This window comes from Mammaliicoccus sp. H-M34 (genome assembly GCF_022386495.1).
Lineage (GTDB): Bacteria > Bacillota > Bacilli > Staphylococcales > Staphylococcaceae > Mammaliicoccus > Mammaliicoccus fleurettii.
This window is the reverse complement of the sequence record NZ_JAJNIK010000001.1, coordinates 172,244-229,914: the sequence shown is the minus strand read 5'-3', so window position 1 is coordinate 229,914 and position 57,671 is coordinate 172,244. Positions and strand designations below refer to the sequence as shown.

Here is a 57,671-nt window from a genome sequence, read left to right as displayed (position 1 = left end):
ATATTTAAGAGTAAGAAAATCAATCAATACTAAAACGTTAGTGATAGCGAATATTATGATATTTTTAGTGTGTATGATAAATTATTTGGTGGTCTCAAAGTTTTCGGGATTTCATCAGTGGTTTAATTAAACAATAATGGAGGAAGTTATGCGTAAAATTATTGTAGGTTCTAGAAAAAGTAAATTAGCAATGACACAAAGTCAGCAATTTATAGATAAATTGAAAGAAAAGCATCCAGATTTAGATATCGAAATTAAAGAAATTGTAACTAAAGGCGATAGAATTGTCGATGTTCAATTGTCTAAAGTTGGTGGTAAAGGTTTATTCGTAAAAGAAATACAACAAGCATTATTTGATCATGAAATAGACTTTGCTATTCATTCACTTAAAGATGTGCCTAGCGAATTGCCGGAAGCATTAACACTTGGATGTATACCTGAGAGAGAAATTCCTTTTGATGCATATATTGCTAATAATCATGTTAAACTTGCAGAATTAAAGCCAGGCAGTATTGTTGGTACTAGTTCTTTAAGACGTGGTGCACAAATTTTAGCTAAATATCCTCACTTAGAAATCAAATGGATTAGAGGGAACATCGATACACGATTGAAGAAATTAGAAACTGAGGATTTTGATGCTATAATACTTGCTGCTGCAGGATTAAAGCGCATGGGTTGGAGCGAAGATATCGTTACTGAATATTTACAAGAGGATACAATGGTTCCAGCAATAGGTCAAGGTGCATTAGGTATAGAATGTAGAAGTGACGACAAAGAATTATTAGATATTCTAAAATCTGTGCATGATGAAAAAGTGGAAACGTGTGTAACATGCGAAAGAACATTTTTAAATGAAATGGATGGAAGTTGTAAAGTTCCAATTGCAGGTTATGCAACAAAAGATGGCAATGAAATTTCATTTACAGGATTAATTATGTCTCCTGATGGTAAAGAAAGATATGAATCTACAAAAGTAGGTACCGATCCAGTAGAAATCGGTAAACAAGTATCTGAAGAATTAAAATCCCAAGGTGCATATGAAATTATTAAGAAATTAAATGAAGAAGCATAATAAGGAGTAGTTAAAATGAAGCCGATTATAGTGGTTACGAGTACAAGAACTGTTCAACGTGAAGACGTAGAGATTCGACATTATCCATTTATAGATATTGTCCCTATCCAATTTGAACAGTCTTGTTTAAAACCCCACTATGATTGGCTTATTTTTACGTCTGTAAATGCTATTAAAATTTTTGAACCATATTTACCAAAGATACAAGTTAATCATATTGCAGTAATTGGTTCTAAAACGAAAAAAATAGCTGAAAAACTTAATATACCTGTTGATACAATGCCGGAAACATTTACGCAAGAAGGCATGTTAAATGATTTTAAAGACAAACTTTATAATCAATCTGTATTGATACCATGCAGTAAACAAGCAAGAGATAAATTAACAACTCAGTTATCTGAATGGAGTAATCAAGTTCAAAGGCTGAATATATATGAGCCAGTAACAAATACTGATAATGTTCATAAGGTGCATGAACTAATTACAAACAATAAAGTTACGCATATAACATTTTCAAGTTCTTCAGCAGTTTCAAGTTATTTTGAAACCTACAAAGAAATTGGTCATGGCGTAGAAGTATATGCAATTGGAGAAATCACTCAACAAAAATTAAATACATATCATCAAACTTCTAAAATAGCTTTAGAATCTACTTTAGAAGATATGATAAATACAATCTTGAAAGAGGTAAAATTATGAAATTTGATAGACATAGAAGATTAAGATCATCACAATCAATGAGAAATATGGTAAAAGAAACGTATGTTCATAAATCTGATTTAATATATCCTATATTTGTGATTGAAGAAGATAATATTAAAAATGAAATCTCATCAATGCCTGGGATTTATCAATTGAGTTTAAACCTGTTAGAAGAAGAATTAAAAGAAGCATATGACCTAGGTATTAGAGGTGTAATGTTCTTTGGAATTCCTAATGAAAAAGATGCTTGTGGTACTGGTGCATTTATCGATGATGGAATTATTCAAAAAGCGACTCGATTATCTAAAAGTAAGTTCCCAGATTTATTAGTTGTGGCAGATACTTGTCTTTGTGAATACACAGATCATGGTCATTGTGGTGTGATAGATGAAGCTACAAGCGATGTAGATAACGATAAGTCATTAGAATTACTTGTTAAAACAGCTGTTTCACAAGCGAAAGCTGGAGCAGACATTATTGCACCAAGTAACATGATGGACGGATTTGTAGCCGAAATAAGAGCAGGACTTGATCAAGCAGGATTTATTAACATGCCGATTATGAGCTATGGTATTAAATATGCATCTAGTTTTTATGGTCCTTTCAGAGAGGCTGCAGAAGGTGCGCCTTCATTTGGTGATCGTAAAACATATCAAATGGACCCGAGCAATCGCTTAGAAGCATTTAGAGAATTAGAAAGTGACATTAAAGAAGGTTGCGACATGATGATTGTTAAACCTGCTTTAAGTTATTTAGATATTATAAGAGATGTGCGTAACCGTTCTGACTTACCTATAGTTGCGTATAACGTAAGTGGCGAATATAGTATGACAAAAGCAGCTTCACTAAATGGCTGGATAGATGAAGAAAAAATTGTTATGGAACAAATGACTTCAATGAAACGTGCTGGAGCAGACATGATTATTACTTATTTCGCAAAAGATATTTGTAAATATCTAGATGGAGGAGACTATTAATATGAGATACGAACAATCAATTGAAGCATACAAAGAAGCAGTAGATTTAATGCCTGGTGGCGTAAATAGTCCAGTTAGAGCATTTAAATCTGTAGATACACCGCCGATATTTATGGATCACGGTAAAGGATCAAAGATATATGATGTAGATGGTAATGAATATATTGATTACGTATTAAGTTGGGGGCCTTTAATTTTAGGTCATTCTCACGAAAAAGTTAAAACAGCTTTACACGCAGCGGTAGATAAAGGAACTTCATTTGGTGCTTCTACAAAGCTTGAAAATAAAATGGCACAACTCGTAATTGAACGTGTTCCATCTATTGAGATGGTAAGAATGGTATCTTCAGGTACAGAAGCAACATTAGCAGCATTACGACTTTCAAGAGGTTATACTGGCAGAAATAAAATATTGAAATTTGAAGGTTGTTATCATGGGCATAGTGATTCATTACTAATCAAAGCTGGCTCTGGGGTAGCAACTTTAGGATTACCAGACTCTCCAGGCGTACCTGAAGGCACTGCGAAAAATACAATTACAGTCCCTTATAATGATATTGAAGCTGTAAAAGTGGCTTTTGAACAATTTGGTGATGATATCGCAGGTGTTATTGTAGAACCTGTTGCCGGTAATATGGGTGTAGTACCACCTGTAGAAGGTTTCTTAGAAGGTTTACGTGATATTACAAAAGAATATGGTTCTGTGTTAATCTTTGATGAAGTTATGACAGGATTTAGAGTAGGATACAATTGTGCACAAGGGTATTTTGGTGTTACGCCTGACTTAACTTGTCTAGGAAAAGTTATTGGTGGAGGATTGCCGGTAGGTGCTTTCGGTGGTAAAAGAGAAATTATGGAAGAAATAGCTCCAGTTGGAAATGTTTATCAAGCAGGAACACTTTCAGGAAATCCATTGGCTATGACTAGTGGCTTTGCAACTTTAAGTGAACTAACTGAAGATAGTTATAGCTATTTTAATGAATTAGGAGATTTACTTGAAAAAGGTCTGAAAGATGTGTTTTCTAAACATGAAGTACCAATAACAGTTAATCGTGCTGGTTCAATGATAGGTTATTTCTTGAATAAAGGTCCAGTAACTAATTTTGATGAAGCTAATTCATCAGATTTAGAAATGTTTAGTAATATGTATAGAGAAATGGCTCAAGAAGGTGTGTTCTTGCCACCATCACAATTCGAAGGTACTTTTTTATCAACAGCTCATACTAAAGAAGATATAGAAAAAACAATTCAAGCATTTGATACAGCACTATCTAGAATTACAAAATAACAATTATAACCTCAATTTATATTTTTAATAATGGTATAATTTTACACGAGGTGTTAATTGATGCATAGAAATAAACAGAACATAATAATTGTAAGTTTGCTAGCTATAATACTTGGCTTTATACTCCAAAGCATTCATATGATTTTACCTTGGTTATTTGGTCCGATATTTGCTAGCATTATCGTTATAAAATTAATGAAACGCTCAATTAAATGGCCGAATTGGTTAGGTAATATAGGATTACTCATTTTAGGAGTTCAAATGGGTTCTACTTTTACACTTGATGTACTTCATGATATAAAAGATGAATGGTTACAGATTGTATTAATGTCAGTATTTATCATATTACTCGCTTTAATTATATCTATAGTCTTTAAAAAGATAGCCAATGTTTCATTTGAAACAGCATTATTAAGTGCAATCCCTGGAGCTCTAAGCCAAATGGTTGTTATGGCGGAAGAGAATAAAAAAGCAGACTTACTCATCGTTACACTTACTCAAACATCACGAATTATGTTTGTTGTAATCTTAGTTCCTATTATTTCTTCAATATATGGTAGTAATGGTTCAAGTTCTAGACAAATTGATGCAGCACCTTCTATATTTTCAGTTTTAGATTTAACGGGATATATTACGTTGATTGTAGGAATAATGATTTTATTTTTATTATTCTACAAGATTAAGTTTCCTGTTCCTCATTTACTTGCACCAATTTTTGTTCTTCTTACTTGGAATTTATATACTGAACAGGTTTTCTCTTTAGATTATCAGTTGATTATAATTGCTCAAGTGTTATTCGGAATAAGAATAGGGGTTCAAATATCTGATTTAATAAATAATCTGACTAAAAAGACTGTGTTTGCAATAGCATTCCAAAATGTCTCGTTAATACTTGGTGCTTTTATACTTGTGTTTATTTTTGATCTTTTTATTGATGACAATATTAATGACTTGTTTTTAAGTGCTGCTCCAGGGGGAATGGCACAAATTATAGTAGTTGCGCTTGAAACTGGTGGAGATGTCGCAATGATTTCAAGCTATCATATTTTTAGGATATTTTTTATACTTCTAATTATTTCACCATTAATAAAGGTTTTCTTAAGCATAAGGTCTAAGAAATACGGTAATTAGTACTTTCAATATTGACTTATATTGAAAGTGCTTATATTATTAAAGTAATTAAATATTTAACAAGGAAGAGTAAATCATTGATTATTTGAAGAGAGTGTATGGTTGGTGTGAATACATATTAATGATGATTGAAGGTAGCCTTAATTTGAACGTTAATTGAAACTAAGTAGATTAATGCGTGTGCGAGCGATAATCGTTAAAGTGCAATATAAGAAATTATATTGAATTTAGGTGGTACCACGGTTTAACCCGTCCTATTCATTTAGGACGGGTTTTTTATATTAAAAAGGAGTGATAAATAATGGAAATGGAACCTAAATATAACCCTAAAAAGGTTGAAGAAGGCCGTTATCAACATTGGTTAGAAAATGATTATTTTAAACCAAGTGAAAATAAAGACAAAGAAACGTATACGATTGTTATTCCGCCTCCAAATGTAACTGGTAAGCTACATTTAGGTCATGCATGGGATACAACTTTACAAGATATTTTAACTAGAATGAAAAGAATGCAAGGGTATGATACTTTGTATTTACCTGGTATGGACCATGCAGGTATCGCAACCCAAGCCAAAGTTGAAGGCAAATTAAAAGAACAAGGATTGACTAGACATGATTTAGGTAGAGAAAAATTCCTTGAACATGCTTGGTCATGGAAAGAAGAATATGCAGACTTTATTCGTGCACAATGGTCTAAGTTAGGCTTAGGTTTAGACTATAGTCGTGAACGTTTTACATTAGACGAGGGATTATCTCAAGCAGTTAAAAAAGTGTTTGTTGATATGTATAATAAAGGTTTGATATATCGTGGAGAAAGAATTATTAACTGGGATCCACAAACTAAAACAGCAATTTCTGATATAGAAGTTATACATGAAGATATATTAGGGCATTTCTATCATATTAAGTATCCGTTTAAAGAAGGAGAAGGTGCTATTGAAATAGCAACAACACGTCCTGAAACGATGCTTGGAGATACTGCAATTGTTGTTAATCCAAACGATGATCGATATAAACACTTAATAGGTAAATCTGTTATTTTACCAATTATTGGTCGTGAATTACCTATCATTGGTGACGATTATGTTGATATTGAATTTGGTAGTGGAGCAATGAAAGTAACACCTGCACATGATCCTAATGACTTCGAAATTGGTGAAAGACATCAACTAGAAAAAATTAACGTTATGAATGAAGACGGTACAATGAATGAGCTTGCTGGTAAATATAATGGTTTAGATCGTTTTGAATGCCGTAAACAATTAATTGAAGATTTAAAAGCAACTGGAGAGTTAATTAAAGTTGAAGAACATGAGCATTCAGTTGGCCATTCAGAAAGAAGTGGGGCAGTAGTTGAGCCTTACTTGTCTACTCAATGGTTTGTGAAGATGGAACCTCTAGCTAAACAAGCTTTAGATAACCAAGATACTGAAAATCGTATTAATTTTGTTCCAGACAGATTTGAAGGTACATTTAATAGATGGATGGAAAACATCCGCGACTGGACAATATCTCGACAATTATGGTGGGGTCATCAAATTCCAGCCTGGTATCATAACGAGACAGGTGAAACATATGTAGGAGAAGAAGCGCCAGAAGATATTGAAAATTGGACTCAAGATGAAGACGTTCTTGATACATGGTTTAGTTCTGCATTATGGCCGTTTTCTACATTAGGATGGCCAGACGAAAACAATGAAGACTTTAAACGTTATTATCCTACTAACACATTAGTTACAGGTTATGATATTATTTTCTTCTGGGTATCGAGAATGATTTTCCAAGGGCTTGAATTTACTGGACAAAAACCATTCAATGATGTCTTGTTACACGGTTTAGTAAGAGCTGAAGATGGCCGTAAGATGAGTAAGTCATTAGGTAATGGTGTTGACCCAATGGATGTTATAGACGAATATGGTGCGGATAGCTTAAGATACTTCTTAGCTACTGGTTCATCACCTGGACACGATTTACGTTATTCTACTGAAAAAGTTGAAGCTATTTGGAACTTTATCAACAAGATTTGGAATGCTTCTCGTTTTAGTATTATGAATATTGGTGAATCATTTAAGTTTGAAGATATAGATTTATCAGGTGAAAAATCTGTTGCAGATGAATGGATTCTTACACGATTAAACGAAACTATAGCAAATGTTACAGATTTAAGTGATAAATATGAATTTGGTGAAGTTGGTCGCGTACTTTATAACTTTATTTGGGATGAGTTCTGTGATTGGTATATTGAAATGAGTAAAATACCAATGAACGGTGAAGATGAGTCTAAAAAACAAATGACGCGTTCAGTATTAGCTTACACACTAGATCAAACAATGAGAATGTTACATCCATTAATGCCATTTGTAACAGAACATATATGGCAAGCTCTACCTCATGAAGGAGAAACAATCATAAACGCTTCATGGCCAGAAGTTAAACCAGAATTATCAAATGAAAACAGTAAAGTTTCAATGCAATTGTTAGTTGAAATTATTAAATCTGTAAGACAAGCTAGACGTGAAGTGAATACACCGATGTCTAAAGAAGTGCCAATTCATATCGAAGCAAAAGACGAAAAAGTTAAAGAGCAACTTTTAGATAATAAAGATTACTTAATGCGTTTTTGTAATCCAAGTGAGTTAATTATCGATACTTCTATAGAAATACCTGAAAAAGCGATGACTGAAGTTGTATTTGGTGCTACAGTGGTGTTACCATTAGAAGGATTAATTGACATGGACAAAGAAATAGAAAGACTTGAGCAAGAACTTAATAAATGGCAAAAAGAATTAGATCGTGTTAATAAAAAATTGAGCAATGAGAAGTTCGTTGCTAATGCACCTGAAAAGATTATTAACGAAGAGAAAGATAAAAAAGTTAATTATCAAGAAAAATATGATGGTGTACTAGCTAGAATTGAACAATTGAAAGGCTAGGAAAGCTAATGGATTATTTAGATAGTTTACACTGGATACACGAACGAACTAAATTTGGTATTAAACCAGGTGTTAAAAGAATGAAGTGGATGCTCAGTAAACTGGATCATCCTGAAGATAATATTCAAGCAGTTCATGTAGTAGGTACGAATGGTAAAGGATCAACAGTCAGTTATTTAAGAAATGCACTTGTAGCAAATAATTATGAAGTTGGTACTTTTACTTCACCATATATCGTTACATTTAATGAAAGAATAAGCATTAATGGTGTTCCGATAACTAACGATGAATTAGTTGACTTAGTTCAAATTGTTAAACCAATTTCAGAAAGACTTGAAACTGAAACTGATTTAGGACCAGCTACAGAATTTGAAATTATCACATTAATTATGTTTGTATATTTTGGATCAATACGGCCAGTTGATTTTGTTATAGTTGAAGCGGGATTAGGAGCTTTAAATGATTCAACTAATGTATTCCAACCAATTATGACAGTATTAACAAGTATCGGTTTAGACCATACAAATATATTAGGTGATACTTATATGGATATTGCTAGGGAAAAAGCTGGTGTAATTAAACCAAGTGTACCTCTTGTTTATTCAATTAAACCTAAAGATGCGCTACATTTTGTACGTGAAGTTGTAGAAACTAATTATAATAAAGGTTTAGAATTAGATAGAGATATTCATGTTATTTCTGATGATGCTGAATTTACTTACAGATATGAAAGTTATGAACTTGAAAATATTCAACTAAAAATGATTGGTCAACATCAACATGAAAATGCTGCACTTGCAATTACAACGCTCATTGAAATGTTTCAAAGAGGGATTATACAATTAGACTTTAATAAAATGATAGATGCCATTGAGAATACGACTTGGTCAGGCCGTATTGAAAAAGTTAAAGATCAGCCTCTCATATTAATTGATGGTGCTCATAATAAAGAAAGTATAGATGCGTTAGTTAATACTTTGAATCAGTATTATTCTGATAAAAAAATTGACGTATTGTTTGCAGCTATTGAAGGAAAACCTATTGGAAAAATGTTAAACAGTTTAGAAGACGTAGCGAACAGATTCTATGTAACGACATTTGATTTTCCAAAAGCATTACCAATAGATGCAGTTTATGATTACTTAGAACATGATCACATTGAAAAGATTCAAAATTATAATAGCTTTATCGATGAATATAATGGTGAATTACTTGTTATCACCGGTAGTTTGTATTTTATAAGTGAAGTAAGAAAGTTGTTTGTTCAATAATAAATGAATTAAAAGATAACGACAAAATGAAAAATGTCGTTATCTTTTTTTGTGTAAAAATTCATTATATTCTGAAAAATAGGGTATGAGAAATATATATTACTAAAGGGGAGATTATATGAAAGAAAATAATAAACAGAAAATAAAATTCAAAAATCCTCATACATATGCGATTTTACTATTTATTATTGCGATTAGTTGCTTGCTAACTTATGTAATACCTTCAGGTGAATTTGAACGTAAAACTGTAAATGATCGAGAAGAAGTTGTATCAGGTACTTATCATTTAGTAGACAGTCAACCATCTGGATTTTTAGAAATCTTTAGATCGATTCCTGAAGGTTTAATTAGTGGCGCGGATATTATTTTTTACATATTTCTAGTAGGTGGCGCTTTTGGTATTATACATAAGACTGGTGCAATTACAAATGGTGTAAATGCTGCAATGAACAAGTTAGGGGAAAACGGCAAATTTATGATTCCTCTAACGATGTTTATTTTCTCATTACTCGGTTTTTCTATTGGATTGGCTGAAGAAACTATTATATTTGTTCCGATAGGTATAGCAATCGCAAGAGCAGTTGGGTATGATGCGATGACTGGTGCAGCAATGATTATAATGGGTGCAGCAGCAGGATTTCTAGGAGGCATGCTCAATCCTTTTACGGTTGGAGTCGCACAAAAAATCGCTGAAATTCCCCTGTTTTCAGGCTGGCAATTTAGAACAATCATTTATATATGTGTATTGATTGTTGGCATCATTTATGTAATGTTATATGCTCGAAAAGTAAAGAAAAATCCAAAGAAAAGTTTAGTATATGAATTAGAACAAGAAGAACAACATAATATTGTTGACCAACCTAAGATTGGCAGATTTACAAAGCGACAATCATTTTGTTTAATTTTGCTAGTTGGGGCAATTTGTTTTAACGTATTTGGTATTTTTACATTCGGATGGTCCTTTAATGAAATGAGTGCTAATTTCTTATTAGCAGGTTTATTAGCAGGATTTATCGGTGGTCTAGGGTTTAATGGAACTTTTGATGCTTTAGTAGAAGGAATGAAATCTATTTTGTTCGGTGCTTTAATTGTAGGATTTGCTAAAGCAATTGTTGTCGTATTAGAAAATGGTAAAATTATAGATACTATAGTGTATTATTTAACAAACACCATTCAAGATTTACCAGCTAGTATTACGGTTGGTATGATGTTCATTATTCAAATGATTTTAAACTTCTTTATACCATCAGGATCTGGCCAAGCAATGACAACTATGCCTCTTATGGTTCCGATTTCTGATTTATTAAGTATAAATAGACAGATGGCAGTACTTGCCTTCCAATATGGAGACGCAGTGAGTAATAGTATATTCCCAACTTCCGCCTCTTTAATGGGTGGATTGGCTGTTGCCGGAATTTCTTATACTAAATGGGTGAAATTTATATGGAAGTTATTAGTACTATGGGTTGTTATATGTATGGCTGGAATATTCGTTGCTTTAGGATTAGGTTTTTAACTTTTATAAATATTACAAAACTTGAAAAACTCATGTTATTACATAGAGTTTTTCAAGTTTTTTTATGAATAATATTTTAATGTTTATAACGGCATACTCATAAGTTCAAAAACTGTAGTTATACGTTTAACGAGTTGTTTTGGTATATTTATATATATCAAAAAAGGAGAATGAAATAATGACTTTACTCTTTTTGTTGGGTGCAATTTTAGCTAGTTATATGTATCAACTAACAAGTACAACAAACATAAATTATAATATGTTTCTTAGTCGTTCTAAGTGTGAGAATTGTTGTAAAATTATTTTGTTTAGAGATCTTATTCCAATTATCAGTTACTTATGTTTAAAAGGCAAATGTAGATTTTGCAAAAGTAGGATACCTCTAGATTTACTTTTATGTGAACTTATACTAGGAACACTTTTTTTAATACCTCTAATATGCAATACACCGTTTGATCCTCTATTATATTATTTCTTAGTCATATTTTTAATCCCTTTATCTATTTATGATTTGAAGCACTATATTATTCCTAACCATGTATTAATTATAATGTTTATAACAGCTTTAGTGCTTTTTGATATGTCGTTGAAAGGTTTTTTATTATCAATTCTTATTCTGTTTTTGCTTCATTGTGTTTATTTTATTTCTAATAAAAGTATAGGATACGGTGATATAAAACTATTTTCTTTATTAAGTATTATACTATCCAATTCTCAATTTTTATTAATGTTTATGTTCACGTTCATTATTGCAGGAATTTTCGTCTTACTTTATTTTTGTGCTAGTAAAAATCTTATAAAGAAAGTTCCTTTAGTTCCTTTTATCACAGTTTCTACACTATTTGTTTTGATTTTTAATCATCAACTTAATTATTATTTTTTAGGAGGCTTACATGGTCATTAAAATTAAAGATTTACAACACGAAGATAAACCGAGAGAAAGATTAAAATCTTATGGTCCGGATAAACTAACTAATAGGGAGTTATTGGCAATAATCATCAATTCTGGTAGTAAACAATATTCGAGTTTAGAATGTGCAAATAAAGTGTTAAATTTAGTAGAGAACACTAGAGAATTAAGGCACCTTACTTTGCCTGAATTATTAACAGTAAATGGAATAGGAGAATCTAAAGCCATTACTATTTTAGCTGTCATTGAATTAGCTAAAAGAATGCATAGTAATACAGTATTGGATAAATTTGAAATAAATGAGCCACAAGATGTAGCAAATTACTTGATGGAGAAACTAAGATATTTAAAGCAAGAACACTTTGTTGCATTGCTATTAAACACTAAAAATCAAATTATACATGAACAATCTATATTTATAGGTTCTTTGAATATGGCAGTAGTACACCCGAGAGATTTATTAAGAGAGGCAATCAAACATTCGGCGGCATCCATTGTAATAGCTCATAATCATCCGAGCGGAGATCCAACACCATCTATAGAAGACATTAAAACGACTAAACGAATTCTATATTGCTGTGAATTAATGGGAATAGATTTACTTGATCATATCATTATTGGGGATGGAGAATTTATAAGTATTTTTGAAAATGATTATATTATGCGTGAAGACATAGAAATTAATGATGTTTATGAATGATACAATGGTATAATATAAATAAAAATGAGTCAGGAGTTTTTGATTTGCAAATCATTACATTTATTTTAGTTGTTTTACCATTGTTATTCATAATATCTATTTTTCAACGAAAGAAAAGAGCAATTGTAAAAAAAGACTATGGAATTATAATGGCATTAGGTGTTATAGGTGTATTTCTTTCATCAATATTACTTACATTAACAAATAGTGAATCATCACTTTCATTTAGTGTTATACTTGGATCAATTGGTGCAGGCATAGTGTGGGGTATTTTAGTATCACTTACTTTATTCTTGTTAAAAAAATTACTAAATAAATAAAAGGAAGAAGCCGAGACAAATTATTGTCTCGGCTTCTTCTTTAATAAAGATTAAGTGATATTTAATAAGGGTCACATAAAGTAAAGAACACCTTGATATATGAAGTAAATTACTAAAGCAATAATAGCTAATTTTATGACAACTCTTAATAACCCAACAAAAAATCGGAAAAAGATAATTAAAAACAAGATAGCTAAGAATATATATATTAATTCCATGATTTTCACCTCTTAATGAGATTATATATGAGAATTGATAAAAATACATCAGACTACAGAATGATTAAAGAGTTCAGTCCAAAGCCCGATGATGATTTATATTATATTTTTGTATAATATATATGAATGAGAGGTGTCTATAATATTGAGATGGTTATTTAGGTTAATTAGAAATTTATTAGCATTATTGGCAATTGTAATTATAGTCGTAATTGTGTACAGAAATGTTCCTGCTATTAGCGATTTGAATCCATTTGATAATAGTGATAATCAAGAAACTGAAGAAATTGCGCCACAACGAGCAAATGCTACATATGAAGTAGAAGACAATCCATTGTTACAAAATGTTCCTTTAAGTCAAACAAAGCATGCATTTAAATGGATAAATAAAAGTGAATTTATGGATGTTTCGGGATTAGAGCGCATGGGCTACGATGACGATTATGTAGCTGGTCAACGTGGTACTGAGTATATTTTGTATAAGTTTGGTGAATCGAAAATGTATGTGTATCAAACTGAGCAAGATTTAATTAATGATTTAAGTGAAATGAACTCAGATATAAAATTATTACCAAAAACTTCATATTAATTTTTAATTTCGACGGTCTCTCACTTTATTTAAAGTGAACTGTAAGCTAAAATAGTAATATCATTGTTATTTAGACATTTGAAGATTAAGAGGTGTTTAGATTGTCGAATTTTTTTAAAAATAATAAATTAATGTTTTTTCTTATTTCTATGGTCTTATTAATTGTAATAGTTGGTTATTCAGTGAGAGCACAATCAGCATCGCTTAGTGAACAATATGCGAGTGATACATCTTCTTTTGGTGGAAGAATTATCTCTTATCCAGTTACTTTTGTATCAGACTTTTTCTCAAATATCTTCACATCGGATGAAGACATTAACAAATTAAAAGAAGAAGTTAAAAGTACAGACCAAATTAAAGCTGATAAAGCAAGATTAGAAAAAGAAAATAAATCATTGAAAAAAGAGTTAGATATGAAAGATATTTCACAGTTTAATCCAATTTCAGCGACTGTTATTGGTAGAAGTCCTGATCAATGGATGAATACAATCATTATTGATAAAGGTAAAAAAAGTGGAATGAAAGAAAATATGGCTGTTATTACGAGTGAAGGTTTAGTTGGAAGAATTAAAAAAGCTAATCAATTTTCTTCACAAGTAGAGTTAATATCTACAAGCGTGAAGACAAGTAAACTATCGGTCGATATTCAACAAGATGAAGAAAATATTTTCGGTATGATAAATCGATATGATGAAGATAAAGATTTGTTAGTTATCAGTGATATAGATAATAAATACAATATTAAAAAAGGATCTAAAGTAGTTACAAACGGTTTAGGCGATCAGCTTCCTAAAGGACTATTAGTTGGGAAAGTTGAAAAGGTAGAAAATGATGAGTATGGATTATCTAAAGTTGCATACATAAAAACATCTACTAACATTAAAGACTTGAACCACGTATACGTTTCGAAGAGAGATCCGGAAACAATACCTTCTTCAAAAGAAAGTGGTGAGGAATAATGAGATTTTACGTTATTCCTTTAATTGGCGTTGTATTATTCTATTTAGATATCATATTAACGCGTCTATCTCCAATAAATGTCTTTAATGAAACATTTATAGTCGTACCAAGATTAACATTTTTATATTTATTAATTATTGCAGTGTACAAAAATCCTAAAGTAGCAATAATTTTAGCCATCGTAACTGGAATTTTCACTGATATTTATTTTGGTGGCATATACGGGGTATATACATTTGGCTATGCTATTTTTGTAATAATGATGGATAAATTATTCAAAGTATTTTATAGGGACATATTAATGATGGTAATACTTTTAATATGTTCAGTTGTGTTGTTAGAAATATGGGTAATGATTTTTTATGGATTTTTAGGAATTGCTTCAATTAATATTATCCAAATTATTCTATTTAGATTTATACCAACAGTTTTCTTTAATTTAATTTGTTTAATCATAATTTTTCCGTTTGTTCTAAAATTATTAGAAAGAAATACAAATTAGTTAAAGAATATTGACATCATAGGCTGTAGGTGGTAATCTATTGAAGTTGAGTAGTTTCAGGCTACATACAACCGCTCGATCATAGGTATATAAAGTACGAATGTCACCTATGAATGGCGTGACTTAAAAAATTAGGAGGTGCAAGTATGTTTGCTATAATTGAAACTGGCGGAAAGCAAGTTAAAGTAGAAGAAGGTCAAACAATTTGGGTTGAAAAATTAGACGTAAATGAAGGTGATTCATTCACTTTTGACCAAGTATTATTTGTAGGTGGAGATTCAGTTAAAGTTGGATCACCTGTTGTTGAAGGTGCTTCAGTTACTGCTAAAGTTGAAAAACAAGGACGCGGTAAAAAAATCACTGTTTTCAAATACAAAGCAAAGAAAAACTACAAACGTAAACAAGGTCATCGTCAACCTTACACTAAATTAACTATCGAAAAAATCAACGCGTAAGCAATGATTAATGTAGATATTAGTTTGAATCAAGAAGGGCAAGTTACAGATGTTGAGATGTCTGGACATGCTGATTCAGGTGAATATGGCAAAGACTTAGTCTGTGCTGGAGCTTCAGCAGTTGTCTTTGGTGCAACAAATGCAATCATTGGCTTAACTGATGAAACACCTGATATAGATTACAGTGACGACGGTGGATATTTTCATATACGTAGTGTAAACTTAGAAAATGAACAAGCACAAACATTATTACAAGGTCTCATAATTTCTTTGAAGACAATTGAAGAAGAATATGGACAATATATTAAACTAAATTACAAGTGAGGTGTAACTCATGTTAAAATTAAACTTACAATTTTTCGCATCGAAAAAAGGGGTAGGTTCTACAAGAAACGGACGTGACTCTGAATCAAAACGTTTAGGTGCTAAACGTGCTGACGGTCAATACGTAACAGGTGGTTCTATCTTATATCGTCAACGTGGAACTAAAGTTTTCGCTGGTGAAAACGTAGGTCGCGGTGGAGACGATACATTATTCGCTAAAATCGACGGCGTTGTTAAATTCGAACGTTTTGGTCGTGACAAAAAGAAAGTATCTGTATACGCAGCTGCTGAATAATCACTATATTGAGACACCAGAATTTTTTCTGGTGTTTCTTTTTTTAATCGTATAGTGATAATGTTATAATTAATGTTATGAATATTGATAATATAGGTGATAAAATGAATAATTTAGATGTGTATTTAAAGTCGAGACATGATTTTGTGAATCAATTCCAATTGTTATATACATATAAACAGTTAGGCAAAGATGAAGAGGTTAATTCATTACTTGATGAGTTATACAAAGATTTAAAGCAAGAACAGTTGTTTTTAAATGCACCTTGTAGAAAATTTGTGCGTGATGTATTTGAACACAAAATATCTACGTCAGGCTCTAAATGGACATTTGAAATTGAATGCTCAAATCATAACTATTATCAGAACAATCTAGAATTAGCAGACAACATTTTATTGGAAATTTACCAATATTTAAAAACAGTGATTAAAAGTCAACAAGATGATATTCAAATAAGATTATGTTTAAATGTAGAAGAAGAATTTGTCATTTTGGACGTATTTCTTAATGAAACGACGTTAAGTGACAATCAATTAAAAACAATGTTTTCCGATTATAATTTTGAAATTTTATCAGGAAACGATAATGCAAAAGAAATAGAATTTATTATCAATATAAATGAATTAGAGGTGTAAACATGTTTATAGATCAGGTCAAGATTTCGTTGAAAGCTGGTGATGGTGGTAACGGTTTAGTTGCTTTTCGTCGTGAAAAGTATGTTCCATTTGGTGGTCCAGCTGGTGGTGACGGTGGTAAAGGTGCTTCAGTTATATTTGAGGTAGATGAAGGTTTACGTACTTTATTAGACTTTAGATTCCAAAGTAAGTTTAAAGCAGAAAAAGGTGAAAATGGTCAAAGTAGTAACATGCATGGTCGTGGCTCAGACGACTTAGTATTAAAAGTGCCACCTGGTACAATTATTAAAAATGTTGAAAGTGAAGAAGTTTTAGCTGACCTTGTTGAACATGGCCAACGCGCTACAGTCGCAAAAGGTGGACGTGGTGGTAGAGGTAATTCAAGGTTTGCTTCTGCTAGTAATCCCGCACCAGATTTCTGTGAAAATGGTGAACCAGGAGAAGAACTAGATGTCACATTAGAACTTAAATTAATGGCAGATGTAGGGCTTGTAGGTTACCCAAGTGTTGGTAAGTCTACATTACTATCTATAGTATCTAAAGCTAAACCGAAAATTGGTGCATATCATTTTACAACGATTAAACCAAATCTTGGTGTCGTTCAAACAAATGATGGTAGAGGATTTGTAATGGCCGATTTACCAGGTTTAATTGAAGGTGCATCAGAAGGTGTCGGTTTAGGACATCAATTTTTAAGACATATTGAAAGAACGAGAGTAATCGTTCATATTATTGATATGAGTGGAATGGAAGGAAGAGATCCATATGATGATTATGTTACAATTAATCGAGAATTAAAATCATATAACGAAAATCTTTCTAGAAGACCACAAATTGTTGTAGCTAATAAAATGGATTTACCTGATTCAGAGACACAATTAGACATGTTTAAAGAACAGTTAGAAGAAGATGTCAAAATACTTCCAATAAGCACTGTTACTAGAAAAAATGTTGACCAGTTATTGTATGAAATTGCAGATTTACTGGATGAAACAGAAGGCATGGATTTTGATAGTGTTGAAGAAGAAACTGGTGTTCATAGAGTTGTATATAAACATGAGAAATCTAGAGATCATTTTGTAATTACAAGAGATGATGATGGAGCATATGTAGTGTCTGGTAACTCTATAGAGAGATTATTCAAGATGACTGACTTTAATCGTGATGCAGCTGTAAGAAGATTTGCAAGACAAATGCGTTCAATGGGTATTGATGATGCATTAAGAGAACGTGGAGCATCAAATGGTGATATAGTTAGAATATTAGGTGGAGAATTTGAATTTGTCGAATAGGGCGTGTTCCAATTGAAAAAATCAAATGAATCAACAAAAAGGTTTTATTTAATTAGAGAAGATGTTTTACCAGAATCTGTTCAAAAAACTATTAAAGTTAAAAATGCGTTATTGAAAAATAACAATCTAACAATTTATGATGCAGTTAAAGAATTTAATTTATCAAGAAGTGCGTTTTATAAATATAAAGATACGATCTTTCCTATAGATAGATTGGAAGAACAGACAAGGAATTTAACTTTAATTTTATATGTGCAAGATGAAATTGGTATGCTTGCTACAGTTTTAAATAAAATTGCTGAAGTTAAAGGCTCTGTTCTTACGATTCATCAAAGCTTACCAATGAAAAATAGAGCAACTATTACAATTTCATTAAATGCAACAAATATTGAATTATCATTAGATGAACTAATGGATGCAATAAAAGAAAGTCCGTATGTAGATGAAGTAGAAGTCATCGGAATGAGCATGTAAAGGAAGTTATTTAAATGTATGCATATATTAAGGGAAAAGTTACACAGTTATATCCGTCACATATTGTTGTAGAAACAAATGGTATAGGGTATGAAATTCAAACACCAAATTCATATCGTTTTCAGTCAAAACTGGATCAAGAAACACAAGTATATACACAATTAATTGTTCGTGAAGACGCTCAACTATTATATGGATTTGTTAATCTTGAAGAAAAAGATATGTTTTTAAGTTTGATCAAAGTTACTGGGATAGGACCTAAATCAGCTTTAGCTATTTTGGCATCTAGCACACCAAATGAAGTGGCAATTGCTATTGAAAATGAGAACGAAGCTTATTTAACTAAATTCCCTGGAATTGGTAAGAAAACAGCAAGACAAATTATATTAGACTTAAAAGGAAAATTAATAATTACCGAAGAGTCAGAGCTATTTTCTAATAATAGTCATTCAGATAACGACTTGTTAGAAGAAGCTTTATTAGCTTTAGAAGCTTTAGGTTATTCAAAACGTGAATTAACTAAAGTTAAAAAAAGTCTAGAAAAAGAATCATTTGATACAGTCGATGCATGTGTTAAAAGAGGTTTAGCATTACTTATTCAGTAAATGGGGTGATTTTTTGGATGAGCGATTAATGGATGAGCATGAACATAACGATGATATTCAAAATGAATTGTCGTTAAGACCAGACACTTTAAGTCAATATATAGGTCAGCATAATATTAAATCTAATTTAGATATTTTTATTAAAGCTGCAAAATTAAGAGAAGAGCCTTTAGATCATTGTCTACTTTATGGACCACCAGGGTTAGGTAAAACAACTTTAGCTCATATTATATCTAATGAGATGGATGTAAACTTAAGAACTGCGAGTGGTCCTTCAATTGAAAGACCAGGTGATTTAGCTGCAATTCTCTCTGCTTTACAACCTGGTGATGTGTTATTTATAGATGAAATACATCGTCTGAGTAGAGTTGTTGAAGAAGTTTTGTATCCTGCTATGGAAGATTTTTTCTTAGATATTGTTGTGGGTAAAGGTGAAGAAGCGAGAAGTATTAGGATTGATTTGCCACCATTTACATTGGTTGGTGCAACTACTAGAGTAGGTAGTTTATCGGCGCCTTTAAGAGATCGTTTCGGTGTTCACTTGAGATTAGAATATTATGATGATAAAAGCTTAGAAGAAATTATTAAACGTACTGCAGAAGTTTTCAATGTTGAGATAGACGATAAAAGCACCAATGAATTATCTAAACGTAGTAGAGGTACACCACGTATAGCAAATAGATTATTGCGTAGAGTTCGTGATTTTGCTCAAGTTAAAGGTAATCAGTCTATATCAATAGATATAACAAAGCATGCGCTTGATTTATTGCAAGTTGATAAAGAAGGTCTTGACCATATAGATTATAAAATTATGCAATGTATCTTGAATAATTATAAAGGTGGACCGGTTGGATTAGATGCAATAGCCGCAACAATTGGTGAAGAACGTATTACATTAGAAGATGTTTACGAACCGTATTTAATACAAAAAGGCTTTATAGAAAGAACACCTCGTGGTCGTCGTGCTACTGCAATTAGTTATGATCACTTCGAGTATAAAAAGCAATAGGAAAGAGGCAAAGTTTGTGAATATTGAAGATTTCGATTTTGATTTACCTGAATCGTTAATTGCACAAACACCACTGTTAGATCGAGAAAGCAGTAGGTTACTTAAATGTAATAAAAAAACAGGTGAATTAGAAGATTTAACATTTAAAGAAGTTGTAAACCAACTTGCTCCTGGCGATTGTTTAGTTTTAAATGACACTAAAGTTATGCCAGCTAGATTGTTTGGTTTAAAAGAAGAAACAGGTGCAAAGGTTGAAATGTTAATGCTTACTCAACATGAAGATAATGAATGGGAAGTATTAATTAAACCTGCAAAAAGAATAAAAGTAGGTCAGTCTGTGTCTTTCGGTGAAGGGAAAATAATTGCGACTTGCGTTAAAGAATTAGAGCAAGGCGGAAGAATTATGAAACTTTCCTATGAAGGAATTCTACAAGAAAGATTAGATGAACTAGGTGAAATGCCTCTACCTCCATATATTAAGGAACGATTGGAAGACCAAGATAGATACCAAACTGTTTATGCAAAAGAAGTTGGTTCTGCTGCAGCACCAACTGCTGGATTACATTTTACTGAACATTTATTACAAGAAATTGCTGCGAAAGGTGTTCATATTGCATTCATTACTTTACATGTTGGTTTAGGTACATTTAGACCAGTAAGTGTTGATAATATTGATGATCATGAAATGCATTCTGAATATTACCAGATGACAGCAGAAACTGCTGATTTATTAAATAGAGTTAAATCAGAAGGTAATAAAATCATTTCGGTTGGCACAACATCTACACGAACTTTAGAAACGATTCGATCTAAAAATGATGAATTTGTAGAAGCAAGTGGATGGACAGATATCTTTATTTATCCTGGATATGAGTTTAAAGCAATTGATGGTCTTATAACAAATTTCCATTTACCAAAATCTACTTTAATAATGCTTGTATCAGCACTTTCAACAAGAGAAAATATACTTCATGCATATCAACATGCAGTAGATGAAAAATATAGATTTTTTAGTTTTGGAGATGCAATGATATTAATATAGAAAAGGAGTAACAACATGCCTGCAGTAACATATGAGCACATAAAGACTTGTAAACAGTCTGGTGCAAGATTAGGAATTGTTCATACGCCACATGGTTCATTTGAAACACCAATGTTCATGCCTGTCGGAACAAAAGCAACGGTTAAAACAATGAGTCCTGAAGAACTTAAACAAATGGAAGCTAAAATCATTTTAAGTAATACCTATCATTTGTGGTTACAACCTGGAAGTGATATCATTTCTAAAGTGGGTGGATTACATAAGTTTATGAATTGGGATGGACCGATACTTACTGATTCTGGAGGCTTTCAAGTATTTAGTTTAAGTGATATGAGAAAGATTGAAGAAGAAGGAGTGCATTTTAGACATCATTTAAATGGTTCTAAATTGTTTTTAAGTCCTGAAAAAGCTATGCATATTCAAAATGATCTTGGTTCAGACATAATGATGGCATTTGATGAATGCCCTCCTATGCCTTCTGAATATGAATATGTAAAAAATTCTATTGAAAGAACTTCTAGATGGGCTGAAAGATGTCTTGAAGCTCATCAACGTCCAGAAGATCAAGCTTTATTCGGCATAATCCAAGGTGGAGAATACAAGGATCTTAGAGAGCAAAGTGCTAAAGATTTAGTTTCACTTGATTTTCCTGGCTATGCAATTGGTGGCTTATCAGTAGGTGAACCGAAACCTGTAATGTACAGAATGGTTGAACACACTGCGCCATTAATGCCATTTAATAAACCAAGATATTTAATGGGAGTTGGTTCTCCAGACGCATTGATTGAATGCTCTATAAGAGGTATCGATATGTTTGACTGCGTATTACCAACGCGTATAGCAAGAAATGGTACATGCATGACTTCTCAAGGTAGAGTCGTGATTAAGAATGCTAAATATCAGCAGGACTTATCACCACTAGATCCTGAGTGTGATTGCTACACTTGTAGAAACTATACTAAAGCATATTTGCGTCATCTGATTAAAGCAGATGAAACATTTGGAATTCGTCTTACTACATATCATAATTTGTATTTCTTATTAAAACTTATGGAGAATATACGCCAAGCAATAAGAGAAGATCGATTACTTGATTTTAAAGATGAATTTTTTGAACAGTATGGACTAAATGTAGATAACCCCAAAAACTTTTAAAGGAGCTTGAATATGGAAGTATTAGTACAACTATTACCTATTATTTTAATTTTTGCACTTGTTTGGTTCTTAATGATTAGACCACAACAAAAACGAGCAAAAGAGCATCGTGAATTATTAAACCGTTTAGAAGTAGGTCAAAAAGTAACTTCAATCGGTGGAATTAAAGGAACAGTTAGAGCAGTTGACGAATCAATCGTTGTTGTTTCTGTTAATGATAAAGGTCAAGAAATCACATTTGAAAAACCAGCTATTAAACAAGTAGACCCTTCATAAAATTGTTTACTTTTTAAGAAAATTGGTTTATTATTATTTATCATATTTAATGTTAAAAGACATGGTTATCCATGTCTTTTTTTGATATATGAATGATATGGCTATTCAATCACTGTTAATGTATGCTATAACATATATAGTGAATCAAATTACGTAAGAGGTGTTATCGTGAAAAAGCGGAGTAGAATTGTAGCCTTTTTACTTCTTGCAGTGTTGGTTTTTAGTTTAATAGGATCAACTACAAAAGATATAACAAAGAATGTAAATTTAGGCTTAGACTTACAAGGTGGATTTGAAGTATTATATCAAGTTAATCCTTTAGATAAGGGTGACAAGATAGATACTGAAGCTGTTAAATCAACTGCAAAAACATTAGAGTCACGTGTTAACGTATTAGGTGTCTCTGAACCGAAGATTCAAGTTGAAGAAGGTAACCGAATACGAGTTCAATTAGCTGGTATTAAAGACCAAGATGAAGCTCGTGAAGTACTTTCTACACAAGCAAATTTAACAATCAGAGATGCTAAGGACAGAGTTTTATTATCTGGTAAAGATTTAGTTCAAGGTGGAGCTAAACAAGGATTTAAAGATAATACAAACGAAGTTGCAGTTACATTGAAATTGAAAGATGCTAAGAAATTTAAAGAAGTAACTGAAAAAGTCTCTAAAATGAATCCTAATCTAATGGTTATTTGGATGGATTATGAAAAAGGAGATAGTTACGCTAAAGAGGCTAAAAAAGAGCAAGAAGGTAAAGAGCCTAAGTATATTTCAGCAGCATCTGTTAGCAAGCCAATTAATTCAGAAAATGTAGAAATTTCTGGTGGCTTCGATGGAGAAAAAGGTGTTAAAGAAGCTAAACAAATTGCTGATTTATTAAATTCAGGTTCATTACCTGTTAAACTAGATGAAGTTTATTCTACATCTGTTGGTGCTCAATTTGGTAAAGATGCATTAAATGAAACAGTGCTTGCTTCTTCAATTGGTGTAGGCATTATATTCTTATTTATGCTCATTTATTATCGATTACCAGGTATTGTCGCTGTAATAACGCTAAGTGCTTATGTGTACTTAACATTACTAGCTTTCAACTTTATTTCAGGTGTGTTAACACTCCCTGGACTTGCAGCTTTAGTTTTAGGTGTAGGTATGGCAGTCGATGCTAATATTATTATGTATGAACGGATTAAAGATGAGTTGCGTATAGGAAGGACATTACAACAAGCCTTTAAAAAAGGTTCTGGTTCTTCATTTATTACAATACTTGATGCTAACTTAACAACAATTTTAGCGGCATTAGTATTATTTGTATTTGGTGAAAGTTCCGTAAAAGGTTTCGCAACTATGTTATTATTAGCAATTTTAATGAGTTTCGTTACTTCTGTATTCTTTACTAGAATCTTATTGTCATTACTTGTTAACTCAAACTACTTTAAGAAAAAATATAATTGGTTTGGTGTTTCTAAGAAAGATAGACATGATATAAGTGAAAGATTGGATATTCACGACTTAAAAACACCATATGATAAAGTTAACTTTGTTAAGTTAGCTAAACCATTATTAACGTTTAGTATAATCACTATTATTGTTGGTGCGATTATTGTATCTATATTTAGATTGAATTTAGGTATCGACTTTACAAGTGGTACTCGAGTTGATTTACAATCAGATCAAGCAATCAAAACTGAACAAGTGTCTAAACAGTTTAAAGATATGGGATTAGAACCTTCACAAGTTACAACGAGTGGATCAGGTAATAAGATGGCAACAGTTCAATTTAAAGATGCTTTAGATAAGTCTGAAATTAAAAAGGTTAAATCAGACTTTGGAGATAAATTAGGACATGATCCGAACGTTAGTACTGTATCACCAGTTGTCGGCCAAGAGTTGGCAATGAACGCACTAAAAGCTATGCTTTACGCAGCTTTAGGTATTGTTTTATACGTAACATTCAGGTTTGAATGGAGAATGGGTACAACAGCCGTATTAGCCTTACTACATGATGTGTTCATGATTGTTGCAGTATTCAGCTTATTCAGACTTGAAGTTGATATAACATTCATCGCTGCAGTACTAACAATTATTGGTTATTCGATTAACGATACGATCGTTACGTTTGACCGTGTAAGAGAAAACTTACGTAAAGTTAAAGTCATTACAAAACCAGAAACAATTGATATGATTGTTAACTCTTCAATTAGACAAACAATGACGAGATCGATTAATACAGTATTAACAGTAGTAATAGTTGTTGTAGCATTATTAATACTTGGTTCTTCAAGTATCTTCAACTTCTCACTAGCCTTATTAATTGGTTTAGTTTCAGGTGTATTCTCATCTGTATTCGTTGCAGTCCCATTATGGGGTATATTGAAAAAACGACAACTTAAGAAATCAGAGAATGGTAAATTAGTTGTTTATGAAGAGAAAAAATCAAACGACGAAAAAATATTAGTTTAATCATTGTTGAAACCTGTCCTTAAAAGAGGGCAGGTTTTTTTATGGTAAAAATTGAATATATTTTATGAATCGTAATCATTGGTTGTAGATGCTTGCTTTTGTTATGCTTAAATTGTTTAGTAGAGAAAGTAAGATATTTCATGTATAATGTTTTGAGTAGAAATGAGGAGATTTGTTATGACTAAAGCGCGTTATCAATGGCTTGTATCTGATAGTAATCAAGGTATTGATCAACAAATAATAAAAAAATTTAATATTTCCCCACTGTTAGAAAAAACATTAATTTCTAAAGGTTATACAACTGAAGATGAAATTGAAAAGTTATTATCTAAAGAAGTTTTATTCCATGATCCTATGCTGTTAAGTGATATGGAAAAAGCGACTACAAGAATACATAAAGCAATAGAAAATGACGAAAGAATATTAGTCTATGGTGACTATGATGCTGATGGTGTAACCTCAACTACTATTCTTGTGAAGACTTTAGAATCACTTGGTGCAACTGTTGGATGGTATATTCCAAATAGATTTACAGAAGGATATGGGCCAAGTGAAGCAGCTTTTAGAAATGCACATGATGAAGGCGTGACTTTAATTATTACTGTAGATAATGGTGTTCAAGGACATCATGAAATTGATATAGCAAATGAATTAGGCATAGATGTTATTGTTACAGATCATCATGAGTTTGGCGAAACAAAGCCTAATGCATATGCAATCGTGCATCCAATGCATCCAGATTTTAATTATCCATTTGAGTATTTAGCTGGTGTCGGTGTTTCATATAAACTATCAAAAGCGCTTAAAAATGATTTGCCAGAATCATTTCTTGGATTAGTCGCAATCGGTACGATTGCCGATTTAGTGAGCTTAACAGACGAGAACAGGTATATGGTAAAACAAGGATTAAGAGTATTAAATGAGAATCCATCTTCTGGAATTAAAGCTTTATTAGAAGTTGCTGATTATCATGACGAAGTAACTGAACAAACTGTAGGCTTTATTATTGGACCGAGATTAAACGCTGTTGGCCGACTTGATGATGCTAGGTTAGCTGGTGAATTGCTTATGAGTGATGATTATGATGAAGCAACTTTCCTTGCTGAAGAAGTGGATCAATTTAATACAGAAAGAAAATCTATAGTTGAAACGATTACTGAAGAAGCGATGGAGTTAGCTGAAATAGAAAAACAACAAAATGCACAATTTCTAATTCTTGCAAAAGAAAATTGGAATGAAGGCGTACTAGGTATTGTCGCTTCAAGAATAGTTGAAAAATATCATTTACCAACAATCGTACTTAATGTGGATATAGATAAGAATCATGCTAAAGGTTCTGCAAGAAGTATCGAACAAGTTTCAATGTTTGAATTTCTTCAAAAACATGGAGAACTTATTCAAAAATTCGGTGGCCATCATATGGCAGCAGGGATGACTTTAGAAATTGATGCGATAGAACCTTTAAAAAAAGCTTTGAATGAAGAAATGGCTAAGCTAGCTGATGGTAAACCGTTATTGCCACAATTAATTGTTGATGCTGAGATAGAAACATCAGATATAACTGTAGATAATATTTTTGATTTAGAAAGATTACGACCGTTTGGAACAGATATAGCTGCACCATTGTTTTCTATAAAGAATGTGCAAGTTAAATCTGCAAAAGGAATCGGACAAGGTGAGAAACATCTTAAACTAACTTTAACTGATAAAAATATAGCAGCTTTACATTGGAATTTTGGACAATTGGTCCATGATATATCAAATGATACATTGATTAATGTTGCTGGAAGCTTAAATGTTAATGAATGGAACAGTCATCAGTCACCTCAAATAATACTTAAAGATTTAGAATTAAGTAACGACCATACTGTTTTTGATTATAGAAGCAAAAATAAACATGATTTATTAAAAATCAATCAAGAGAATGCTTTATTTATTATTAATCAATCAGAAGAAAAAGTGAATGATCAGTATATTCATTATGGTGAAACTTTTGATAATGAAATCGAAACGTGTGTTTTAAGAGATTTACCAGATGATATTGAAGCGTTTAAGCGTACATTGAATGGAATAAAGGCTGAAAAATATTATTTAGTATTTAAAGGGCAATCAAATTCTTATTTTGAGGGCATACCTAATGAACAGAAGTTTAAAGCGGTATACAAAGCGTTATATAGCAAAAAAGAAACTAACATTCAAACTGATGGTATGAAGATATGTGAAACATTAAAAATTAAACCTGATCAATTAAAATTCATTTTAAATTGCTTTTATGAGCTGAACTTTATTACAATAAAAAATGGTATAATTGAAATAAATAAAGATGCGGAAAAAAATGAAATACAAAACGCACCGTTATATCAAGCAAGGAAACAACAAATAGAAATAGAAAAGACATTGTTGTACAATGACAGTCAGTCTCTAATTAACTGGGTTCAATCGTTGTTAAGCAACACTGAGGAGGAAATATAATGGATTTAAAGCAATATGTTTCAGAAGTACAGAATTGGCCTAAAGAAGGCGTCAATTTTAAAGACATCACTACAATAATGGATAATGGTGAAGCTTACAAATATGCAACAGACCAAATCGTTCAATATGCACATGATAAAGAAGTAGATTTAGTAGTTGGACCAGAAGCTAGAGGATTTATCATTGGCTGTCCAGTATCATATGCTATGGGTATTGGTTTTGCTCCAGTACGTAAAGAAGGTAAATTACCTCGTGAAGTGATTCGTTACGAATATGATTTAGAATATGGATCTAATGTATTAACTATGCACAAAGATGCTATTAAACCAGGACAACGCGTATTAATTACAGATGATTTATTAGCAACAGGAGGCACAATTGAGGCTGCTATACATCTAGTAGAATCATTAGGTGGTATAGTAGTAGGAATAGCTTTCTTAATTGAATTAAAATATTTAAATGGTATTGATAAACTTAAAGGTTATGATGTTGTTTCCCTAATTTCTTATGATGAATAAAATAATAACAAAATAATCACTATGTGAATATTTTGTTTCTGACTGTCGACAAACTCAAACATTGTTGGCAGTTTTTTATTTATAATTATTGTATAGTGCTGATAAGCGTTGCGTTAAAAGCAGATTCTAGCAAACTTGCTGATAAGGATAGCTACGAAAATAAAATAAAATAGTCACAATTAACGGTGGCGTATTACTATTAAAAATTGCTATAATAGTAATATTAAAGAGATTTAATATGATGAGGTGGTGTCCCTATGAATAAAGAATATCCTTATAGTGCTGATGATGTATTATATAAAGCTAAAAGCTATTTATCTGCAGATGCATATCGTCTAGTTGAAAAAAGTTATGATTTGGCTTTTAAAGCGCATCAAGGACAAATTAGAAAGAATAATTTGCCTTACATTATGCACCCTATACAAGTTGCTGGTATTTTAACAGAGATGAAATTGGATGGTCCGACAATTGTTGCTGGATTCCTTCATGATGTTATTGAGGATACACCTTATACGTATGATGACTTAGTAGAAATGTTTAACGAAGAAGTTGCAATAATCGTTGATGGTGTTACTAAATTAAAAAAAGTTAAATATAAATCGAAAGAAACTCAACAAGCTGAAAATCATCGTAAATTATTTATAGCTATCGCTAAAGATGTCCGTGTAATTTTAGTTAAATTAGCTGATAGACTACATAATGTTAGAACTTTAAAGGCAATGCCTAAAGAAAAGCAAAAAAGAATTGCTAAAGAAACGTTAGAAATCTATGCACCACTTGCACATAGGTTAGGGATTAATACAATTAAATGGGAATTAGAAGATATCTCATTAAGATATATTGATAGTGTTCAATATTTCAGAATTGTTAATCTCATGAAAAAGAAAAGAAGTGAACGCGAAACATATATTTCCAATGCTATTAGAGATATTAGTTCAGAAATGGAAGTTATGAATATTTCTGGCGATATTAGTGGTAGACCGAAACATATTTACAGCATTTATAGAAAAATGGTTAAGCAAAAAAAACAATTCGAACAAATTTTTGATTTATTGGCTATTAGAGTAATTGTGCCATCTATTAAAGATTGTTATGCAGTGTTAGGTCTTGTACACACATTATGGAAACCTATGCCTGGTAGATTTAAAGATTATATTGCTATGCCCAAACAAAATATGTATCAGTCACTCCATACAACAGTTGTTGGTCCGAATGGTGACCCTCTAGAAATTCAAATTAGAACATATGAAATGCATGAAATAGCTGAGCATGGTGTTGCAGCGCATTGGGCTTATAAAGAAGGAAAAAATTTAAGCAATAAATCAGAAGAATATTTACAAAAAATGAGCTGGTTACAAGAAATAGCTGAAACAGACAACACTTCTCCAGATGCAGAAGAATTTATGGAGTCATTAAAGTATGATTTACAGAGTGATAAAGTTTATGTATTCACACCAGAAAGTGATGTTGTTGAATTACCATATGGTGCAGTGCCAATTGATTTTGCATATTCTGTACATAGTGAGATAGGTAATAAAATGATCGGTGCAAAAGTGAACGGAAAAATAGTACCTATCGATTATAAATTATCAACAGGGGATATAGTAGAGATTAGGACAAGCAAACATTCTTATGGACCAAGTCGAGATTGGTTAAAGATTGTCCGTTCTTCAAGTGCAAAAAGTAAAATTCGTAGTTTCTTTAAAAAGCAAGATCGCTCTGCCAATATTGAAAAAGGTAAATTTATGATAGAAGCAGAAATTAAAGAACAAGGATTTAATGTTGATGAAGTACTTACTTCAGAAAATATCAAAATCGTAAATGACAAATACAATTTCTCAAATGAATCTGACTTATATGCAGCAGTAGGTTTTGGAGGTATTACTTCATTACAAGCTGTGAATAGACTTTCAGAGAAAATTAGACAAGAACGTAAAAAACAATCACTTAACCAAGTTCAAGAAGTGAGTAAATCAATCCCGATTAAAGAAGATATTCGAACAGAAACCGGTGTTTATGTTGAAGGTTTAGATAATATGTTAATCAAACTTTCAAAATGTTGTAATCCAATACCTGGCGATGAAATTATAGGATATATTACAAAAGGTCATGGTGTTAAAGTACATCGCAAAGATTGTCCTAACATTGTAAACGAAACAGAACGCTTAATAAATGTCGAATGGGTTAAAAACATCAATGAACAAAAGAATTACCAAGTAGATTTAGAAATTACCGGATATGACAGAAATGGTTTACTCAATGAAGTATTACAAGTTGTTAATGCAATTAAAGTACAATTAGTAAAAGTTTCTGGAAAAGCTGATATAGATAAAAATGCTGTTATAAACATTAGTGTTATGGTTAAAAATGTCAATGACGTCTATAGAATCGTTGATCGCATTAAACAATTAGGTGATATTTATACAGTTAGTCGTGTATGGAATTAAGAGGTGAATGTTTTTGAAAGTTGTTTTGCAAAAAGTCAGCCAAGCAAAAGTAACATCTGATAATACTCAAAATGCAATAAATAAAGGATTTTTATTATTAGTTGGTGTAGGAGAAGAATCAACTTATAAAGATGCAGAAGTTCTAGCTAAGAAAATTGCAAAAACTAGAATATTTGAAGATAGTGATGGAAAAATGAATTTAGATATTCATCAAGTCGAAGGTGAAATATTATCTATATCACAATTTACGATTTATGCTTCCGTTAAGAAAGGGAATCGACCAGGATTTTCGAATGCGAAAAGTCCAGACGAAGCTTTAAAAATATACGAATATTTTAATGAGCAACTAGAAGCATATAATATTAAAGTAAAAACAGGTGAATTTGGCGCACATATGGAAGTGGCTTTAACGAATGATGGACCCATTACAATTATTTTTGAGAGTAAGGATGGTAACATTCAATGAACCGAATTAATTTATGGTTTAAAAAAAGAAAGATAAAGCCAGTACCAGTTATAAGTGCAGCTGTTTTACTATTAGTATTATTGATTATTATTATAAATTTAATAATACCTAATGAAGGTGAACCTAAGACATTAACCATGAAAGAAGATAATGAGCTAAGGACTGGACCAGCAGCATATTATCCAATCATTTTTGATGTCAAAAAAGGTGATGATTTTGAAATTACGGATAGACAAGATAAATGGTTTGAAGTTAAAAATGATAATAATGAAAAAGGCTGGATAGCTGGATGGCATACTAATTTAGATATAAAAGAAGATGTAAATCCAGTTTTAAAACCGTTAAAAGATAAAGTTATTGTGTTAGATCCTGGTCATGGCGGTAGTGATCAAGGTGCATCGAGTTCTAAAAATAAAAATGTAACTGAAAAAGAAATTACTTTAAAAACAGCTAAAGAACTTAAAAAGATGCTAGAAGATGAAGGCGCAAAAGTAAAAATGACAAGAGATAAAGATGAGTACATTAAATTAAAAGACAGACAAGAAGATGGGGATGTATTTATAAGCATTCACAATGATGCTCTTGATTCATCTGGACCTCATGGCTTAACTGTTTATTATCATCATGATACTCAACAAGATTTTGCAAAAACGTTACACACATCCATTAATCAAAAATCAATTCTTTCAGATAGAGGCGTTAGAAACGAAAACTTCCAAGTTATTCGTCAAACTAAAATGCCTGGTGTATTATTAGAATTAGGATATATTAGCAATCCAACTGATGAAGATTTAATAGTAGATCGAAAATATCGACATATAGTTGAATCTGGAATAGTAGATGGTTTGAAAGTTTACTTTTCAAATTAGATATTGACTGATTCTACTTATGGGTTTAATATTAATATAAATTATCAAATATCTTATATACCGTATATTCTTGAATAGTATACAATTCAGGTAGAAGACAGAGATTATAACAGTTGCTGAGAGTTATAAGGATACCGAGTGTACTTTTGAACACAAGAAGAGGGAATCTTATGAAAGTAAGATCGGTTAACACCCGTTAACATGTTGTTAAGTGAGTATTCAAACTATTTGAATACTAATTAGGGTGGCAACACGGAGAATTCGTCCCTTGTATGTAAATGCATACAAGGGACTTTTTATATTTTAAAGGAGGAATTTTTATGATAAATATACCACGTGGAACACAAGATTTATTACCAAAAGATACTTATAAATGGCAATACATTGAAAATAAATTGCACGAATTAATGAGATTATATAATTATAAAGAGATTAGAACGCCTATCTTTGAGAGTACTGAGCTATTTAGTAGAGGTGTAGGTGATTCAACTGATGTAGTACAAAAAGAAATGTACACTTTTAAAGATAAAGGTGATAGAAGTATTACATTAAGACCTGAAGGCACTGCAGGTGTCGTTAGAAGTTACATTGAAAATAAAATGCAAGGCGAACCTAATCAACCAGTAAAATTATATTATAATGGTCCAATGTTCCGATACGAAAGAAAACAAAAAGGACGTTATCGCCAATTTGTTCAGTTTGGTGTAGAAGCAATTGGTTCAGAAAATCCGTCAATAGATGTTGAAATCATATCTATGCTTGTTCACATTTATAAATCATTTGGATTAAAAGATTTGAAACTCGTTATAAATAGTATTGGTGATGCTGAATCGAGAGCAGATTATACGAAAGCATTACAAGCTCACTTTGAGCCAGTGATTGATACTTTCTGTAGTGATTGTCAAAGTAGATTACACACTAATCCAATGCGTATTCTTGATTGTAAGATTGATAGAGATAAAGAAGCGGTTAAAAATGCACCGAAAATTACAGAATACTTAAATGATTATTCTAAACAATACTTTGATGATGTTAAATACTTATTAGATGAAATAGGCATTGACTATGAAATTGATACGAATCTTGTTAGAGGATTAGATTATTATACACACACTGCTTTTGAAGTAATGAGTAATGCTGAAGGTTTTGGGGCAATTACTACGTTATGTGGTGGCGGCAGATATAATGGCTTATTAGAATTACTAGACGGTCCAAAAGAGACAGGTATAGGATTTGCATTGAGTATTGAAAGATTATTGCTTGCACTTGAAGCAGAAGGAATTGAAATAGAACAAGAAGATATGATTGATTTATTCATTGCGACTATGGGTGAAAAAGCTGATCAATTCTCAGTTCAACTAATCAACAAACTAAGAATTGCTGGTATAAGTTGTGATAAAGATTATCTTGGCAGAAAGTTAAAAGGCCAAATGAAACAAGCAGATAGATTGAATGCTAGAAATACAATTGTTATTGGTGACAATGAATTAGAAAAAGAAGAAATTGAAGTGAAAAATATGGAGACAGGTGAGAAGACACTTGTGTCATTATCAGAATTAGAGAATTATTTAAAGGTGGAATCATAATGGATAAGAGAACAACATACTCTGGAAAAATTACAGAAGAATATATTGGACAAACAGTTACTTTAAATGGATGGGTTCAAAAAAGACGTGACTTAGGTGGATTAATTTTTATTGATTTACGTGACCGTGAAGGTGTCGTACAAATTGTCTTTAATCCTGATTTCTCTCAAGAAGCGTTGAATGTTGCTGAAAAGGTTCGTTCTGAATATGTTATTCAAGTAAAAGGACTAGTAACTAAAAGAGATGAAAAGTCAGTTAATGACAAAATCAAAACGGGTAAAGTAGAAGTACAAGTATCTGATATCATTATTTTAAATGAGTCAGAAACACCACCATTTTCTATTACAGATATGAATGATATTGATGAAAACGTACGTTTGAAATATCGTTATATAGATTTAAGAAGAGAAAGTTTAGCTCAAACGTTCAAAATGAGACATCAAATTACACGTTCAGTCAGAAATTATTTAGATGAAGGTGAGTTTTATGAAGTTGAAACACCTGTATTAACAAAATCAACACCTGAAGGAGCTAGAGACTATCTTGTACCTTCAAGAGTTCACGATGGTGAATTTTATGCTTTGCCTCAATCACCTCAAATATTTAAACAGTTATTAATGATTGGTGGATTTGATAAATACTATCAAATTGTTAAATGTTTTAGAGATGAAGATTTAAGAGCAGATAGACAACCTGAATTTACTCAAATTGATATTGAAATGAGTTTCGTAGATCAAGAAGATGTTATCAAAATGAATGAAGGTTTAATGAAACGTATTATGAAAGATGTCAAAGGTATTGATATCACTACTCCATTCCCACGTATGACTTATGCTGAAGCGATGGATAGATACGGAATTGATAAACCAGACACAAGATTTGGTATGGAGTTAATAAATTTATCTGAACTTGCAGCAAAAATGGACTTTAAAGTGTTTAAATCTACTGTTGAAAATGGTGGAGAAGTTAAAGCAATTGTTGTAGAAGGTGCAGCAGATGATTATTCAAGAAAAGATATCGATCAATTACAAGCTTTCGCAAATATATATGGAGCAAAAGGATTAGCATGGGTGAAAGTAACAGACGAAGGATTAAATGGACCTATTAGTAAATTCTTTAGCGAAGAACATGCTGCTGAATTATTAAGTAATACACAAGCAAATGCTGGAGATTTAGTATTATTTGTAGCAGATAAGAAAGATGTTGTTGCAGCCAGTTTAGCACAATTAAGAAACAAACTTGGTAAAGAACGTGGATTAATCGATCCTAACAAATATAATTTCTTATGGGTAACAGATTGGCCATTATTCGAATATGACGAAGATTCAAATCGTTATGTAGCTGCTCATCATCCGTTTACAGCTCCTAAAAAAGAGCATGAAGAAATGTTGGAAACAGACCCAACTAATGTTGAAGCTAATGCTTATGACATTGTTCTTAATGGTTTTGAATTAGGTGGAGGTTCTATTAGAATTCATAAATCTGAACTTCAAGAAAAAATGTTTAAAGCGCTTGGATTTACTGAAGAACAAGCTCAAGAACAATTTGGATTCTTAATTGAAGCATTTAAATATGGTGCGCCTCCACATGGTGGTATCGCATTAGGTCTTGATAGACTAGTAATGCTTTTATCAGGCAGAACAAACTTAAGGGATACAATTGCATTTCCTAAGACTGCAAGTGCTTCATGTTTATTAACAGATGCACCAAGTAAAGTATCTGATAGTCAGTTACATGAATTACATTTGCAACTTGATTTAGATGAAAAATAATTAAAAGTTTAAATACTTGTTATTTAGAAGAATTATGATAAAATAAATTTATAAGGTAGTCATCTGAAGTGTTCGTAATAAGCTTTTTATATTTTGACCTAACACTTTTGATCAAGGGAGCTTAATTGGTTTTCTTAATAGCGCATACGCCTCGTAAGGAGGACATGCAAAATAAGAAACAGGGCACCCACCTGTATATAGCAGGCCAAAATGATCGAGCACTTAATATTACGGCACAATTGGATTCTATCGGTACGCAAGACTTTATGTCTTGCGTATTTTTGTGTAAAGGAGTTAATTAAACTATGAAACATCAATTTTCAAGAAATGAATTAGCTGTAGGAAAAGAAGGTTTAGACCTACTGAAAAGTAAAACAGTTGTTGTACTTGGTGTTGGCGGCGTAGGATCATTTGCAGCCGAAGCATTAGCTAGAACAAATATCGGACATATAATATTAATAGACAAAGATGATGTAGACATAACAAATGTAAATAGACAATTACATGCTTTAACAACTACAATTGGCCAATCTAAAGTTGATTTAATGGAAGAGCGTATCAAATTAATCAATCCTGACTGTAAAGTAACGTCACTCCACATGTTTTATACAGAAGAAACATATGAAGCGTTATTCAATGAGTATGATATTGATTATTTTGTAGATGCAAGTGATACTATTATGTATAAAGTTCACTTAATGAAAGAATGTTTAGAAAGAGGTATAGACGTTATTTCAAGTATGGGTGCTGCTAATAAGACAGATCCAACTAAATTTGAAATCGCAGATATCTCTAAAACACATACTGATCCAATGGCGAAAATTATACGTCTTAAATTAAGAAAGATGGGAATTCATAAAGGAATTAATGTAGTCTTTAGTGATGAAAGTCCAATTATGATTCGTGAAGATGTTAAAGAAGTTGTTGGAGATAAAAATGCAAAAGTGAGAAAAGCTCAAATGCCTCCATCATCAAATGCGTTTGTGCCTAGTGTTGTAGGTTTAATTTGTGCGAGTTATGTCGTTAATAATACATTAAAAGATATACCAGTAAAAAGAGTCAAAGATAAATAATAAAGACTTTGAAATAAAAATGAGACTGGACATATCCAGCCTCATTTTTTTAAGTTTTTATATATTTCAGCAAATTTTTGTTCAGATTTGGATGTTAGTTTAGGATGATAATATTGCTTGTTTTTTAGGGTGTCAGGTAAATATTGTTGTTCCACATAGCTATTTTCATAGTTATGTGGATATTTATATCCAATGGCATTTCCTAATTCTTTAGCGCCTTGATAATGTCCATCTTTTAAATGTTTAGGAACTAAACCAGCTTTGCCATTTCTAATATCAGATAAAGCTTCGTCTATAGATACAATCGCAGAGTTCGATTTAGGAGATAAACATAATTCTATTACTGCTTGACTAAGTGGTATACGCGCTTCTGGAAAGCCTAGACGTTCACTTGCCTCAATAGCAGATAACGTTCTTGCAGCTGCACCTGGTGAAGCTAAGCCAATATCTTCATAACTAATAACAAGTAAACGTCTTGCAATGGTAGGTAAATCGCCTGCTTCAATTAGTCTAGCTAAATAATGTAAAGCAGCATCAACATCGCTACCTCTAATTGATTTTTGGAATGCACTCATAACGCCATAATGTTGGTCGCCATCCTTATCATGTTGAAAAGCATTTTTTTGAATGCATACTTGAGCATCTTCAATTGTAACATGACGCTTTTCATCGAGTATTTCAGCACTTAATACAGCTAGTTCTAATGCATTTAAAGCACTTCTAACATCCCCATAACTAGCTTTTGCAAAATACTGAATAGCATCATCATCTACTTCGGGTGCATATGTTGCCAAACCGTTTTCTGCATCTTCCAAAGCTCTATTTAAAGCAATCACAATATCAGATTCTTCTAATGGGAAAAGTTCAAAGATTTGCGTTCTACTTCTTATTGCTGGATTTATGGCGTGATAGGGATTTGATGTTGTTGCCCCGATAAGAACGATTTTGCCAGACTCTAAATGAGGTAAGAGAAAATCTTGTTTCGCCTTATCAAGTCTGTGAATTTCATCTAATAAAAGGATGACTTGACCAGACATTTTCGCTTCTTCAACTACTAATTGCATATCTTTTTTCGTATTAGTAACGGCGTTTAGTTGTCTGAATTTATATTGAGTACTGCCAGCTATAGCTTGAGCAATACTTGTTTTACCAATACCTGGAGGTCCATAAAAAATCATAGAAGTTAATCTTTTAGTAGTGACCATTCTTCTAATAATGGCTTTAGGACCTACTAAATGCTCTTGACTTATAACATCGTCGATCGTTTTAGGACGCATTCTATATGCTAATGGTTCGTTTTTCATTTGTGATCAACCTTTCTAATTACTCAAATTGTATAAAAAATGATAAAATAAGTTAACAATATTTTTTAAAGAAAATAAGAGGTGTAGTACATGAAAATATCAACTAAAGGCCGATATGGCTTAACACTTATGATATCGTTGACTAAGCGTTACGGTCAAGGATGTACATCGTTAAAGTCTATCGCAGAAGAAAATGATTTAAGTGATTTATATTTAGAACAATTAGTAGGACCATTACGTAATGCTGGTCTTATTAAAAGTGTAAGAGGTGCCAAAGGGGGCTATCAATTACAAAAAGCACCATCAGATATAACAGCTGGTGATGTGATTAGATTGTTAGAAGGACCAATTACACCAGTTGAAGGTATAGAAGATGAACCACCAGCACAACAACAATTGTGGATTCGTATTCGTGATGCTGTTAAAGAAGTATTAGACAATACAACTTTAGAATATTTAGCAAACTATACAAATCAAGATGAATTAGAAGGGTATATGTTCTATATATAATCATTTAACAATTAAATCTGGTACAGTATGCAGAATAATACCAGAAAGGGATATAAGAAAGTAGAAATTCAGTTTTCATTGAATTTCTACTTTTTTTATGGAAAAAATTCCTAACTGTTTTAATTTCATGCCTAACTGTACTTTAAAAAGAATTGTAATGACAGTTAGGCATGAAATTTGGTTAAGTAGTGTAATTTTCTCCTTTGATTTAATATTCATATTAAGATAGTTGTACACTACAAAAAGGGGAGATTATATGAAAAATATTAAAGCTTACATATTAACCGTAGTTGCAGTTTTATTATTAAGTTTTGTAGGATTACCTTTAGAAGCAAATGCCAAAACGGATGATCCTTCATCAAGAGTCATATTACCTAAAAATGATCGTGAACAAATAACTAATACAACATCAGCACATTATCAATCAATTGCATTTACTGAAATTGGTGGAACATCGATAGCCTCTGGAGTTGTAATCGGTAAAAATACTGTATTGACAAATAAGCACGTTGTAAATGCTACAAATGGAGATGCTTCAGTATTAAAATTTTCTCCAGCAGCAAATGGAAATGGAAATTACCCAGCTGGAACATTTACAGCAACGGATTATAAAACAGCACCGGGTGGAGAAGATTTAGCTGTCGTAACAGTTGGTAAAAATAGTGAAGGACAATCTATAGGTGATGCGGTACAACCAGCCACATTAGCTAACACATCAACTGTTCAAAAAGGCGATGACATTACAGTAACAGGTTATCCTGGAGATAAACCAATCGCAACATTATGGGAAAGTAAAGGTAATGTATTGTCAGCTTCAGGTAGTGACTTAACATATGACTTAAGTACATATGGTGGTAACTCAGGATCTCCAATATTTAATGCTAATAATCAAGTAATTGGACTACATTATGGTGGCGTACCAGATAGTCATAATAGTGGTGTATTATTTAATAGTAGTATACAGGAATTCATAAATAGTAACTTGAAATAAATTAAAAGAGTCCAGGGCTTTGATGCCCCGGACTCTTTTAATTTGTCTACTTTTAATTATTCTCCATATACATCATCAACGATATTTTTGAATGATTCAAATGATTTATATTGTTTATCTAAATCATAAATATAACTAACTGCCATTATTTCATCTACGTTATATTTTTCTTGGAAGTCTAAAAATTGTTGTTTAACTGTTTCTTCACTACCAATAAACGAAGTGTTTGTCTTAGATTGTGACATGTATTGTTCTTGTGGTGACCATATATTTTCTAATTGGTCTGTTGGTGGTTGTAAAGGTAAACGTGAATTTCTAACAATTCCTAAAAACATTAAGTGCATTGTTGATGAAAGGAATGTTGCTTCTTCATCTGTTTCTCCTATAATAACATTTAAACAAATTGTTACATATGGTTTGTCTAAATAATCTGATGGTTCAAATAAATCTCTATATATTTCTATAGCTTGTGACATTTGCTCTGGCGCAAAGTGAGCTGCGAAAACGTAAGGTAATCCTAAACGTGCTGCTAAATGAGCAGAGTCAGTTGAAGATCCTAGTACATAAATGGGTATGTTTGTATCTACACCTGGATAAGATCTAACATAAGATTGATTTTCTTCTGGACCAAAATATTGGAGTAATTGTTTAATGTCATCTCCAAAAGTATAAACACCTTTATGTGAGTCACGTCTCAATGCTGAGGCTGTCATCATATCAGTACCAGGTGCTCGTCCTAATCCTAAATTTAATCTTTCAGGAAACATCGTTGCCATTGTACCAAATTGTTCTGCTACAACGAGTGGTGCATGATTTGGTAGCATTATTCCACCTGAACCAACTTGTATTGTATCAGTATGTTCTAAAGTATGTTGAATGAGTAAAGCTGTAGCTGAACTTACAAGGTTAGGTGCATTATGATGCTCAGCAATCCAGTATCTTTCATAGCCTAACTTCTCTACATTTTGTGCTAATGTGACCATGTTTTTAATAGCGTCTTGCTCTGTTTCTCCCTTTCTTAATGGGACAAGGTTCAATGCAGAGACTGGGAAATTAGATTTCATTTATATGACTCTCCTTACTTATTTGTATATTGGCAAGTATATCAAGCGTAATCTTGTTGCACTATTTAACTGCTCAACAAAAGTTGACTATTTTCATAGTTATAGTTATAATAAACCCAAATTTAAAGAGAGGTGGCATCAATAATAGGCATGGATATCCAATAATTTTTACGACGTCATGTTAAAACGTAAAAATACCATTGTGTTACACAATGATGATTGGATAAATATGTCTACATTTTGATGCTACCATTATATTTTAAAATAGTGTAATGGTGTGTCTTACTGTGTAATGCATGGAATAAGGAGGCAACATTATGCTATTTTTATTTGAAAAAAAGTCTTTAGAGATTGACAATAAACTGCTCATACCTTCACTAACATTTATTATTGAAGAAAATGAACATTTGGCAATAGTTGGCATAAATGGTATCGGAAAATCTACACTTTTAAATAAAATCCACCATAAAGAAAATATTGAAACAGCAATGATGGAACAAGATTTAACTAAATATGGAACTTTAAATGTCATGGAGTATATTATGTTAACTTATCCACAATTATCATCGTTAAGAGAAAATCTAAGTGATTTGGATAATATAAATAGATATATTGAATTAGACGGTTACGAAATTGAGCAAAACATTATAATTGAAGGAAAAAAGTTAGGATTAACAGAAAGGCACTTTGATCAATTAATTTCTACTTTAAGTGGTGGAGAGCAAACAAAAGTTTCGTTTTTGAAAGTTAAATTAGATAAAGCACCATTATTATTAATTGATGAACCAACTAACCATATGGATGAAGAAATGAAAGCATGGTTAACTAATGCATTTAAACAAGAACAACGTGCAATATTATTTGTTTCCCACGATAAGACTTTTTTAAATGAAACACCAGATGCAATTTTAGAACTGAGTAGTAGTGGTGCAACAAAATACTCAGGTCAGTATGACAATTACAAGCAACAAAAAGATTTAGAATATAAAACGATTAAGCTACAATACGAAAAACAAGAAAAAGAGCAACGAGCAATTGAAGAAACAATTAAAAAATATAAAGAATGGTATCAAAAAGCTTCACAAAAAGCTTCAGTAAGAAATCCTTATCAACAAAAACAACTTAGCAAACTTGCGAAAAAGTTTAAATCGAAAGAATATCAAATGAATAAAAAACTTGAACAAACCAGTTTATCAGATCCTGAAGAGGAAGAAAAAACATTTTCAATGCAACACCACACCTTCAAATCTCATTATTTAGTTAAATTTGAAAATGTCACATTTTCATATAATGAAAAGCCTATTTTTAATGATGTCTCTTTTCATATTAAGCGAAATCAAAATGTTATCATTGAAGGTCAAAATGGCTCAGGTAAATCTACTTTGATCAAGTTGATACTAGGTCAACTGACACCTGATGAGGGAGAAGTAATCGTACATCCTGAATTAGAAATAGGTTATTTTTCACAAGATTTTAATAACTTAAATATGAAAAATACTGTGTTAGAAGAAATAATGTCTATTCAAGAAATGAAAGAAGCGGAAGCAAGAACAATTTTAGCGAATTTTTATTTTGATGAAAATAGAATTAATGATGTTGTTGACTATTTATCTATGGGTGAAAAATGTAGAATACAATTTGTTAAATTGTATTTTTCAAACCCACATATACTCGTATTAGATGAGCCAACTAACTATTTTGATATTGAAATGCAAGAAAAAATCATACAATTAATTCAATCATTTCAAGGATCAACACTCATTATTTCACATGATAAATATTTTAAAGAAAAGCTTAAAGATCAAATTTGGACAATAAAGAATCTAGATTTGATACATGAAAATCTTAAAATTGAGAATCCATTAAATGCTGATTCTATTAAAAATCAATTAAATGAATTAGAGCAATATACCGACGAAAGAAATAGAGAAACAGAGTTCTAGTCATTTTCTTAAATTGGTGCTAGAATAGGTACATTGAAAACTAAGAAAGGACGTTCAACATGAAAGTATATGCAGATTATGCAGCAACTACTCCAGTTAAACCGATTGTTACAGAGAAAATAACAGAAATACTATCTGAACACTATGGCAATCCATCGTCAATTCATTCTATTGGAAGAGATGGAAGGAAGTATTTAGATCAAGCTAGAAGAGAAATTGCATCGATATTAGGTGCTACTCCAAATGAAGTTATCTTTACAAGCGGTGCAACAGAGTCTAATAATACAGCAATTAAAGGAATCGCGAAAAAAAGAAAACATTTGGGCAAACATATTATAACGAGTAGAATAGAGCATCATTCTGTATTACATGTTTTTGAAGAACTTGAACGTGATGGCTTTGATGTTTCATATATAAATGTGAATGCTGAAGGAATTATAGATTTAGAAGAATTAAAACAAACGATTACTTCTGAAACGACATTAGTTTCTATTATGTTAGTAAATAACGAGGTTGGTACTGTACAACCGTTATATGAAATAGCTGAAATTTTGGAAGATCGTCATATTACTTTTCATGTTGATGCAGTTCAAGCAATAGGTCATATGCCAATTGAATTTGATGAAATGCCTATAGATTTGTTAAGTGTTACGGCACACAAATTTGGTGGTCCTAAAGGAATCGGCGCACTATTAGTCAAAAAAGGATTACAGCTAGATACCTTTATTCAAGGTGGAGAACAAGAACTTAAGAGAAGAGCTGGTACTGAAAATGTTCCATATATTTGTGGAATGGCTACAGCTTTAATGGATGCATATGAACATATGGATGAGAATAATATTCACTTAATGAACTTAAAAGAAAAATTAATAGTCGGCTTACAGCAACGAGCAATACCATTTGAATTGAATGGTAGCATGGTTGAAACAACAGGTCATATTACGAATTTGTACTTTCCATTTATCGAAGTTGAAACGATGCTCACTTTATTAGACATGTCTAATATATACGTTTCAAGTGGTTCAGCTTGTACAGCGGGATCAACTTTACCTTCACATGTATTAGAGGCTATGTATGGTGAGGACGAAAGAGTGAAGCAATCAGTTAGATTTAGCTTTAGCTCATTAACAACAGAAGAAGAAATTAACTATATCGTAAATGCAATTATGAAAATATATAATCAATTTAAGGAGGAAGAAAATGAATAATCAATCTACCCGTGTAGTCGTAGGAATGAGCGGGGGCGTAGATAGTTCTGTAACAGCACATATATTGAAAGAACAAGGTTATGATGTTGTAGGAATATTTATGAAAAACTGGGACGATACAGATGAAAATGGTGTATGTACAGCAACTGAAGATTATAATGATGTAATAGAAGTCTGTAACCAATTAGATATACCATATTATGCGGTGAACTTTGAACAAGAATATTGGGATAAAGTATTCACGTATTTCTTAGATGAATATAAAAAAGGAAGAACGCCTAACCCGGATGTTATGTGTAATAAAGAAATTAAATTCAAAGCATTTTTAAATCATGCTTTGAAATTAGGTGCTGACTACGTAGCAACAGGACACTATGCACGAGTTAATCGTGAAGGTGATAAAGTAGAAATGTTGCGTGGAGTAGATAATAATAAAGATCAAACGTATTTCTTAAATCAACTTACTGAAGAACAATTATCTAAAGTAATGTTTCCAATTGGCGAATTAGAAAAAAGTGAAGTAAGAAGAATAGCAGAAGAACAAAATTTAGCAACTGCTAAGAAAAAAGATTCAACTGGTATTTGTTTTATAGGTGAAAAAAACTTTAAAACATTTCTATCTCAATATTTACCTGCACAAAATGGTAAAATGCAAACTTTAGATGGTGTTGATATGGGTGAACATACAGGTTTAATGTATTACACTATTGGACAAAGACATGGACTCGGTATTGGCGGAGATGGTGATCCTTGGTTTGTAGTTGGCAAAAACTTAAAAGAAAATATTCTATATGTAGAACAAGGTTTTCATCATGATGCTTTATATAGTAATTACTTAATTGCATCTGATATATCATTTGTTAATGACATAGATTTCTCACAACCTGTGAAATGCTCAGCTAAATTTAGATATAGACAAAAAGATACAGACGTTACAGTTGAAAAAATTTCTGACAATCAAATTAAAGTGACATTTGATCAACCTGTCCGTGCAATCACGCCAGGCCAAGCAGTTGTACTTTATGATGGCGAAGTTTGTCTAGGTGGCGCAACTATTGATGAAGTTTACAAAACTGAAAAACAATTAGATTATATGGTATAAATTCATAGAGGTGCTATCTTTTCTGATGCACCTCTATTTATTTTTGTTATAATTACAATTAATGATATTTAAAGGAGTTAAATCATGCATAGTGAAAATGAAATCGTAAAATTAATAGAAAATAAAAAATTTGATCAAGCACTCAAATTTTTATTTGAAAATATTGAAGAGAATCCAAATGAAGTAACAAACTATATTAATGCAGGTACTATTTTGTCAGAAGCGGATGAACTTGAAAAGGCAGAGAAGTTCTTCCAAAAGGCAATAACAGTAAATGAAGAGCACGGTGGTGCATATTATAGTCTTGCAAATTTATATTACAATCAACAAAGGTTTGACGAAGCGATTAAACTATATCAATTTGCTATACAAAAAGGGTTAAATGACTCTGATACTAACTTTATGTTAGGTATGTGTTTTAATGAGTTAGGTGCGCATACTGAAGCATTGCCTTATGTTATGAGAGCAAATGAGTTGAATCCTGATGATGTAGAAATAGGTTTTCAATATGGTTTAACACTTTGCCAGTTGGAAATGTTTGAAGAAGCAATTTCACAATTAGAAAATGTACTTGAAAAAGACCCTAATCATGTTGATGCATTATACAATTTAGGATTAGCTAAGTATATGAAAAATGAAGATCCAGAAGAAGCATTGATTTATTTTAGAAAAGCAGTCAATATTCAGCCAGATCATTTACTAAGTGGCCATGCGATAAATATGTTTGAACAATTACAAGAAGAGGAGGACTAACATTGGAAAACTTATCTTTATTTGATCTTTCACATGTAAAAGGTGAAGTTATTCGAATCTTATTTCAAAATAGTGATAACTACTATACCGTTATAAAAGTAGATGTGATGGACTCAAATGAAGATTTTGACCAAGAAGTCACAATTGTTGGTTATCTTCCTCAAATTGTTGAAGGTGAAACATATCTTTTTAAAGGTAAAGTTACAAACCATCCAAAATATGGTAAGCAATTACAAGCAGAAACTTTTGAAAAAGAACTACCTCAAACTAAACAAGGTGTAATCCATTATTTATCTAGTGATTTATTTAAAGGAATAGGCAAAAAGACTGCTGAAACAATAGTTGATAAACTAGGTGAAGATGCACTTCAAAAAATTATTGATGAACCAGATGTATTGAAAGAAATACCAAAGCTTAATAAACAAAAAAGAGATACGATTGCAGCATCTATACGAGAAAATCAAGCTATAGAACGCATTATGATTAAACTTAATGAACTTGGATTTGGTCCTAAATTAGCAATGTCTATATATCAAGTTTATAAAGAAGAAACACTGAATGTTCTTAAACAAACACCTTATAGATTAGTTATGGATATAAATGGAATAGGTTTCCAAAGAGCGGATCAAATTGCTGAACAAGTTGGTATATCTAAAGACCATCATGATCGACTTATTGCTGGATTAAGCTATTTCTTAGATCAACAGTCCTTACAAAATGGTCATACGTATTTACCGATAGATATTCTAATAAATGGTGCATACGAACTGTTAAATCATAATCAACCAGAAGTGGTAAATAAAGATCAATTAAATGGCGTGATAATTGAAATGAATGAAGATAAAAAGCTTATAATCGAAGATAATAACTGCTTTTTACCTTCTTTATATTATTCGGAAGCTAAAAGTGTTCAAATTATACATCGCCTATATCAACATCAAGATGAATTGAAAGACATTGAAAAAAGTGATTTACAACTACATATTGGGCAAATAGAAGAAATGAATGATGTATCATATGCGGATGGACAAAAATTAGCATTAGAAACTGCAATTAACAATAAAATGATGCTATTAACAGGAGGTCCTGGTACTGGTAAAACAACCGTTATAAGAGGAATATGTGAATTATATTCTGAAATACACGGTGTGAGTTTAAATTATGACGATTATCAAGAAGGATCTGATTTTCCAATAGTATTAGCTGCCCCAACTGGACGTGCAGCTAAAAGACTTAGTGAATCAACTGATTTAGAAGCTATGACGATTCACAGATTAATAGGGTGGAGCAAAGATACTCAGCCTGATGATGTGCTAGATAATGATATACATGCACATTTAATTATATTGGATGAAATGTCTATGGTAGATACTTGGTTAATGTATCAATTTTTAAGAGCAGTACCTGATTATGCTCAAATTATTTTCGTTGGAGATGAAGATCAATTACCATCAGTTGGTCCTGGCCAAATATTTAAAGATTTGATTGATTCTGAAGTAATACCAAGAGTTAATTTAACTGAGGTATATAGGCAACAAGAAGGGTCTTCAATTATTGATTTAGCACATAAAATTAAAAATGGTATGACAGTTTCAATTAATGAGAAACATCATGATCGATCATTTATTCCATGTAGCAGTAATCAAATTGCAACAGTCGTAGAAAAAGTTGTACAAGGTGCAGTCAACAAAGGCTATAATATGCAGGATATTCAAGTGTTAGCGCCAATTTATCGTGGCCCAGCAGGTATTAATAAATTAAACGAGCTGTTACAGGATATACTGAATCCTAAAGATGAATCGACTAGGTATTTAGAGTATGGTGATATTGAATATAGAGAAAATGATAAAGTGTTACAACTTATAAATCGTCCAGATGACAATGTGTTTAATGGTGATATAGGTGTTGTCATCGGTGTGTATAAAGCAGAAGAAAACGCACTTGGTAAAGATGTCGTAATTGTAGATTATGAAGGAAATGAAATTACTTATACTAAACAAGATTTATCAGAAATAACGCATGCTTACTGTTGTTCTATACACAAATCACAAGGTTCTGAATTTCCAATTGTTATTATGCCTATCGTCAGACAATACTTTAGAATGTTGCAGAAGAACATTTTATACACAGGACTTACACGTGCTAAACAATCATTAGTTATTTGTGGTGAAGAGAAAGCATTTAACCAAGGTATACAAACACTAGGGCACGGTCGGATGACTTCATTCGATACTAAATTAAAAATGTATTTTCAAGATGACAAAGGTAATGAAAATACAAACGAGCCTATTCAAATGAAAAATTTAATTTTAACTGAAGAGACTATGTATGAAATTGATCCAATGATTAATATGAAAGATAAAACACCATATGATTTTATGAAATAATTGACATCTAAAAACGCAGTGCTTATAATCTAATAGAATACTAATAAAGAAGCCGAGTAAATCATATATTGCTACAAGAGACATGTTGGTTGGTGCGAAACATGACAATATATATTGAACGCTACTTCTTTTATAGAAATTGAATAAACTTAAAGTGATGACATTTTGTCATAACTAGGGTGGTACCGCGATACGTTCGTCCCTTTTACGAGGGAGGGGCGTTTTTTATTTTATTTGAGGAGTGAATATAATGAAAAATTTAAAAGCAAGTGAAATTAGACAAATGTATATAGACTTTTTCGTTGAAAAAGGACATATGGTAGAACCTTCAGCACCTTTAGTACCAATTGATGATGATACTTTATTATGGATTAACTCAGGAGTTGCTACATTAAAAAAATATTTTGATGGTAGAGAAGTACCTAAAAATCCAAAAATAGTTAATGCACAAAAAGCAATCAGAACAAATGATATTGAGAATGTTGGTTTTACAGCAAGACACCATACTTTCTTTGAAATGTTAGGTAATTTTTCAATTGGCGATTACTTCAAAAAAGAAGCTATTGAATATGCATGGGAATTCTTAACAAGTGATAAATGGATGGCTATGGATCCTGAAAAATTATATGTAACCATTCATCCAGAAGATACTGAAGCATATGATTTATGGCATGAAGTGATTGGTTTAGAGGAAAGCAGAATTATAAGAATAGAAGGTAACTTCTGGGATATAGGTGAAGGACCATCTGGACCAAATACAGAAATTTTCTATGACCGAGGCGAAACATACGGCAAGGAAGATCCTGCTGAAGAAATGTATCCAGGTGGAGAGAATGAACGTTATCTTGAAGTATGGAACTTAGTATTTAGTGAATTCAATCATAATGCTGACCATACGTATACACCATTACCAAATCAAAATATTGATACTGGTATGGGTCTAGAACGTATGACTTCAATTGCACAAGATGTACCAACAAATTATGATACAGATTTATTTATTCCAATTATTGAACAAGTTGAAGCAGTTAGTGGAGTGAAATATTTACAATCTAAAGATCAAGATATTGCTTTTAAAGTTATAGCCGATCATATTAGAACAATAAGCTTTGCTATCGGAGATGGTGCTTTACCTGCAAATGAAGGTAGAGGATATGTATTAAGAAGATTACTAAGAAGAGCAGTACGTTTTAGTCAAACACTTAATATTAATGAGCCATTTTTATATAAATTAGTAGATATAGTTGCAGAAATTATGGAACCTTATTATCCAAATGTAAAAGCACAAAGTGATTTCATTAAAAAAGTTGTTAAATCTGAAGAAGATCGTTTCCACGAAACACTAGAAGATGGATTAGCAATTCTGAATACAATGATGAATTCAGCAAAACAAAAAGATAATGTACTTTCAGGTTCAGATGCATTTAAACTATACGACACTTATGGTTTCCCAATTGAACTTACTGAAGAAATTACAGCTCAGGAAGGTATCACAATTGATAATGATGGATTTGAAGATGAAATGCGTCAACAACGTGAAAGAGCAAGAGCAGCACGTCAAAAAACTCAATCCATGCAAGTTCAAAATGAAGTTTTAGGTAAAATTACGACGCCAAGCAAGTTTGTTGGATATGAACAATCTGAAATTCAATCAGAAATTACTGATATTATTTTAAACGGACAATTAGTCGATCATGCTGAAAGTGGAGAAGATATCCAGTTTATTTTAAAAGAAACACCATTCTATGCTGTTTCTGGTGGACAAGTAGCAGATAAAGGTGTTATTAGACATGACGAGTTTGAAATTGAAGTAACAGAAGTTATTAAAGCTCCAAATGGTCAAAACTTACATGCTGGACGTATTACATTTGGACAAGTGCAAATTGGTAAAACAGTTGAAGCGGTTGTTAATAAGGTAGCTCGTAAATCAATCGTTAAAAACCATTCAGCAACTCATTTATTGCATGCAGCATTAAAAGAAGTGCTAGGTTCACATGTAAATCAAGCTGGTTCATTAGTTGAAAGTGAAAGACTACGTTTTGACTTCTCACATTTTGGACAAGTAACAACGGAAGAGCTTGAAACAATCGAACAAATTGTTAATGAAAAAATATGGGAAAATATTCCTGTTTCAATTCAAGAAATGCCAATTGAGCAAGCTAAAGATAAAGGTGCAATGGCTCTATTTGGTGAAAAGTATGGAGATGTAGTTAGAGTTGTTGAAATGTCATCATATTCAATCGAACTTTGTGGTGGTATTCATGTTAGAAATACTAGTGAAATTGGTTTATTTAAAATCCTTTCAGAATCAGGTACTGGTGCAGGTGTAAGAAGAATTGAAGCAGTTACTGGTAAAAAAGCTTATGAAACATTAAAAGCTACAGAAGAAATTTTAAAAGATGTAATGAAACATGTTAAAGTTAAAGATCAAACGAGAACAATTGAAAAAATTGATCAAATACAACAACAAAATAAAGACTTAGAAAAAGAGCTTCAACAAAAAAACAAAACAATTACTGAATTAAAATCAGGTAATATTGAAGATAGTGTAGAAGAAATTAACGGTATTAAAGTATTATCTGTACAAGTAGAAGCGGAAAATGCTAAAGTGTTAAGATCAATAATGGATGATTATAAATCAAGAATGCAAGATACTGTATTATTATTAGCAAGTGTTAATGGTGAAAAAGTTTCATTAGTATCTTCAGTACCGAAAGACTTAACAGATAAAGTTAAAGCTGGAGATATTATTAGAGAAGCTGCTCAAATAACTAATGGTAAAGGTGGCGGTCGTCCTGACATGGCTCAGGGGGGCGGAACAGATCCATCAAAAGTAACAGAAGCTTTACAGTTTGTTAAAAACTACATTAAAACTCTATAATTTTAAGTGTTAATAGAATATGATATAATCAATACTAAGTTAATGGAGTTAGGGAGTGTAAAAATAGATGAATAATTTTGATAAAACAATGAAGTTTAACTATGATGATTTTCCGAATGAAGATGTCAAAACAGTACTACAAAATGTTTATCGCACTTTAGAAGAACGAGGATATAATCCAGTTAACCAAATAGTTGGATACTTACTGTCTGGCGACCCAGCTTATATTCCTAGACATAACGAAGCAAGAAATCAAATTAGACGCTTAGATAGAGATGATATTATGGAAGAATTAGTATCGAATTATTTAAAGCAAGAAAATGAACTCAATGCTTAAAAATAGGATAATAGGTTTAGACGTAGGAAGTAAAACAATTGGTGTAGCTGTTAGTGATGCGATGGGTTGGACAGCTCAAGGAATTGATACGCTCCGTATTAACGAAGAAAAAGAAGAGTTTGGAATTGATGAATTAATTAAAATAATAGATCAATATGATGTTGATACTGTCATTATTGGATTGCCTAAAAATATGAATAACTCTATTGGCCCCCGTGGTGAGGCATCAATTCATTTTAAGGACTTACTTGAACAAGAAAGACCAGAATTAAAAATGGTGATGTGGGATGAAAGACTGAGCACAGTCGGAGCAGAACGCACATTATTAGAAGCAGATGTTTCCCGTAAAAAAAGAAAAAAAGTTATAGATAAAATGGCCGCTGTATTTATTTTACAAGGATATTTAGATTCTATTAAATAAAGATGAGGAGAATGAATAATGACTGAACATAACCATGAAGAACATTTAGAGATCAACAATGAGGAAGAATTATTAACTTTAATCGACGAAAATGAAAATGAAGTTCTATATCGTAAAGTTTTAGAGTTTTATCATCCTGAATTCAAGAAAGAATATATCATTTTAGCTGAAGAAGGCACTGATGATGAAGAAGAAATCGAATTAATCCCTATGATTAATGAAGCTAATGACGACGGTGAAGGCGGTAAATTATTACCTGTTGAAACTGACGAAGAGTGGGACATGATTGAAGAAATCGTTAATACTGAAATGGATGAAGCTTAAAAATCAATATGTAATAGTACACTTTACCCCTAATGTGATATAATCATTAGGGGTATTTAATTTACATAAGGAGTTACATATGGGAAAAAATAGTATATATAAAGATGCTAGATTATTATCGAAGTATATTAGTTTAACTATAATCAGTATCCTCTTTTTATTATTTTTATTAATAACTATAGTTGGGTTAATAGTTGTAGGAGTAAATGTGAGACCAGTAAATGCAGATAGTAATGAACAAATAATCGTTAATGTGAACCCAAATACAGACATTGAATCGTTAAGCCATCAACTATCTGACAAGAAAATCATAAGAAATGCTACTATTTTCAAATATTATTTAAAATTAAATAATATTTCGAGTTTTCAAGCTGGAGAATATAAATTTTCACCTTCTATGTCACCTAAAGAAATAGCAAAAAGTTTAGAATCTGGGAAGGTATTTCTAAAAACGGCGGTTCAATTTGAAATTAGGGAAGGTTCTAATATTGAACTTATTGCAGGTATAATAGAGGAGAATACTTCAATTACTCGTGAAAACTTTCTGAAGAAAATGCGTGATCAAGATTATATTAAAGAATTACAGAAAAAATATCCTAAAATGCTCACTGATGAAGTACTAAATAAAGATATCCGTTATCCATTAGAAGGCTATTTAGCGCCATCTACGTATCAATTTTCAAATAATGATGTATCAATTGATGAATTAACGAAAGCTATGCTCAAAGAGACTTATAATAGCACATATAAAGTTTACAATGACAACGGCGGTTTTAAATATCGTGCAAATTATGAAGAAAAGAAAATTACTTTCCATGAGTATTTGACAATGTCATCAATGGTTGAGTTAGAAATGAAAAAAATTACAGATAAATCAAGGTATGTTTCTTTACTCTTGAATAGAATAGAAAATAATCCACAAATTGCATTAAATTCAGACGAAACGGTACGTTATGCAACCAAAAAAGAACCAAATGAAACTTTAACTGATGAAGATTACAAAAATAATTCTAAATATAATACTTATGAATACAAAGGTTTTCCAGTTGGACCAATTAGTAACGTGTCAGATGAAACTGCAAGTTCTACAATTAACCCACCTGATACAGAATATTATTATTATACAATCTCGAAAAGTGGTAAAATATTATTTGCGGAAACCTTAAAAGAACAAGAAAAGAATAGAGAAAAATAGTAAAATGTAAAACAAGAACGCTATTGTAAGATTTATAAGCGTTCTTGTTTTGTAATTATACTTACTATTTATCTGGAAATATGGTAAAATATCTAATGTTTATGAAAACATATTATTGGTATGATTGAAATTACTAACTAGTCAAAGCACTAGTTGGGTTTTTTATTATATTCAAGTGTAAGGAAGTTGTAACATGGAAAAAGATATAGAATATATCGAACAATTGCTTTTTCAAAATTCATCAAATATAGATGAACTAAGAGCATATGCTACAGAGCATAACGTTCCAATAATGGACAAAATATCAACAGAATTTGTTAAACAAATGATTAGAATTAAAGATGTACGTCATATTCTTGAAATAGGAACTGCGATTGGTTATAGCGCAATGCATTTTGCTTCATGTCATCCTAATATTAAAGTATGGACTATTGAGAGAAGTGAAGAAATGTATGAACAAGCATTAACAAATATTAAACAATATGATTTTGAAGAACAAGTTCAAGTTGTATTCGCTGATGCTTCAGTGGGATACGAATTATTACCGAATGATCAAAAGTTTGATTTAATATTTATTGATGCTGCAAAAGCGCAGTCAAAGAAATTCTTTGAAATATATGAACCATTTCTTAATGATGATGGCATTATCATCACTGATAATATTTTATATCATGGATTTGTTAGTGATATAGATATTGTTAGAAATAGAAATGTTAAACAAATGGTTAAGAAAGTTCAACAATATAATCAATGGTTAATGAATCGTTCTGACTTTAATACTACATTGATAAACATAGGTGATGGTATGGCTATTTCTAAAAAGGAGAATACGAAATGACAGAATTATTAGTGACACCTAAATCGGTCCAACATATCGAGAAACTAATAGAATTAGGTGCTGATGCATTTGTCATAGGTGAAGAAAAATTCGGCTTAAGACTTGCTGGTGAGTTTAAAGAACCTGAACTTCGAGAAGCTATAGAATTGATTCATGCACATGGCAAAAAAGCATACGTTGCTGTAAATGGTATTTTTCATAATGAGCACATAAAAGATTTAGAAGATTATATTGACTTATTACATGAATTGAAAGCAGATAGAATTATTTTTGGCGATCCTGCCGTTGTTATGTCAATGAAACATCGTGAAAATCCTATCCCATTAAACTGGAGTGCTGAAACTATTGTAACGAACCACTTCCAATGTAATTATTGGGGAGATAGAGGCTCTTCACGTGCTGTTCTTGCTCGTGAATTAAGTATTGATGAAGTATTAGAAATTAAAGAAAAAAGCAATGTTGAAATTGAAGTTCAAGTCCACGGTATGACTTGCATGTTCCAATCAAAAAGAAAATTACTTGGAAATTATTTTATGTATCAAGATCAAGTAATGAAAATTGAAAATAGAAATGAAAATAAAGATATGCTTTTATATGACGAAGAGAGAAGTAATAAATATCCAATTTATGAAGATGGTAACGGCACACATATTATGAGTCCTAATGATATTTGCTTAATTGAAGATTTAGAAGATTTGTTAAATGCTCAAATCGACTCTTTTAAAATTGATGGTGTTCTTCAATCTGAAGAATATATTAATATTGTGACTGAACAATACAGACAAGCCATTGATTTATTTAATGAAGACCCTGAATTGTATGAAGATGAAAAATTTATGTTACTTGAACCAATTGAAGAAGTTCAAAAAGATCATCGTCCTATGGATCAAGGATTCATGTTTAAACAAACAGTTTATTAAGTTAAATTAAAGGAATGATAAAAATGAAGGTTTTAGAACCTATTGGAGCTAGTCGTAAGACCAAAGTAAAAAAACCAGAATTACTAGCACCAGCAGGCAATTTAGAAAAACTGAAAATTGCTGTCCATTACGGAGCAGATGCAGTCTTTTTAGGTGGTCAAGAATATGGATTAAGGTCTAACGCTGATAATTTCACGATGGATGAAATTAAAGAAGGTGTAGAATTTGCTGCTAAATATGGAACGAAGATATACGTCACAACTAATATCTTTGCTCATGATGAAAATATTCCAGGGCTAGAAGACTACTTAAAAAATTTAAATGAAACTGGAGCACATGGAATCATTGTAGCTGATCCACTTATTATAGAAACATGTAAAAGAGTGGCCCCTAATCTAGAGATTCATTTGAGCACACAACAATCTTTATCTAATTACCGTGCTGTACAGTATTGGAAAGAAGAAGGTCTTGAAAGAGTAGTACTTGCGCGTGAAACAAGTGCAGAAGAAATGCGAGAAATGAAAGAAAAAGTTGATATAGAAATAGAAACCTTTATTCACGGAGCTATGTGTATTGCTTATTCTGGAAGATGTACATTAAGTAATCATATGACTGCAAGAGACTCTAACAGAGGTGGATGTTGCCAAAGTTGTAGATGGGATTATGATCTAATTTCAGTAGAAAATGATGGCGAATTAGAGCCATATTTCGATGGTAAAGACATTACACCATTTGCAATGAGTCCAAAAGACTTGAAATTAATTGAATCTATCCCTACAATGATGGACATTGGTATTGATTCATTAAAGATTGAAGGTCGTATGAAATCTATTCATTACATTGCGACAGTCGTATCAGTATATCGAAAAGTAATCGATCGTTACGCTGAAGACCCTGAAAACTTTAAAATTGATCCTAGATGGTTAATTGAATTGGATAAATGTGCGAACAGAGATACTGCTCCTGCATTCTTTGAAGGTGTTCCACAATTTGAAGAACAAATGTTTGGAAAAGAAGCAAATAAAAAAACACCTTTTGATTTTTGTGGATTAGTGTTAGACTATGACGCAGAATCACAAATAGCTACCATCCAACAAAGAAATTATTTTAAACCTGGTCAAGAAATAGAGTTTTTTGGTCCTGAAATAGATAATTTCACACAAGTCATAAATAAAATTTATGATGAAAATGGAGAAGAATTAGATGCGGCAAGACATCCACTACAAGTTGTACAAATAAAAGTGGATAGCCCGATTTATCCAAATAACATGATGAGAAAGGGAATCGTTTGATGGGAAAGACTACAATTATAGGTATTGCAGGGGGTTCTGGTTCAGGAAAAACTTCTGTAACATCCGAAATTATGAAAAACTTAGATGGATATAGTGTTGCATTAATTGCGCAAGATTACTATTATAAAGATCAATCACATATGTCATTTGACGATAGATTAAAGACAAATTATGATCATCCATTTGCTTTCGACAATGCAAGATTAACGCATGACTTAAAGAACCTTAAAGAAGGACATGCAATAGAAGTGCCAACGTATGATTATTCAAATCATACACGAAGTGATAAAACGATTAGATTCGAACCTAAAGATGTTATAATACTTGAAGGTATATTTGCTTTAGAAAACGAAGGTTTAAGAGATTTAATGGATGTTAAGATTTATGTTGATACTGATGCTGATTTGAGAATATTACGCCGACTAACAAGAGATATTAAAGATAGAGGACGTACTATGGAATCAGTAATTGATCAATACCTATCAGTTGTAAGACCGATGCATATCCAGTTTATAGAACCAACAAAGAAATACGCGGATATCATCATCCCTGAAGGTGGTAGTAATAAGGTAGCTATTGATATCATGACAACAAAGATTCAATCCTTAGTTAAAAATATTTAAATAATTACAAAGTAAAGGAAGATGGAAGAATGGAAACACAAAAAGAATTTCCTATGACACAGGAAGGCTATATCAAATTAGAAAAAGAGTTAGAAGAATTAAAAACAGTTAAACGACCAGAAGTCGTTGAAAAAATAAAAGTAGCGCGTAGCTTCGGAGATTTATCTGAGAACTCTGAGTATGATGCTGCAAAAGATGAACAAGGTTTTATTGAACAAGAAATTCAAAAAATCGAAAACATGATTCGTCATGCACAAATTATTGAAGATAATGGTTCAAAAAATGATATTCAAATTGGTAGAACTGTAACATTTACTGAGATTCCAGGTAATGATGAAGAAAGTTATAAAATTGTAGGTTCTGCAGAAGCTGACCCATTTGAAGGCAAAATTTCAAATGAATCTCCAATAGCTAAAGCTTTAATTGGTAAAAAAATTAATGACGAAGTTAACGTTCCATTACCAAATGGCAATGAAATGAAAGTTAAAATTGTAAAAATAGACTAGAACTTATAATAGCTAGAGGCTTAGACAATTAATTTGTCCAAGCCTCTTTTTTTTAATGCAAAAATCATGGTATTATGATAAGGTAAAAAAGTTATAATAATCTGAATATTATACAAAGAATGTATAAAGGGGTGGTATATTGGATATTCAGCAAATTAACGAAACGCACTTTATGATTTATGAAAAGAATGAAATTGATTCTGTGATAAGAGAAAAAATTTCAACTATCTCGTTATATATCGAGGGTGTTAATCATCCAGCAATATTGAGTGTGACATCTTCATATAGATCATTAATGGTAGCCTTTGATGCACAACAATATTCTTTTGATACTTTAATTAAAGAGTTAAATCTGCAAAACGTTAATTTTAATTTACAAAATAATGTTAAATCTAAAAAATTAATTACTTTACCTGTTGTTTATGGGGAACAACATGGTCCAGACATAAATGTTGTAGCAGAACACGCAAACATAACTGAAGCTGAAGTTATAAAATTACATACAGAAGAAAAATATTTAATATATGCAATAGGTTTTTTACCAGGATTTCCATTTTTAGGTGGATTAAATAAAAAAATATATACACCAAGAAAAGAGACGCCTAGAAGTAAAATTAAATCAGGTTCTGTCGGTATAGCTCATAATCAAACGGGCTTATATCCAAAAGAGTCTCCTGGCGGATGGCAAATTATAGGTCGTACACCAATTGATGTATTTAATTTAGAGAGGAATCCTATGATTTTATATGAAGCAGGCGA

56 protein-coding genes, 1 other RNA gene and 2 other annotated features (2 of these 59 running past the window's edge) are annotated in these 57,671 nt (G+C 31.6%); of the genes, 54 read left to right on the top strand and 3 right to left on the bottom strand.

Annotated elements, in window-relative coordinates:
• The 12 genes from LQ608_RS01195 to LQ608_RS01140 form a co-directional block, all read left to right on the top strand.
• Positions 1 to 130, top strand: partial view of a cytochrome C assembly family protein gene (locus tag LQ608_RS01195; RefSeq protein WP_107509049.1) — the 3' portion only. It extends 704 nt beyond the left edge of the window; only the last 130 of its 834 coding nucleotides appear in the window; its start codon lies off the left edge, out of view; it ends in the stop codon at positions 128 to 130.
• Between the two features lie 18 nt (positions 131 to 148).
• Complete coding sequence (gene hemC, locus LQ608_RS01190; RefSeq protein ID WP_078356436.1) at positions 149 to 1,072, top strand: hydroxymethylbilane synthase; 924 nt, start codon at positions 149 to 151, stop codon at positions 1,070 to 1,072.
• 15 nt (positions 1,073 to 1,087) lie between these two features.
• Positions 1,088 to 1,771 (top strand): uroporphyrinogen-III synthase, encoded by a 684-nt coding sequence (locus tag LQ608_RS01185; protein WP_107509050.1) that lies wholly within the window; start codon positions 1,088 to 1,090, stop codon positions 1,769 to 1,771.
• Complete coding sequence (gene hemB / locus LQ608_RS01180) at positions 1,768 to 2,751, top strand: porphobilinogen synthase (RefSeq protein WP_078356438.1); 984 nt, start codon at positions 1,768 to 1,770, stop codon at positions 2,749 to 2,751. The genes LQ608_RS01185 and hemB overlap by 4 nt, the downstream gene beginning before the upstream one ends.
• A gap of 1 nt (position 2,752) precedes the next feature.
• Positions 2,753 to 4,039 carry a glutamate-1-semialdehyde 2,1-aminomutase gene (hemL, locus tag LQ608_RS01175; RefSeq protein WP_239749231.1) on the top strand — a complete coding sequence of 429 codons (1,287 nt, stop codon included), beginning with the start codon at positions 2,753 to 2,755 and terminating at the stop codon, positions 4,037 to 4,039.
• A gap of 60 nt (positions 4,040 to 4,099) precedes the next feature.
• Positions 4,100 to 5,170, top strand: coding sequence for an AbrB family transcriptional regulator (locus tag LQ608_RS01170; protein WP_239749229.1), 1,071 nt, complete (start codon positions 4,100 to 4,102; stop codon positions 5,168 to 5,170).
• A 47-nt stretch (positions 5,171 to 5,217) separates the two neighbouring features.
• Positions 5,218 to 5,430 (top strand) — a binding site (T-box leader).
• 41 nt (positions 5,431 to 5,471) lie between these two features.
• Positions 5,472 to 8,102: a valine--tRNA ligase gene (locus LQ608_RS01165; RefSeq protein ID WP_239734363.1), complete on the top strand. Its 2,631-nt coding sequence runs from the start codon at positions 5,472 to 5,474 to the stop codon at positions 8,100 to 8,102.
• Between the two features lie 8 nt (positions 8,103 to 8,110).
• Positions 8,111 to 9,373: a bifunctional folylpolyglutamate synthase/dihydrofolate synthase gene (locus tag LQ608_RS01160; protein ID WP_239749228.1), complete on the top strand. Its 1,263-nt coding sequence runs from the start codon at positions 8,111 to 8,113 to the stop codon at positions 9,371 to 9,373.
• Positions 9,374 to 9,491: 118 nt separating this feature from the next.
• Positions 9,492 to 10,889, top strand: a complete 1,398-nt coding sequence (locus tag LQ608_RS01155) for a YfcC family protein (RefSeq protein WP_239749227.1) — start codon at positions 9,492 to 9,494, stop codon at positions 10,887 to 10,889.
• A 178-nt stretch (positions 10,890 to 11,067) separates the two neighbouring features.
• The gene (locus tag LQ608_RS01150; RefSeq protein ID WP_275582983.1) at positions 11,068 to 11,793 is read left to right on the top strand and encodes a prepilin peptidase; all 726 of its coding nucleotides are present in this window, start codon (positions 11,068 to 11,070) and stop codon (positions 11,791 to 11,793) included.
• Positions 11,783 to 12,499 (top strand): RadC family protein, encoded by a 717-nt coding sequence (gene radC, locus LQ608_RS01145; RefSeq protein ID WP_078356445.1) that lies wholly within the window; start codon positions 11,783 to 11,785, stop codon positions 12,497 to 12,499. Before LQ608_RS01150 ends, radC begins: the two co-directional genes overlap by 11 nt.
• Positions 12,496 to 12,819 carry a hypothetical protein gene (locus LQ608_RS01140; RefSeq protein WP_239733477.1) on the top strand — a complete coding sequence of 108 codons (324 nt, stop codon included), beginning with the start codon at positions 12,496 to 12,498 and terminating at the stop codon, positions 12,817 to 12,819. The genes radC and LQ608_RS01140 overlap by 4 nt, the downstream gene beginning before the upstream one ends.
• Before the next feature lie 71 nt (positions 12,820 to 12,890).
• Here LQ608_RS01140 and LQ608_RS01135 read toward each other — a convergent pair whose 3' ends face one another.
• Complete coding sequence (locus tag LQ608_RS01135) at positions 12,891 to 13,037, bottom strand: hypothetical protein (protein ID WP_191092288.1); 147 nt, start codon at positions 13,035 to 13,037, stop codon at positions 12,891 to 12,893.
• A 145-nt stretch (positions 13,038 to 13,182) separates the two neighbouring features.
• Between LQ608_RS01135 and LQ608_RS01130 the strand changes: the two genes are divergently transcribed.
• The 24 genes from LQ608_RS01130 (at position 13,183) to LQ608_RS01015 (ending at position 36,313) form a co-directional block, all read left to right on the top strand.
• Positions 13,183 to 13,626, top strand: a complete 444-nt coding sequence (locus LQ608_RS01130; protein WP_078356447.1) for a DUF4930 family protein — start codon at positions 13,183 to 13,185, stop codon at positions 13,624 to 13,626.
• A 101-nt stretch (positions 13,627 to 13,727) separates the two neighbouring features.
• Positions 13,728 to 14,585, top strand: coding sequence for a rod shape-determining protein MreC (gene mreC, locus LQ608_RS01125; protein ID WP_239749226.1), 858 nt, complete (start codon positions 13,728 to 13,730; stop codon positions 14,583 to 14,585).
• Positions 14,585 to 15,088: a rod shape-determining protein MreD gene (mreD, locus tag LQ608_RS01120; protein WP_239749225.1), complete on the top strand. Its 504-nt coding sequence runs from the start codon at positions 14,585 to 14,587 to the stop codon at positions 15,086 to 15,088. The genes mreC and mreD overlap by 1 nt, the downstream gene beginning before the upstream one ends.
• A gap of 59 nt (positions 15,089 to 15,147) precedes the next feature.
• Positions 15,148 to 15,222, top strand: a sequence feature (ribosomal protein L21 leader region).
• Between the two features lie 12 nt (positions 15,223 to 15,234).
• Positions 15,235 to 15,543, top strand: a complete 309-nt coding sequence (gene rplU / locus LQ608_RS01115; protein WP_016911517.1) for a 50S ribosomal protein L21 — start codon at positions 15,235 to 15,237, stop codon at positions 15,541 to 15,543.
• A gap of 3 nt (positions 15,544 to 15,546) precedes the next feature.
• Complete coding sequence (locus LQ608_RS01110) at positions 15,547 to 15,867, top strand: ribosomal-processing cysteine protease Prp (protein WP_016911518.1); 321 nt, start codon at positions 15,547 to 15,549, stop codon at positions 15,865 to 15,867.
• A 10-nt stretch (positions 15,868 to 15,877) separates the two neighbouring features.
• Entirely contained in the window at positions 15,878 to 16,162 is a 285-nt protein-coding gene (gene rpmA, locus LQ608_RS01105; RefSeq protein WP_016911519.1) for a 50S ribosomal protein L27, read from the top strand.
• A 104-nt stretch (positions 16,163 to 16,266) separates the two neighbouring features.
• Positions 16,267 to 16,797 (top strand): Spo0B domain-containing protein, encoded by a 531-nt coding sequence (locus LQ608_RS01100; protein WP_239749224.1) that lies wholly within the window; start codon positions 16,267 to 16,269, stop codon positions 16,795 to 16,797.
• Positions 16,798 to 16,799: 2 nt separating this feature from the next.
• A complete protein-coding gene (gene obgE / locus LQ608_RS01095; protein WP_239749223.1) occupies positions 16,800 to 18,089 on the top strand; it encodes a GTPase ObgE in 1,290 nt (429 codons plus the stop codon).
• Positions 18,090 to 18,101: 12 nt separating this feature from the next.
• Positions 18,102 to 18,563 carry an ACT domain-containing protein gene (locus LQ608_RS01090; protein WP_078356452.1) on the top strand — a complete coding sequence of 154 codons (462 nt, stop codon included), beginning with the start codon at positions 18,102 to 18,104 and terminating at the stop codon, positions 18,561 to 18,563.
• 14 nt (positions 18,564 to 18,577) lie between these two features.
• Positions 18,578 to 19,168, top strand: a complete 591-nt coding sequence (gene ruvA, locus LQ608_RS01085) for a Holliday junction branch migration protein RuvA (RefSeq protein ID WP_239749222.1) — start codon at positions 18,578 to 18,580, stop codon at positions 19,166 to 19,168.
• Positions 19,169 to 19,196: 28 nt separating this feature from the next.
• On the top strand, positions 19,197 to 20,177 hold the full coding sequence (gene ruvB / locus LQ608_RS01080) for a Holliday junction branch migration DNA helicase RuvB (protein WP_481817122.1): 981 nt from the start codon (positions 19,197 to 19,199) through the stop codon (positions 20,175 to 20,177).
• Between the two features lie 16 nt (positions 20,178 to 20,193).
• Entirely contained in the window at positions 20,194 to 21,219 is a 1,026-nt protein-coding gene (gene queA, locus LQ608_RS01075) for a tRNA preQ1(34) S-adenosylmethionine ribosyltransferase-isomerase QueA (protein ID WP_107509060.1), read from the top strand.
• A 15-nt stretch (positions 21,220 to 21,234) separates the two neighbouring features.
• A complete protein-coding gene (gene tgt, locus LQ608_RS01070) occupies positions 21,235 to 22,374 on the top strand; it encodes a tRNA guanosine(34) transglycosylase Tgt (protein ID WP_078356456.1) in 1,140 nt (379 codons plus the stop codon).
• A gap of 12 nt (positions 22,375 to 22,386) precedes the next feature.
• Complete coding sequence (gene yajC / locus LQ608_RS01065; RefSeq protein ID WP_016911527.1) at positions 22,387 to 22,650, top strand: preprotein translocase subunit YajC; 264 nt, start codon at positions 22,387 to 22,389, stop codon at positions 22,648 to 22,650.
• 168 nt (positions 22,651 to 22,818) lie between these two features.
• The gene (secDF, locus tag LQ608_RS01060) at positions 22,819 to 25,110 is read left to right on the top strand and encodes a protein translocase subunit SecDF (protein WP_239749220.1); all 2,292 of its coding nucleotides are present in this window, start codon (positions 22,819 to 22,821) and stop codon (positions 25,108 to 25,110) included.
• Between the two features lie 177 nt (positions 25,111 to 25,287).
• Positions 25,288 to 27,582 (top strand): single-stranded-DNA-specific exonuclease RecJ, encoded by a 2,295-nt coding sequence (recJ, locus tag LQ608_RS01055; RefSeq protein WP_239749219.1) that lies wholly within the window; start codon positions 25,288 to 25,290, stop codon positions 27,580 to 27,582.
• Entirely contained in the window at positions 27,582 to 28,100 is a 519-nt protein-coding gene (locus LQ608_RS01050; protein WP_078356459.1) for an adenine phosphoribosyltransferase, read from the top strand. Before recJ ends, LQ608_RS01050 begins: the two co-directional genes overlap by 1 nt.
• 257 nt (positions 28,101 to 28,357) lie before the next feature.
• Complete coding sequence (locus LQ608_RS01045) at positions 28,358 to 30,547, top strand: RelA/SpoT family protein (RefSeq protein ID WP_115337365.1); 2,190 nt, start codon at positions 28,358 to 28,360, stop codon at positions 30,545 to 30,547.
• 13 nt (positions 30,548 to 30,560) lie between these two features.
• Positions 30,561 to 31,013 (top strand): D-aminoacyl-tRNA deacylase, encoded by a 453-nt coding sequence (gene dtd, locus LQ608_RS01040; protein WP_078356461.1) that lies wholly within the window; start codon positions 30,561 to 30,563, stop codon positions 31,011 to 31,013.
• Positions 31,010 to 31,882 carry an N-acetylmuramoyl-L-alanine amidase family protein gene (locus tag LQ608_RS01035; protein WP_239749218.1) on the top strand — a complete coding sequence of 291 codons (873 nt, stop codon included), beginning with the start codon at positions 31,010 to 31,012 and terminating at the stop codon, positions 31,880 to 31,882. Before dtd ends, LQ608_RS01035 begins: the two co-directional genes overlap by 4 nt.
• A 320-nt stretch (positions 31,883 to 32,202) precedes the next feature.
• Positions 32,203 to 33,468: a histidine--tRNA ligase gene (hisS, locus tag LQ608_RS01030; RefSeq protein WP_239749217.1), complete on the top strand. Its 1,266-nt coding sequence runs from the start codon at positions 32,203 to 32,205 to the stop codon at positions 33,466 to 33,468.
• Positions 33,468 to 35,240: an aspartate--tRNA ligase gene (gene aspS, locus LQ608_RS01025; protein WP_239749216.1), complete on the top strand. Its 1,773-nt coding sequence runs from the start codon at positions 33,468 to 33,470 to the stop codon at positions 35,238 to 35,240. Before hisS ends, aspS begins: the two co-directional genes overlap by 1 nt.
• 57 nt (positions 35,241 to 35,297) lie before the next feature.
• A non-coding RNA gene (gene ssrS / locus LQ608_RS01020) (6S RNA) lies at positions 35,298 to 35,490 on the top strand.
• Between the two features lie 55 nt (positions 35,491 to 35,545).
• The gene (locus LQ608_RS01015) at positions 35,546 to 36,313 is read left to right on the top strand and encodes a tRNA threonylcarbamoyladenosine dehydratase (RefSeq protein WP_239749215.1); all 768 of its coding nucleotides are present in this window, start codon (positions 35,546 to 35,548) and stop codon (positions 36,311 to 36,313) included.
• A 41-nt stretch (positions 36,314 to 36,354) separates the two neighbouring features.
• On the opposite strand, the gene LQ608_RS01010 is transcribed toward LQ608_RS01015, so the two are convergent.
• Positions 36,355 to 37,617: a replication-associated recombination protein A gene (locus LQ608_RS01010; protein WP_239749214.1), complete on the bottom strand. Its 1,263-nt coding sequence runs from the start codon at positions 37,615 to 37,617 to the stop codon at positions 36,355 to 36,357.
• A 90-nt stretch (positions 37,618 to 37,707) separates the two neighbouring features.
• Between LQ608_RS01010 and cymR the strand changes: the two genes are divergently transcribed.
• Together cymR and LQ608_RS01000 are read left to right on the top strand one after the other, a co-directional pair.
• Positions 37,708 to 38,127, top strand: a complete 420-nt coding sequence (gene cymR / locus LQ608_RS01005; protein WP_078356467.1) for a cysteine metabolism transcriptional regulator CymR — start codon at positions 37,708 to 37,710, stop codon at positions 38,125 to 38,127.
• A 256-nt stretch (positions 38,128 to 38,383) separates the two neighbouring features.
• Positions 38,384 to 39,118, top strand: coding sequence for a trypsin-like serine peptidase (locus LQ608_RS01000; RefSeq protein ID WP_239749213.1), 735 nt, complete (start codon positions 38,384 to 38,386; stop codon positions 39,116 to 39,118).
• A gap of 56 nt (positions 39,119 to 39,174) precedes the next feature.
• On the opposite strand, the gene LQ608_RS00995 is transcribed toward LQ608_RS01000, so the two are convergent.
• Complete coding sequence (locus LQ608_RS00995; RefSeq protein ID WP_078356469.1) at positions 39,175 to 40,182, bottom strand: LLM class flavin-dependent oxidoreductase; 1,008 nt, start codon at positions 40,180 to 40,182, stop codon at positions 39,175 to 39,177.
• A 317-nt stretch (positions 40,183 to 40,499) separates the two neighbouring features.
• Here LQ608_RS00995 and sal(C) point away from each other — a divergent pair, with 317 nt between their 5' ends.
• From sal(C) to pxpB, 16 genes are all read left to right on the top strand, one after another.
• Positions 40,500 to 42,125: an ABC-F type ribosomal protection protein Sal(C) gene (sal(C), locus tag LQ608_RS00990; RefSeq protein ID WP_239749212.1), complete on the top strand. Its 1,626-nt coding sequence runs from the start codon at positions 40,500 to 40,502 to the stop codon at positions 42,123 to 42,125.
• 59 nt (positions 42,126 to 42,184) lie between these two features.
• Positions 42,185 to 43,333, top strand: a complete 1,149-nt coding sequence (locus LQ608_RS00985; RefSeq protein WP_239749211.1) for a cysteine desulfurase family protein — start codon at positions 42,185 to 42,187, stop codon at positions 43,331 to 43,333.
• A complete protein-coding gene (gene mnmA, locus LQ608_RS00980; RefSeq protein WP_078356472.1) occupies positions 43,326 to 44,435 on the top strand; it encodes a tRNA 2-thiouridine(34) synthase MnmA in 1,110 nt (369 codons plus the stop codon). Before LQ608_RS00985 ends, mnmA begins: the two co-directional genes overlap by 8 nt.
• Before the next feature lie 84 nt (positions 44,436 to 44,519).
• The gene (locus tag LQ608_RS00975; RefSeq protein WP_239749210.1) at positions 44,520 to 45,188 is read left to right on the top strand and encodes a tetratricopeptide repeat protein; all 669 of its coding nucleotides are present in this window, start codon (positions 44,520 to 44,522) and stop codon (positions 45,186 to 45,188) included.
• A gap of 2 nt (positions 45,189 to 45,190) precedes the next feature.
• A complete protein-coding gene (recD2, locus tag LQ608_RS00970) occupies positions 45,191 to 47,575 on the top strand; it encodes an SF1B family DNA helicase RecD2 (RefSeq protein WP_239749209.1) in 2,385 nt (794 codons plus the stop codon).
• Between the two features lie 250 nt (positions 47,576 to 47,825).
• Complete coding sequence (gene alaS, locus LQ608_RS00965; protein WP_239749208.1) at positions 47,826 to 50,456, top strand: alanine--tRNA ligase; 2,631 nt, start codon at positions 47,826 to 47,828, stop codon at positions 50,454 to 50,456.
• 67 nt (positions 50,457 to 50,523) lie between these two features.
• Positions 50,524 to 50,793: an IreB family regulatory phosphoprotein gene (locus LQ608_RS00960; RefSeq protein ID WP_078356476.1), complete on the top strand. Its 270-nt coding sequence runs from the start codon at positions 50,524 to 50,526 to the stop codon at positions 50,791 to 50,793.
• The gene (ruvX, locus tag LQ608_RS00955; protein ID WP_078356477.1) at positions 50,786 to 51,214 is read left to right on the top strand and encodes a Holliday junction resolvase RuvX; all 429 of its coding nucleotides are present in this window, start codon (positions 50,786 to 50,788) and stop codon (positions 51,212 to 51,214) included. The genes LQ608_RS00960 and ruvX overlap by 8 nt, the downstream gene beginning before the upstream one ends.
• An 18-nt stretch (positions 51,215 to 51,232) precedes the next feature.
• Positions 51,233 to 51,538: a DUF1292 domain-containing protein gene (locus LQ608_RS00950; RefSeq protein WP_107509071.1), complete on the top strand. Its 306-nt coding sequence runs from the start codon at positions 51,233 to 51,235 to the stop codon at positions 51,536 to 51,538.
• Positions 51,539 to 51,617: 79 nt separating this feature from the next.
• Positions 51,618 to 52,733, top strand: coding sequence for an endolytic transglycosylase MltG (gene mltG / locus LQ608_RS00945; protein ID WP_239749207.1), 1,116 nt, complete (start codon positions 51,618 to 51,620; stop codon positions 52,731 to 52,733).
• 193 nt (positions 52,734 to 52,926) lie between these two features.
• Positions 52,927 to 53,571 (top strand): O-methyltransferase, encoded by a 645-nt coding sequence (locus tag LQ608_RS00940; protein WP_239749206.1) that lies wholly within the window; start codon positions 52,927 to 52,929, stop codon positions 53,569 to 53,571.
• Positions 53,568 to 54,491, top strand: coding sequence for a peptidase U32 family protein (locus LQ608_RS00935; RefSeq protein ID WP_239749205.1), 924 nt, complete (start codon positions 53,568 to 53,570; stop codon positions 54,489 to 54,491). Before LQ608_RS00940 ends, LQ608_RS00935 begins: the two co-directional genes overlap by 4 nt.
• 23 nt (positions 54,492 to 54,514) lie before the next feature.
• Positions 54,515 to 55,783, top strand: a complete 1,269-nt coding sequence (locus tag LQ608_RS00930) for a peptidase U32 family protein (protein WP_239749204.1) — start codon at positions 54,515 to 54,517, stop codon at positions 55,781 to 55,783.
• A complete protein-coding gene (gene udk / locus LQ608_RS00925; RefSeq protein ID WP_078356483.1) occupies positions 55,783 to 56,406 on the top strand; it encodes a uridine kinase in 624 nt (207 codons plus the stop codon). The genes LQ608_RS00930 and udk overlap by 1 nt, the downstream gene beginning before the upstream one ends.
• A gap of 29 nt (positions 56,407 to 56,435) precedes the next feature.
• Positions 56,436 to 56,912 carry a transcription elongation factor GreA gene (gene greA, locus LQ608_RS00920; protein WP_078356484.1) on the top strand — a complete coding sequence of 159 codons (477 nt, stop codon included), beginning with the start codon at positions 56,436 to 56,438 and terminating at the stop codon, positions 56,910 to 56,912.
• A gap of 139 nt (positions 56,913 to 57,051) precedes the next feature.
• Positions 57,052 to 57,671: the 5' portion of a 5-oxoprolinase subunit PxpB gene (gene pxpB / locus LQ608_RS00915; RefSeq protein WP_239734373.1), read on the top strand. It continues 106 nt past the right edge of the window; only the first 620 of its 726 coding nucleotides appear in the window; its start codon is at positions 57,052 to 57,054; the stop codon falls past the right edge of the window.

What these genes read in the sequence shown, in the direction of transcription:
- hemC (WP_078356436.1), top strand. Translation starts at nt 149, where the DNA reads ATGCGTAAAATTATTGTAGGTTCTAGAAAAAGTAAATTAGCAATGACA.
- LQ608_RS01185 (WP_107509050.1), top strand. Translation starts at nt 1,088, where the DNA reads ATGAAGCCGATTATAGTGGTTACGAGTACAAGAACTGTTCAACGTGAA.
- hemB (WP_078356438.1), top strand. Translation starts at nt 1,768, where the DNA reads ATGAAATTTGATAGACATAGAAGATTAAGATCATCACAATCAATGAGA.
- hemL (WP_239749231.1), top strand. Translation starts at nt 2,753, where the DNA reads ATGAGATACGAACAATCAATTGAAGCATACAAAGAAGCAGTAGATTTA.
- LQ608_RS01170 (WP_239749229.1), top strand. Translation starts at nt 4,100, where the DNA reads ATGCATAGAAATAAACAGAACATAATAATTGTAAGTTTGCTAGCTATA.
- LQ608_RS01165 (WP_239734363.1), top strand. Translation starts at nt 5,472, where the DNA reads ATGGAAATGGAACCTAAATATAACCCTAAAAAGGTTGAAGAAGGCCGT.
- LQ608_RS01160 (WP_239749228.1), top strand. Translation starts at nt 8,111, where the DNA reads ATGGATTATTTAGATAGTTTACACTGGATACACGAACGAACTAAATTT.
- LQ608_RS01155 (WP_239749227.1), top strand. Translation starts at nt 9,492, where the DNA reads ATGAAAGAAAATAATAAACAGAAAATAAAATTCAAAAATCCTCATACA.
- LQ608_RS01150 (WP_275582983.1), top strand. Translation starts at nt 11,068, where the DNA reads ATGACTTTACTCTTTTTGTTGGGTGCAATTTTAGCTAGTTATATGTAT.
- radC (WP_078356445.1), top strand. Translation starts at nt 11,783, where the DNA reads ATGGTCATTAAAATTAAAGATTTACAACACGAAGATAAACCGAGAGAA.
- LQ608_RS01140 (WP_239733477.1), top strand. Translation starts at nt 12,496, where the DNA reads ATGATACAATGGTATAATATAAATAAAAATGAGTCAGGAGTTTTTGAT.
- LQ608_RS01135 (WP_191092288.1), bottom strand. Translation starts at nt 13,037, where the DNA reads ATGGAATTAATATATATATTCTTAGCTATCTTGTTTTTAATTATCTTT.
- mreD (WP_239749225.1), top strand. Translation starts at nt 14,585, where the DNA reads ATGAGATTTTACGTTATTCCTTTAATTGGCGTTGTATTATTCTATTTA.
- rplU (WP_016911517.1), top strand. Translation starts at nt 15,235, where the DNA reads ATGTTTGCTATAATTGAAACTGGCGGAAAGCAAGTTAAAGTAGAAGAA.
- LQ608_RS01110 (WP_016911518.1), top strand. Translation starts at nt 15,547, where the DNA reads ATGATTAATGTAGATATTAGTTTGAATCAAGAAGGGCAAGTTACAGAT.
- rpmA (WP_016911519.1), top strand. Translation starts at nt 15,878, where the DNA reads ATGTTAAAATTAAACTTACAATTTTTCGCATCGAAAAAAGGGGTAGGT.
- LQ608_RS01100 (WP_239749224.1), top strand. Translation starts at nt 16,267, where the DNA reads ATGAATAATTTAGATGTGTATTTAAAGTCGAGACATGATTTTGTGAAT.
- obgE (WP_239749223.1), top strand. Translation starts at nt 16,800, where the DNA reads ATGTTTATAGATCAGGTCAAGATTTCGTTGAAAGCTGGTGATGGTGGT.
- ruvA (WP_239749222.1), top strand. Translation starts at nt 18,578, where the DNA reads ATGTATGCATATATTAAGGGAAAAGTTACACAGTTATATCCGTCACAT.
- ruvB (WP_481817122.1), top strand. Translation starts at nt 19,197, where the DNA reads ATGGATGAGCATGAACATAACGATGATATTCAAAATGAATTGTCGTTA.
- tgt (WP_078356456.1), top strand. Translation starts at nt 21,235, where the DNA reads ATGCCTGCAGTAACATATGAGCACATAAAGACTTGTAAACAGTCTGGT.
- yajC (WP_016911527.1), top strand. Translation starts at nt 22,387, where the DNA reads ATGGAAGTATTAGTACAACTATTACCTATTATTTTAATTTTTGCACTT.
- recJ (WP_239749219.1), top strand. Translation starts at nt 25,288, where the DNA reads ATGACTAAAGCGCGTTATCAATGGCTTGTATCTGATAGTAATCAAGGT.
- LQ608_RS01050 (WP_078356459.1), top strand. Translation starts at nt 27,582, where the DNA reads ATGGATTTAAAGCAATATGTTTCAGAAGTACAGAATTGGCCTAAAGAA.
- LQ608_RS01045 (WP_115337365.1), top strand. Translation starts at nt 28,358, where the DNA reads ATGAATAAAGAATATCCTTATAGTGCTGATGATGTATTATATAAAGCT.
- LQ608_RS01035 (WP_239749218.1), top strand. Translation starts at nt 31,010, where the DNA reads ATGAACCGAATTAATTTATGGTTTAAAAAAAGAAAGATAAAGCCAGTA.
- hisS (WP_239749217.1), top strand. Translation starts at nt 32,203, where the DNA reads ATGATAAATATACCACGTGGAACACAAGATTTATTACCAAAAGATACT.
- aspS (WP_239749216.1), top strand. Translation starts at nt 33,468, where the DNA reads ATGGATAAGAGAACAACATACTCTGGAAAAATTACAGAAGAATATATT.
- LQ608_RS01015 (WP_239749215.1), top strand. Translation starts at nt 35,546, where the DNA reads ATGAAACATCAATTTTCAAGAAATGAATTAGCTGTAGGAAAAGAAGGT.
- LQ608_RS01010 (WP_239749214.1), bottom strand. Translation starts at nt 37,617, where the DNA reads ATGAAAAACGAACCATTAGCATATAGAATGCGTCCTAAAACGATCGAC.
- cymR (WP_078356467.1), top strand. Translation starts at nt 37,708, where the DNA reads ATGAAAATATCAACTAAAGGCCGATATGGCTTAACACTTATGATATCG.
- LQ608_RS01000 (WP_239749213.1), top strand. Translation starts at nt 38,384, where the DNA reads ATGAAAAATATTAAAGCTTACATATTAACCGTAGTTGCAGTTTTATTA.
- LQ608_RS00995 (WP_078356469.1), bottom strand. Translation starts at nt 40,182, where the DNA reads ATGAAATCTAATTTCCCAGTCTCTGCATTGAACCTTGTCCCATTAAGA.
- LQ608_RS00985 (WP_239749211.1), top strand. Translation starts at nt 42,185, where the DNA reads ATGAAAGTATATGCAGATTATGCAGCAACTACTCCAGTTAAACCGATT.
- mnmA (WP_078356472.1), top strand. Translation starts at nt 43,326, where the DNA reads ATGAATAATCAATCTACCCGTGTAGTCGTAGGAATGAGCGGGGGCGTA.
- LQ608_RS00975 (WP_239749210.1), top strand. Translation starts at nt 44,520, where the DNA reads ATGCATAGTGAAAATGAAATCGTAAAATTAATAGAAAATAAAAAATTT.
- alaS (WP_239749208.1), top strand. Translation starts at nt 47,826, where the DNA reads ATGAAAAATTTAAAAGCAAGTGAAATTAGACAAATGTATATAGACTTT.
- LQ608_RS00960 (WP_078356476.1), top strand. Translation starts at nt 50,524, where the DNA reads ATGAATAATTTTGATAAAACAATGAAGTTTAACTATGATGATTTTCCG.
- ruvX (WP_078356477.1), top strand. Translation starts at nt 50,786, where the DNA reads ATGCTTAAAAATAGGATAATAGGTTTAGACGTAGGAAGTAAAACAATT.
- LQ608_RS00950 (WP_107509071.1), top strand. Translation starts at nt 51,233, where the DNA reads ATGACTGAACATAACCATGAAGAACATTTAGAGATCAACAATGAGGAA.
- mltG (WP_239749207.1), top strand. Translation starts at nt 51,618, where the DNA reads ATGGGAAAAAATAGTATATATAAAGATGCTAGATTATTATCGAAGTAT.
- LQ608_RS00940 (WP_239749206.1), top strand. Translation starts at nt 52,927, where the DNA reads ATGGAAAAAGATATAGAATATATCGAACAATTGCTTTTTCAAAATTCA.
- LQ608_RS00935 (WP_239749205.1), top strand. Translation starts at nt 53,568, where the DNA reads ATGACAGAATTATTAGTGACACCTAAATCGGTCCAACATATCGAGAAA.
- LQ608_RS00930 (WP_239749204.1), top strand. Translation starts at nt 54,515, where the DNA reads ATGAAGGTTTTAGAACCTATTGGAGCTAGTCGTAAGACCAAAGTAAAA.
- udk (WP_078356483.1), top strand. Translation starts at nt 55,783, where the DNA reads ATGGGAAAGACTACAATTATAGGTATTGCAGGGGGTTCTGGTTCAGGA.
- greA (WP_078356484.1), top strand. Translation starts at nt 56,436, where the DNA reads ATGGAAACACAAAAAGAATTTCCTATGACACAGGAAGGCTATATCAAA.